Annotated in this window: 51 protein-coding genes; 31 read left to right on the forward strand and 20 right to left on the reverse strand. The window is 63.9% G+C overall.

Annotated features, from left to right (window positions below; all coding sequences use genetic code 11):
• Positions 1 to 49: 49 nt before the first annotated feature.
• From AC0L3C_RS12945 to AC0L3C_RS12965, 5 genes are all read left to right on the forward strand, one after another.
• A complete protein-coding gene (locus AC0L3C_RS12945) occupies positions 50 to 943 on the forward strand; it encodes a dioxygenase family protein (RefSeq protein ID WP_473408151.1) in 894 nt (297 codons plus the stop codon).
• 91 nt (positions 944 to 1034) lie between these two features.
• Positions 1035 to 1736: a protocatechuate 3,4-dioxygenase subunit beta gene (gene pcaH / locus AC0L3C_RS12950; protein ID WP_473408152.1), complete on the forward strand. Its 702-nt coding sequence runs from the start codon at positions 1035 to 1037 to the stop codon at positions 1734 to 1736.
• Positions 1737 to 2327 (forward strand): protocatechuate 3,4-dioxygenase subunit alpha, encoded by a 591-nt coding sequence (gene pcaG, locus AC0L3C_RS12955; RefSeq protein WP_473408153.1) that lies wholly within the window; start codon positions 1737 to 1739, stop codon positions 2325 to 2327. It begins immediately after the preceding gene.
• A gap of 206 nt (positions 2328 to 2533) precedes the next feature.
• Complete coding sequence (locus tag AC0L3C_RS12960) at positions 2534 to 4225, forward strand: methyl-accepting chemotaxis protein (protein ID WP_473408154.1); 1692 nt, start codon at positions 2534 to 2536, stop codon at positions 4223 to 4225.
• Positions 4226 to 4423: 198 nt separating this feature from the next.
• Entirely contained in the window at positions 4424 to 5359 is a 936-nt protein-coding gene (locus AC0L3C_RS12965; RefSeq protein WP_473408155.1) for a phosphotransferase, read from the forward strand.
• Positions 5360 to 5521: 162 nt separating this feature from the next.
• Here the strand turns inward: AC0L3C_RS12965 and AC0L3C_RS12970 are convergent, their stop codons facing one another.
• Genes AC0L3C_RS12970 through AC0L3C_RS12980 form a run of 3 tightly spaced genes read right to left on the reverse strand, consistent with a single transcriptional unit; the run spans position 5522 to position 8745 of the window.
• Complete coding sequence (locus AC0L3C_RS12970; RefSeq protein ID WP_473408156.1) at positions 5522 to 7078, reverse strand: MDR family MFS transporter; 1557 nt, start codon at positions 7076 to 7078, stop codon at positions 5522 to 5524.
• A gap of 16 nt (positions 7079 to 7094) precedes the next feature.
• Positions 7095 to 8270 carry an HlyD family secretion protein gene (locus AC0L3C_RS12975; protein WP_473262219.1) on the reverse strand — a complete coding sequence of 392 codons (1176 nt, stop codon included), beginning with the start codon at positions 8268 to 8270 and terminating at the stop codon, positions 7095 to 7097.
• Positions 8263 to 8745, reverse strand: coding sequence for a MarR family winged helix-turn-helix transcriptional regulator (locus AC0L3C_RS12980; RefSeq protein ID WP_007598134.1), 483 nt, complete (start codon positions 8743 to 8745; stop codon positions 8263 to 8265). The genes AC0L3C_RS12975 and AC0L3C_RS12980 overlap by 8 nt, the downstream gene beginning before the upstream one ends.
• Before the next feature lie 157 nt (positions 8746 to 8902).
• Here AC0L3C_RS12980 and AC0L3C_RS12985 point away from each other — a divergent pair, with 157 nt between their 5' ends.
• The 6 genes from AC0L3C_RS12985 to AC0L3C_RS13010 all read left to right on the forward strand — a co-directional run bounded on the left by AC0L3C_RS12985 (position 8903) and on the right by AC0L3C_RS13010 (position 14965).
• Positions 8903 to 9397 (forward strand): Fur family transcriptional regulator, encoded by a 495-nt coding sequence (locus tag AC0L3C_RS12985; RefSeq protein ID WP_473262215.1) that lies wholly within the window; start codon positions 8903 to 8905, stop codon positions 9395 to 9397.
• A 37-nt stretch (positions 9398 to 9434) separates the two neighbouring features.
• Positions 9435 to 10388 (forward strand): DMT family transporter, encoded by a 954-nt coding sequence (locus tag AC0L3C_RS12990; protein ID WP_473408157.1) that lies wholly within the window; start codon positions 9435 to 9437, stop codon positions 10386 to 10388.
• A gap of 12 nt (positions 10389 to 10400) precedes the next feature.
• Complete coding sequence (gene ispG, locus AC0L3C_RS12995; RefSeq protein ID WP_473262213.1) at positions 10401 to 11684, forward strand: flavodoxin-dependent (E)-4-hydroxy-3-methylbut-2-enyl-diphosphate synthase; 1284 nt, start codon at positions 10401 to 10403, stop codon at positions 11682 to 11684.
• Between the two features lie 141 nt (positions 11685 to 11825).
• The gene (locus AC0L3C_RS13000) at positions 11826 to 12722 is read left to right on the forward strand and encodes a TauD/TfdA dioxygenase family protein (RefSeq protein ID WP_473408158.1); all 897 of its coding nucleotides are present in this window, start codon (positions 11826 to 11828) and stop codon (positions 12720 to 12722) included.
• Between the two features lie 80 nt (positions 12723 to 12802).
• The gene (locus tag AC0L3C_RS13005; protein WP_473408159.1) at positions 12803 to 14140 is read left to right on the forward strand and encodes a Rieske 2Fe-2S domain-containing protein; all 1338 of its coding nucleotides are present in this window, start codon (positions 12803 to 12805) and stop codon (positions 14138 to 14140) included.
• A 3-nt stretch (positions 14141 to 14143) separates the two neighbouring features.
• A complete protein-coding gene (locus AC0L3C_RS13010; protein ID WP_473408160.1) occupies positions 14144 to 14965 on the forward strand; it encodes an N-acetylmuramoyl-L-alanine amidase in 822 nt (273 codons plus the stop codon).
• Between the two features lie 25 nt (positions 14966 to 14990).
• Here AC0L3C_RS13010 and AC0L3C_RS13015 read toward each other — a convergent pair whose 3' ends face one another.
• The 3 genes from AC0L3C_RS13015 to AC0L3C_RS13025 form a co-directional block, all read right to left on the reverse strand.
• The gene (locus tag AC0L3C_RS13015; protein WP_473408161.1) at positions 14991 to 16598 is read right to left on the reverse strand and encodes a Na+/H+ antiporter; all 1608 of its coding nucleotides are present in this window, start codon (positions 16596 to 16598) and stop codon (positions 14991 to 14993) included.
• A 48-nt stretch (positions 16599 to 16646) separates the two neighbouring features.
• On the reverse strand, positions 16647 to 17516 hold the full coding sequence (gene bla, locus AC0L3C_RS13020; RefSeq protein ID WP_473408162.1) for a class A beta-lactamase: 870 nt from the start codon (positions 17514 to 17516) through the stop codon (positions 16647 to 16649).
• Between the two features lie 61 nt (positions 17517 to 17577).
• On the reverse strand, positions 17578 to 17952 hold the full coding sequence (locus AC0L3C_RS13025; RefSeq protein ID WP_106941496.1) for a nuclear transport factor 2 family protein: 375 nt from the start codon (positions 17950 to 17952) through the stop codon (positions 17578 to 17580).
• Between the two features lie 93 nt (positions 17953 to 18045).
• Here AC0L3C_RS13025 and AC0L3C_RS13030 point away from each other — a divergent pair, with 93 nt between their 5' ends.
• A complete protein-coding gene (locus tag AC0L3C_RS13030) occupies positions 18046 to 18474 on the forward strand; it encodes a GFA family protein (RefSeq protein WP_473278404.1) in 429 nt (142 codons plus the stop codon).
• Between the two features lie 180 nt (positions 18475 to 18654).
• Positions 18655 to 20496 carry a caspase family protein gene (locus AC0L3C_RS13035; RefSeq protein ID WP_473408163.1) on the forward strand — a complete coding sequence of 614 codons (1842 nt, stop codon included), beginning with the start codon at positions 18655 to 18657 and terminating at the stop codon, positions 20494 to 20496.
• A gap of 132 nt (positions 20497 to 20628) precedes the next feature.
• Here AC0L3C_RS13035 and AC0L3C_RS13040 read toward each other — a convergent pair whose 3' ends face one another.
• Positions 20629 to 21321, reverse strand: coding sequence for a DUF1345 domain-containing protein (locus AC0L3C_RS13040; protein WP_007598111.1), 693 nt, complete (start codon positions 21319 to 21321; stop codon positions 20629 to 20631).
• A 7-nt stretch (positions 21322 to 21328) separates the two neighbouring features.
• Positions 21329 to 22252, reverse strand: coding sequence for a polyprenyl synthetase family protein (locus AC0L3C_RS13045; protein WP_473262191.1), 924 nt, complete (start codon positions 22250 to 22252; stop codon positions 21329 to 21331).
• A 160-nt stretch (positions 22253 to 22412) separates the two neighbouring features.
• Here AC0L3C_RS13045 and mtgA point away from each other — a divergent pair, with 160 nt between their 5' ends.
• From mtgA to AC0L3C_RS13060, 3 genes are all read left to right on the forward strand, one after another.
• A complete protein-coding gene (mtgA, locus tag AC0L3C_RS13050) occupies positions 22413 to 23087 on the forward strand; it encodes a monofunctional biosynthetic peptidoglycan transglycosylase (RefSeq protein WP_473278402.1) in 675 nt (224 codons plus the stop codon).
• A 169-nt stretch (positions 23088 to 23256) separates the two neighbouring features.
• Entirely contained in the window at positions 23257 to 23439 is a 183-nt protein-coding gene (gene rpmF, locus AC0L3C_RS13055) for a 50S ribosomal protein L32 (RefSeq protein ID WP_007598106.1), read from the forward strand.
• Between the two features lie 143 nt (positions 23440 to 23582).
• A complete protein-coding gene (locus AC0L3C_RS13060) occupies positions 23583 to 24224 on the forward strand; it encodes a hypothetical protein (protein ID WP_473408164.1) in 642 nt (213 codons plus the stop codon).
• A 1-nt stretch (position 24225) separates the two neighbouring features.
• Here the strand turns inward: AC0L3C_RS13060 and AC0L3C_RS13065 are convergent, their stop codons facing one another.
• A complete protein-coding gene (locus AC0L3C_RS13065) occupies positions 24226 to 24486 on the reverse strand; it encodes a hypothetical protein (RefSeq protein ID WP_473408165.1) in 261 nt (86 codons plus the stop codon).
• Between the two features lie 221 nt (positions 24487 to 24707).
• Between AC0L3C_RS13065 and AC0L3C_RS13070 the strand changes: the two genes are divergently transcribed.
• On the forward strand, positions 24708 to 26402 hold the full coding sequence (locus tag AC0L3C_RS13070; protein WP_473408166.1) for an EAL domain-containing protein: 1695 nt from the start codon (positions 24708 to 24710) through the stop codon (positions 26400 to 26402).
• Positions 26403 to 26535: 133 nt separating this feature from the next.
• Here AC0L3C_RS13070 and AC0L3C_RS13075 read toward each other — a convergent pair whose 3' ends face one another.
• The 3 genes from AC0L3C_RS13075 to AC0L3C_RS13085 all read right to left on the reverse strand — a co-directional run bounded on the left by AC0L3C_RS13075 (position 26536) and on the right by AC0L3C_RS13085 (position 29711).
• Positions 26536 to 27411, reverse strand: a complete 876-nt coding sequence (locus tag AC0L3C_RS13075; RefSeq protein WP_473408167.1) for an acyl-CoA acyltransferase — start codon at positions 27409 to 27411, stop codon at positions 26536 to 26538.
• Between the two features lie 37 nt (positions 27412 to 27448).
• A complete protein-coding gene (locus AC0L3C_RS13080; RefSeq protein ID WP_473262174.1) occupies positions 27449 to 28429 on the reverse strand; it encodes an amino acid--[acyl-carrier-protein] ligase in 981 nt (326 codons plus the stop codon).
• Positions 28430 to 28493: 64 nt separating this feature from the next.
• Positions 28494 to 29711: an acyl-CoA dehydrogenase family protein gene (locus AC0L3C_RS13085; protein WP_473408168.1), complete on the reverse strand. Its 1218-nt coding sequence runs from the start codon at positions 29709 to 29711 to the stop codon at positions 28494 to 28496.
• A 357-nt stretch (positions 29712 to 30068) separates the two neighbouring features.
• Here AC0L3C_RS13085 and AC0L3C_RS13090 point away from each other — a divergent pair, with 357 nt between their 5' ends.
• The 3 genes from AC0L3C_RS13090 (at position 30069) to mtnA (ending at position 32500) form a co-directional block, all read left to right on the forward strand.
• Positions 30069 to 30341: a phosphopantetheine-binding protein gene (locus AC0L3C_RS13090; protein WP_473262169.1), complete on the forward strand. Its 273-nt coding sequence runs from the start codon at positions 30069 to 30071 to the stop codon at positions 30339 to 30341.
• 155 nt (positions 30342 to 30496) lie between these two features.
• Positions 30497 to 31372 (forward strand): S-methyl-5'-thioadenosine phosphorylase, encoded by an 876-nt coding sequence (locus AC0L3C_RS13095; protein ID WP_473278399.1) that lies wholly within the window; start codon positions 30497 to 30499, stop codon positions 31370 to 31372.
• Positions 31373 to 31390: 18 nt separating this feature from the next.
• Positions 31391 to 32500, forward strand: a complete 1110-nt coding sequence (gene mtnA, locus AC0L3C_RS13100) for an S-methyl-5-thioribose-1-phosphate isomerase (RefSeq protein WP_473278398.1) — start codon at positions 31391 to 31393, stop codon at positions 32498 to 32500.
• A gap of 122 nt (positions 32501 to 32622) precedes the next feature.
• Here the strand turns inward: mtnA and AC0L3C_RS13105 are convergent, their stop codons facing one another.
• The gene (locus tag AC0L3C_RS13105) at positions 32623 to 33258 is read right to left on the reverse strand and encodes an HAD-IA family hydrolase (protein WP_473278397.1); all 636 of its coding nucleotides are present in this window, start codon (positions 33256 to 33258) and stop codon (positions 32623 to 32625) included.
• 104 nt (positions 33259 to 33362) lie between these two features.
• On the opposite strand from AC0L3C_RS13105, the gene AC0L3C_RS13110 reads away from it, so the two are divergent.
• Positions 33363 to 34121, forward strand: coding sequence for a S1 family peptidase (locus AC0L3C_RS13110; protein WP_473278396.1), 759 nt, complete (start codon positions 33363 to 33365; stop codon positions 34119 to 34121).
• Positions 34122 to 34246: 125 nt separating this feature from the next.
• Entirely contained in the window at positions 34247 to 35749 is a 1503-nt protein-coding gene (locus tag AC0L3C_RS13115; RefSeq protein WP_473262154.1) for a flavin-containing monooxygenase, read from the forward strand.
• A gap of 203 nt (positions 35750 to 35952) precedes the next feature.
• On the opposite strand, the gene AC0L3C_RS13120 is transcribed toward AC0L3C_RS13115, so the two are convergent.
• Both AC0L3C_RS13120 and AC0L3C_RS13125 read right to left on the reverse strand, forming a co-directional pair.
• Complete coding sequence (locus tag AC0L3C_RS13120) at positions 35953 to 36882, reverse strand: response regulator (protein WP_473265940.1); 930 nt, start codon at positions 36880 to 36882, stop codon at positions 35953 to 35955.
• Positions 36866 to 40237 carry a hybrid sensor histidine kinase/response regulator gene (locus AC0L3C_RS13125; RefSeq protein WP_473408169.1) on the reverse strand — a complete coding sequence of 1124 codons (3372 nt, stop codon included), beginning with the start codon at positions 40235 to 40237 and terminating at the stop codon, positions 36866 to 36868. Before AC0L3C_RS13125 ends, AC0L3C_RS13120 begins: the two co-directional genes overlap by 17 nt.
• Positions 40238 to 40403: 166 nt before the next feature.
• Between AC0L3C_RS13125 and urtA the strand changes: the two genes are divergently transcribed.
• From urtA to AC0L3C_RS13165, 8 genes are all read left to right on the forward strand, one after another.
• Complete coding sequence (urtA, locus tag AC0L3C_RS13130) at positions 40404 to 41663, forward strand: urea ABC transporter substrate-binding protein (RefSeq protein ID WP_473408170.1); 1260 nt, start codon at positions 40404 to 40406, stop codon at positions 41661 to 41663.
• A 129-nt stretch (positions 41664 to 41792) separates the two neighbouring features.
• Positions 41793 to 42719, forward strand: coding sequence for an urea ABC transporter permease subunit UrtB (gene urtB, locus AC0L3C_RS13135; RefSeq protein WP_473408171.1), 927 nt, complete (start codon positions 41793 to 41795; stop codon positions 42717 to 42719).
• A gap of 18 nt (positions 42720 to 42737) precedes the next feature.
• The gene (gene urtC / locus AC0L3C_RS13140) at positions 42738 to 43880 is read left to right on the forward strand and encodes an urea ABC transporter permease subunit UrtC (RefSeq protein WP_473408172.1); all 1143 of its coding nucleotides are present in this window, start codon (positions 42738 to 42740) and stop codon (positions 43878 to 43880) included.
• Between the two features lie 118 nt (positions 43881 to 43998).
• Positions 43999 to 44754 (forward strand): urea ABC transporter ATP-binding protein UrtD, encoded by a 756-nt coding sequence (gene urtD, locus AC0L3C_RS13145; RefSeq protein ID WP_473265945.1) that lies wholly within the window; start codon positions 43999 to 44001, stop codon positions 44752 to 44754.
• A gap of 11 nt (positions 44755 to 44765) precedes the next feature.
• Positions 44766 to 45455: an urea ABC transporter ATP-binding subunit UrtE gene (gene urtE / locus AC0L3C_RS13150; RefSeq protein ID WP_007615918.1), complete on the forward strand. Its 690-nt coding sequence runs from the start codon at positions 44766 to 44768 to the stop codon at positions 45453 to 45455.
• Between the two features lie 27 nt (positions 45456 to 45482).
• A complete protein-coding gene (fmdA, locus tag AC0L3C_RS13155; protein WP_007615916.1) occupies positions 45483 to 46712 on the forward strand; it encodes a formamidase in 1230 nt (409 codons plus the stop codon).
• A gap of 91 nt (positions 46713 to 46803) precedes the next feature.
• On the forward strand, positions 46804 to 47178 hold the full coding sequence (locus tag AC0L3C_RS13160) for an FmdB family zinc ribbon protein (RefSeq protein ID WP_473265947.1): 375 nt from the start codon (positions 46804 to 46806) through the stop codon (positions 47176 to 47178).
• 40 nt (positions 47179 to 47218) lie between these two features.
• A complete protein-coding gene (locus AC0L3C_RS13165; RefSeq protein ID WP_473408173.1) occupies positions 47219 to 48259 on the forward strand; it encodes an aliphatic amidase in 1041 nt (346 codons plus the stop codon).
• Between the two features lie 61 nt (positions 48260 to 48320).
• On the opposite strand, the gene AC0L3C_RS13170 is transcribed toward AC0L3C_RS13165, so the two are convergent.
• From AC0L3C_RS13170 to AC0L3C_RS13185, 4 genes are all read right to left on the reverse strand, one after another.
• Positions 48321 to 49151: an MlaD family protein gene (locus tag AC0L3C_RS13170; protein ID WP_473408174.1), complete on the reverse strand. Its 831-nt coding sequence runs from the start codon at positions 49149 to 49151 to the stop codon at positions 48321 to 48323.
• 147 nt (positions 49152 to 49298) lie between these two features.
• The gene (locus AC0L3C_RS13175; protein WP_473408175.1) at positions 49299 to 51518 is read right to left on the reverse strand and encodes an acetate--CoA ligase family protein; all 2220 of its coding nucleotides are present in this window, start codon (positions 51516 to 51518) and stop codon (positions 49299 to 49301) included.
• A 191-nt stretch (positions 51519 to 51709) separates the two neighbouring features.
• Positions 51710 to 52282, reverse strand: a complete 573-nt coding sequence (locus AC0L3C_RS13180; RefSeq protein WP_473408176.1) for a class GN sortase — start codon at positions 52280 to 52282, stop codon at positions 51710 to 51712.
• A 169-nt stretch (positions 52283 to 52451) separates the two neighbouring features.
• On the reverse strand, positions 52452 to 54713 hold the full coding sequence (locus tag AC0L3C_RS13185) for a marine proteobacterial sortase target protein (RefSeq protein ID WP_473408177.1): 2262 nt from the start codon (positions 54711 to 54713) through the stop codon (positions 52452 to 52454).
• 183 nt (positions 54714 to 54896) lie between these two features.
• Here AC0L3C_RS13185 and AC0L3C_RS13190 point away from each other — a divergent pair, with 183 nt between their 5' ends.
• Positions 54897 to 55667, forward strand: coding sequence for a helix-turn-helix transcriptional regulator (locus AC0L3C_RS13190; RefSeq protein WP_473265953.1), 771 nt, complete (start codon positions 54897 to 54899; stop codon positions 55665 to 55667).
• A 63-nt stretch (positions 55668 to 55730) separates the two neighbouring features.
• On the opposite strand, the gene AC0L3C_RS13195 is transcribed toward AC0L3C_RS13190, so the two are convergent.
• Positions 55731 to 56951 (reverse strand): ABC transporter substrate-binding protein, encoded by a 1221-nt coding sequence (locus AC0L3C_RS13195; protein WP_473265954.1) that lies wholly within the window; start codon positions 56949 to 56951, stop codon positions 55731 to 55733.
• Positions 56952 to 56980 lie beyond the last annotated feature (29 nt).

Genomic DNA, 56980 nt, shown 5'->3' on the forward strand with positions numbered 1-56980 from the left:
GGATGGCCGGGACAAGCCCGGCCATGACGCAAGGTGAGGGGAGCATCCCATGATTATCGCGCGCGAGCAGGACGTCACGGCCGCGGCATTGGCGGTGATGGAGCGGACGTCAGATCCGCGGCTGCGCCAGATCATGACCTCTCTGGTCAAGCACCTGCATGCCTTCGTCCGCGACGTTCGCCTGACCGAGAAGGAATTCCGCGACGCCACGGCTGTGATCGCCGAACTCGGCAAGCTCTCGACCGACACGCACAACGAGGTCGTGCTGATGGCAGGCTCGCTCGGCGTCTCGCCGCTGGTGTGCCTGCTCAACAATGGTGATCAGGGTAACACGGAAACCGACCAGTCGCTGCTCGGACCATTCTGGCGGCTGAACTCGCCGCGGGTGGAAAATGGCGGATCGATCGTTCGCTCCGAGACCCCTGGCGCGCCGCTGTTCGTCAACGGCCGCGTCGTGGACAAGGACGGTCGCCCCGTCGCCGGCGCCGAGGTCGACGTCTGGCACGCATCGCCGGTTGGTCTCTATGAAAACCAGGACCCTGAGCAGGCCGACATGAACCTGCGCGGCAAGTTTACGACCGACCAGGACGGAGCCTTCTCGTTCCGCTCCGTGATGATGGTCGGCTATCCCATCCCGACCGACGGTGTGGTCGGCCGCCTCCTGGAGGCGCAGAGCCGGCATCCCTATCGTCCCGCGCACCTGCACGCCCTGGTTTTCAAACCCGGATTCAAGGTGCTGATCTCGCAGGTCTACGACCCCGCCGATCCGCATATCGATAGCGACGTGCAGTTCGGCGTGACCAAGGCGCTGCTCGGCAAGTTCCTGCGCCATGACACACCGCACCCAACCGGGCGCGACGTCGCGACGCCCTGGTATTCGCTCGACCATGTCTACCGGCTCGAAGCCGGCGAGGCCGTCCTGCCGCGTCCGCCGATCAAATAGGGCTCAAAGCCGCTTCCCCCAATTAGTTATATCCTATAATGATTGGCGGAAACGTTGACCGGTCGGAAAAGGGCCGGGGAGGAGTTCGCCAATGACATTCATCTATCCCGTCGACAGCAACATGGCGCATCCGCTGCCGCTGTCGCCCGAGTACAAGAGCTCGATCAAGCGCGCGCCGAACAAGCCCTTGATCCCGATGCGCCATACGCTCTCGGAGCTGACCGGCCCGGTCTACGGCCACGAGACCGTGCGCGAGGGCGACAACGACCTCACCACCCAACACACCGGCGAGCCGCTCGGCGAACGCATCATCGTGCACGGCCATGTGCGCGACGAGGACGGCCGCGGCGTGCCGAGTTCGCTGGTCGAGATCTGGCAGGCCAATTCCTGCGGCCGTTACGTTCACGTCCGCGACCAGCATCCGGCGCCGCTGGATCCGAACTTTACGGGCGCCGGCCGCACCGTGAGCGACGCCTACGGTTACTATCGCTTTGTCACGATCAAGCCTGGCGCCTATCCCTGGGGCAACCATCACAACGCCTGGCGTCCCGCCCACATCCATCTCTCGGTGTTCGGCCATTCCTTTGTCACGCGTCTCGTGACGCAGATGTACTTCCCGGCCGATCCGCTATTCCCGTTCGATCCGATCTTCAATTCGGTACCGGACGAGAAGGCGCGGGCGCGGATGGTGTCGTCGTTCGATCTCGAGAACACCCAGCCCGAATGGGCGCTGTGTTATCGCTTTGACATCGTGCTGCGCGGCAAGAACGCCACCCCTATGGAGAACCATTAAGTGCAGGACAATGGGATCACGCCGTCGCAGACCGTCGGCCCGTTCTTCAAATACGGCCTGACGCCGACCGGCGAGTATGCCTGGAACGATGCGTTCAGCAACTCGACCCTGACGCCCGACGTCACCGGCGATCGTGTCCGGATCGAGGGCCGCGTGTTCGACGGCGATGGCGTCGTTGTGCCCGATGTCATGCTGGAGATCTGGCAGGCCAATGCGCAGGGGCGCTTCGCCGATCCGCAGGACAAGCGCGCGCTGCCGAATGCGAGCTTCCGTGGCTTTGCCCGCTGCGGCACCGACAAGGACGGCAATTATTCCTTTGAAACCATCAAGCCGGGCGCGGTGCCCGATCCCGACGGCAAGCCGCAGGCGCCGCATATCCTGCTTGCGGTGTTTGGCCGCGGCATGCTGCGACATCTCTACACCCGCATCTATTTCAACGACGAGGCCGGCAATGCCGCCGATCCCGTGCTGGCGGTGGTGCCGGCCGACCGCCGCGCTACGCTGACCGCCGTGCGCGAGGCCGGCAAGCCGGTTTACCGGCTCGACCTGCGGCTTCAGGGCGACAACGAAACGGTGTTTTTCGACGTGTGAATCCAGCGTCGTCCCGGGCAGGCCGAGCGCCGATCCGGGACGACAGCGGAGGACGGGCCTGATTTCGCTGCCCAAAACCGTTCACCTGACGCCGTTTCCCGTATTTTTTCGGAGTTCGCGCGATGCAATTTCCGCGCGATGCAATCCCGTGTTTACCGTAATCCTCTAGGGTCCGTGGGATTCGGCGCGGCCCATTGGATTGTTCCATGAAAATTCGCCTTTCACTTTCTTCGGCAATCATTGCTTTCGGCATCGTTCTGGCGATCGGTTTCACCGCCGTGGTCTCCACCAGCCTTTACGCCTTGAAAGAGCTCAAGGTCGGCGGCCCGCTCTATTCCGACATCAAGCTGGGCAATGACCTCATCGCCGACATCCTGCCGCCGCCGGAATATGTGATCGAGGCCTATCTCGAGGCCACGCTCGCCATGCGCGAGCCTGACCAGCTGGCGGCCCATGGCGAGCGCCTGGTCCAGCTCCGCAAGGACTACGACGAGCGCAAGGCATTCTGGGTCACCTCCAGCCTCTCGGCCGACCTGAAGACGGCCCTGGTGTCGAAATCGGACGCCGAGGTGCAGAAGTTCTGGAAGCTGTTGTCCGACCAGCTCCTCCCCGCGCTCAAGGCCAAGGACACGGCCGCCTCCGAGCGCGCCTACGCGCAGCTCAAGGACGCCTACACCGCGCACCGCGCCGTCATCGACAGCATCGTCGAGAGCGCCAACAAGCAGAATGCCGACATGGAGAAGCTCGCCGCGGACCGCGACAGCTCCATGCTTTATATCCTCCTCGGCGTCTCCGCCGCCGTCCTCGCCTTCATTGCGGCGGGCCTGCTCGGCGTCGCGCTCGGCGTGATGCGTCCGATCGTGCGTATGACCAGCACGATGCAAAAGCTCGCGACCGGCGATCTCGCCGCCGACATTCCTTTCGCGCACCGGCGGGACGAGGTCGGCTCGATGGCGGGCGCGCTCCTGGTGTTCAAGCAGGCGGCGGTCGAGAATTCCCGCCTGCGCGAGGAGCAGTTGCAGAAGGAGCAGGAGGCGGCGCTCGCCAAGCGCGGGGCCCTGCACCAGATGGCCGAAACCGTCGAGCGCGAGACCGGCCGCTCGGTCGACACCGCGAGCGCGGCGACGCAAGGCGTGGAGCGTGCCGCCTCCAGTCTGTCCGAGATCGCAAAGTCGCTCTCGACACAGTCGCAGGCGGTCGCAGCCGCCTCCACCCAGGCCCTCGGCAGCTCGCAGACCGTCTCGGCCGCAGCTGAAGAACTCAGTGCTTCGATCCGCGAGATCGCAACACAGGTCGCGCGGACCAGCACGGTTACAAAATCGGCGGTCGCCGGTCGGGAACAGGCGCGCTCGACCATCCAGACGCTGGCCGGATCAGTGAAGAAGATCGCCGAGGTCTCCGACCTCATCGGCGGCATCGCCGGCCAGACCAATCTGCTGGCACTCAACGCCACGATCGAGGCGGCGCGCGCCGGGGAGGCCGGCCGTGGCTTCGCGGTGGTCGCCGCCGAAGTGAAATCCCTGTCCGACCAGACCGCCAAATCCACCGAGGAGATCGCGCGGCTGATTGCCGAGATTCAGGCCTCGACGCAGGCCGCGGTCGACGCCGTCGAAACCATGGGAGGCCACATCGTCGAGATTGACGGCGTCGCCACCTCGGTTGCCGCCGCGATGGAAGAGCAGGACGCCGCGACGCGAGAGATCACGCGGTCGATCTCCGAATCGGCTTCCGCGGCCAAGGAGGTCTCGGCCAAGATCGGTGATGTCAGCCGCGACGCCGCCTCCGTGAACGAGCGCGCCGCGGAGGTCAGACAGGCGATCGCCGGCATGGCAGCCAATCTCGAACAGCTCCGGTCGGTCGTGGTCCGGACGGTGCGCGACTCGACCGCCGCGGCTTAGGCCGGCATAAGGGGGCGTTGGTGCGTGAGGCGTGATCGTGCGGTATAGCGCGGGACAGGGGCATCGTGGTTCATGGCAACTCCACAATTGCCGGCGGTCGTTGAGCCCGCCCGACTGACGGCTGCACTACGCAGGGGTGGCGTACTGGACGCTGGCGCTGTGCGCGAGGTGAAGGTCCTGCACCAGCGCGAGACAGTCGTGTCACAGATCATTCGCCTCGGCCTGCGTTATGTCGGGGAATCCGCCGGTGCGCCGCAATCTCTGATCCTGAAGACTGCCAATTCCGACTTCGCCAAGACGCTTGCAGATGCTGGTCGACAGGAAGTGGCTTTCTACACGCAGCTTGGGCCAAGCATGCCGCAAGGGCTCGCGCCGCGCTGCTTCGACGGGAGTTTCGACGAGGAGAGCCTCGATTGGCACCTGCTGCTTGAGGATCTCACCGACAGCCACGAGATCGCGACCAAATGGCCGCTGCCGCCGTCGCGTGAGCAGGCGGTGGCGATCGTCACGACGCTGGCACGCTGGCATGCGGCGTGGTGGGACCATCCTGGTCTGGGTGATACCGTCGGCACTTGGGCGAGCCCCGAGGACCGCATGCAGCACATGGAGACCTTCGCCGGCCATTACGATCGTTTTGCCGATCTGCTCGGCGACCGCCTCGGCGAAGAGCGCCGCATCCTCTACCGCCGCCTGATCGAGCACTCGGCCCGGCTATCCCAGCGCTATCATTCGCGACGTCACATCAGCATTGCCCATGGTGATGCCCATATCTGGAATTTCCTGCTGCCGCGCCCCGGCGTCGCGGATACCGCGCGCATCTTCGATTTCGACCAGTGGCGCATCAACGTGCCTACGAGTGACCTCGCCTACATGATGGCGATGCAGTGGTATCCGGACCGCAGGCAGATGCTCGAGCGGCCGCTGCTCAACCTTTATCACGAGACGCTGATCGCCAGCGGTGTCAGCGGCTACACGCGCGGTGCGCTCGACCAGGACTATCGCCTGTCTGTGCTTTGGCACATCACGAGGCCGGTCTGGCAATGGAGCATCAACCTCCCGCCGTTGATCTGGTGGAATAATCTGGAGCGTGTGATGATGGCGGTCGAGGATCTGGGCTGCGAGGAGCTTTTGTAACTGCTCGCGCCACAAAACCGCTGTCGTCCCGGCGAAGGCCGGGACCCATACCGCGAGGTCTATCGGTCTCGAACGATGTTCGTCCCGAACGAAGATCATTCCCGGTCTTCGTCAAACTGCGCTCTGTGGTAATGGGTCCCGGCCTTCGCCGGGACGACGGCGTTACTCCATCACCGCGTGCTCCGGCCCGGCCGCCTGCTTGCGCAGGGTGGCCTTGGTCGAGCCGATCAGCAGGGCGAGCGGGATGGTGCAGAGGATGAAGAACATCACCAGCTGGTAGTCGTGCGCGAAGGCGATGATCTGCGCCTGCACGCTGACCATGCGATCGGCCATGGCACGGCCGGCGTCGGTGGAGAGATTGATCATGCCGCTGACGCTGGGCATCTGGAGCGCGTGGTTGAACGGGTTGATGTGCTCGGACAGGATCGCGTAGGTCCGCTGCGTGCCCTGCGTCAGCTGGGCGATGACGACGGAAATGCCGACCGAGCTCGCGACGTTACGCATCAGGGTCAGCATCGCGGTGCCGTCGGTGCGCAGCTCGTTCGACAAGGTCAGGAACGCCACCGTCGATAGCGGCACGAAGACGAGGCCGAAGCCGAAGCCCTGGATGACGCTGACGGTCACGATCTCCGGCACCTGGGTCAAATCGGTCCAGCCGGTCATCTGGAACAGCGAGCCCGCGGTCAGCGTCAGGCCCGTGATGATCAGCGTGCGGGCCTCTACATAACGCATCATGCGGCCGACCAGCATCATGGCGAAGAAGGTGCCGAATCCACGGCTCGCCAGCAGCAGGCCCGCGGTGATGATGGGATAGCCGATCACGTTCTGCATGTAGGGCGAGGCCAGCGCCATGGTCGAGAACAGCACGAGCCCCATCACGACCATGAACATGCAGCCGGTGACGAAGTTGCGATCCCTGAAGAGCGCGAAGCGGATGAACGGCGTCGAGGTCGTGAAGGAGTGCGCAATGAAGAAATAGAAGGCGACGGCCGAGACGATGAACTCCGCAAGGATCTCACCCGATTCGAGCCAGCCCAATTGCTCGCCGCGGTCGAGCGCGAGCTGAAGCGAGCCGATTGCGACCGCCAGCGCCGCGAAGCCGAACCAATCGAACTTGAGACTGAGATCCTTCCGGGTCTCGTCCATGAAGATGATCAGCCCGATCACGGTAATGGCGCCGAACGGCAGATTGACGAAGAACACCCAGTGCCAGGAATAAGTCTCGGTCAGCCAGGCGCCGAGCGAGGGACCCATGATCGGTCCCATCATCACGCCCATGCCCCAGATCGACATGGCCTTGGCGCGTTCCTGGAGCGTGTAATAGTCGAGCATCACCGATTGCGACAACGGCACCAGGGCCGCGCCGAACACGCCCTGCAGCAGGCGAAACAGCACCATCTGGTTGATGTCCTGCGCAAGCCCGCACAGCACCGATGCCATGGTGAAGCCGGCCGAGCAGATGATGAAGATGCGCTTGCGGCCGAAGCGGTTGGCGATCCAGCCCACCGGTGCCGTCATGATCGCGGCGGCGACGATGTAGGAGGTCAGCACCCAGTTGATCTGGTCCTGCGAGGCCGACAGAGTGCCCTGCATGTAGGGCAGGGCGACGTTGGCGATGGTGGTGTCCAGCGCCTGCATGATGGTTGCCGTCATGGCGCAGATCGTCACCATGTTCCGGCGCAGGCCGGGAACCATCAAATGGGCATTGGGGCCGGACATCGGATCAGTCCCTGTCTCAGTCTTTGTCCGAATCTTTGTCTTGGCTCGCGGTCGCCGACAGGCCGAGCAGGCCGGCGAGCGAGCGCCGGTGGCCGGTGTCGATGGTGGCGTAGACGCTCATGCCGGCCTTCAGCTTGCGCACGTATTTGTCGGTCTCGTCGAAATAGATCCGGATCGGCACGCGTTGCACCACCTTGACGAAATTGCCGCTGGCGTTCTGCGGCGGCAGGATCGCGAATTGCGCGCCGGTGCCGGGCGAGAGCGAGCCGATCTTGCCCTTGAAGAGATGGTTCGGGAATGCGTCGACCTCGAGCGTGACCGGCTGTCCTTCGGTGACGTAGGTGAGGTCGCTCTCCTTCGGATTGGCGTCGACCCAGGGATGGGCGACGTCGATGATGGAAAACACCGGCGTGCCGGCAGCGACGTAGCGGCCGAGCTGGATCTGCTCGACCTGGGTTGCCACGCCATCCATCGGCGCGCGGAGCACGGTGTGGTCGAGGTTGCGCTGGGCATCGTCCAGCTTGGCTTTGGCTTGCGCGTAGGCGGGGAATTGCTCCAGCGGCAACTCGGGATTGCCGAGCAATTGGGTCTTTGCATTGGAGAGCTGCTGCTTGATGTATTGCGCCTGCGCTCCGGCGGTCACCAGTGCATTCGACGCGTTGTCGAGATCGAGCTGCGAGCCGTAATTGTTCTTTACCAGCGCCTGCTTGCGCTCGACGTCGCGCTGCTTCAGGTCGACGCCCTGCTGGGCGAGATTGAGCATGTCGCCGTAGATCTTGATGTTGGCAACCAGATTGTCATAAGTGATGCGGGCTTGGGCGAGTTGCGCTTTGGCTTCTTCCAGCGCATGACGGAACGGAGCGGGGTCGATCTCGAACAGCTCGTCACCGTGCTTGACGATCTGGCCCTCCTTGACGACGACCTTCTGGATTTTGCCGGAGATGTCGGGCGTCACCAGCACCTTCTGGGCGCCGACATAGGCGTCGTCGGTGCCGACGTAACGGCCGCCATTGAGATAGAAGGTGAAGCCGGCAACCGCGACGACGACCGGCAGCACGACCAGGAGCAGGACGCGGCGATAACGGCGCAGGCCCGCCACCAGGCGGCGGCGCGGATTGGTGCCGGCTTTCTTGGTGGGCTTGCCGCTGTCGCTCTTCTGCTCGGGCTGGAATTTGAGAACCTGATCAGCCATAGCGCTGCTCCTTACGCGCTTGTTCCGCTCCGCTGGTCTGGATCGCGGACCGCACGTTTTCCTTGATTGTTTCGAGTTGGGTGAGGAGGCGATGGGCGTCCGCCGGCGTGATGCCGTCGAGTGCGTTGGCCGTGAGCTCGGACTTCAGCCCGCTCATCCGCCCGAGCAACTGCCGCCCGGCCTTCTTCAGGTACAGCCGCTTGACGCGGCGATCCGAAGGATCGTTGCGTCGCTCGATCCAGTCGCTGTCGCAGAGTTTGTCGATCAGGCGCGTCAGCGTGATCGGCTGCACCTCGAGAAGCTCGGCGAGCTCCGACTGCTTCATGCCTTCGCTGCGCTCGACCTTGGCGAGCACCGCCCATTGCGCGCGGGTGATGCCGAAGCGCGAGGCTTCCTTGTCGGCATAGACCCGGAGCAGGCGATAGAGCTCGGCGAGCGTAAACAGGAAATTCTGGTCCACGGGCCCTGGGCTCATGAGCTTGGTCTCCAATAAGCTTGGAATATAATAAGCAAGCTTATGATTATTTCACGGCGGGTTTGCGGGACGCTGTCCCGCAGGCCGAGCATGGCTGATGGGCGCATCGCCGGTCCTGCTTTGGGTTCCCCTGTCGAAATGCTAGAACGCCGGTCGCATGACCCTCGTAAAGCCGGCATTTCCCGCGCCCGACCACGATCACGGCCGCTGCACCGCGGATGCGCTGGCGCATGCCGAAGCCGTCTGCGGAGAGCGCGCGCAGAAATTCACGCCGATACGCCGCCATGTGTTGGGGGCGCTGCTCTCGAGCCACCGGCCGCTCGGCGCCTATGAGGTGATCGACGAGCTGGCGAAATCGATGCCGCGGCCGGCGCCGATCACGGTCTATCGTGCTCTCGATTTCCTGATGGCCAACGGCCTCGTGCACCGCATCGAAAGCCGCAACGCCTATCTCGCCTGCGCCGCTCACGACCACGACGCGACCTCGGCGGTGACGTTCCTGATCTGCGAGCGCTGCGGCCTGGTCGGTGAGATTCCGTCGGCTTCCTTCGCCAAGGACCTCAACGCCGCCGCACGCAGCTCAGGCTTCGCTCCCAAATTGTCCGTGGTGGAAATCACGGGCGTCTGCGCGCATTGTCAGAAAGCTGCATAGAACAACAACGGCGCAAGCCGGTTTTTTTCAGGAAGAAATGTCCCCACCTCAAACCATACCGTCCGCCGGTCGTCCCCTCAGTGCCGGCGCCATCGCCCTGATGCTCATGCTGTGCCTGACCTGGGGGTTCAACCAGATCGCGGTGAAGCTGGTGCTGCCGGACATCCCGCCGATGCTGCAGGCCACGTTCCGCTCGATGGGCGCGCTGCCGGTGCTGTTCATCATCGGCAGCTTGCGCGGCGTTAACTTCTTCGAGCGCGACGGCACCTGGAAGCCGGGCGTCATCGCCGGACTGATGTTCGGCATCGAGTTCGTGCTGATCTTCCAGGGTCTGCGCTTCACGCCGGCATCGCGGGCGGTCGTGTTCCTCTACACCGCGCCGTTCTTCGTCGCGCTCGGCTCCTACCAGGTGCTCGGCGAGCGGCTTGGCGGGACGCAATGGCTGGGGCTCGCCATCAGCTTTGCCGGTGTCGCACTCGCGATCGGCGTGCCGCAGCCCAATGTCGATTCGCATGTTCTGCTCGGCGACCTCATGATCGTCGGCGGCGCGGCGCTGTGGGCGGCGACCACGCTGGTTGCCAAGGGCACCCGGCTGCGCTTCGCGGCGCCCGAGAAGGCGCTGGGCTACCAGGTCGCGACCTCGATCCCGATCCTGGGGCTGGCCGCCTGGCTGTTCGGGGAGACGATCCCCCACACCCCGTCGCCGCTGTCGCTGGGCCTGATGGCCTTCCAGGCGATCTGGGTCGTGGGAACCACGTTCACGCTTTGGTTCGCGCTGGTGAAGACGTATTCAGCCAGCAAATTGTCGGCTTTTACCTTCATCACCCCTTTGTTTGGCGTGGTGGGTAGCTATTTCATCATGCACGATACGCTGAACCTGACATTCGGGGCTGCCGCGGTCCTTGTCATTGCTGGGCTTTTTCTGGTTAACCGTCCCAGCCAATCCGCTGCGGCGCCGCGCGATGCATTGCTGAACGTCACCAAAACCTGATATTTGGACGCCATGAACAAGCTCGAAAACACCATCGATTCCGACGTTGCGGGCCCCGCGCCCCGGCACAAGACCACCCAGGTCAAGGTCGGCGACGTCGCCGTCGGCGGCGGCGCGCCGATCGTCGTGCAGTCGATGACCAACACCGACACCGCCGATATCGACGGCACCATCGCCCAGGTCGCGGCACTCGCCCGCGCCGGCTCCGAAATGGTCCGCATCACCGTGGACCGTGAGGAGGCCGCCGCTGCCGTCCCGCACATCCGCGACGGCCTGCTCAAGCGCGGCATCACCACGCCGCTGATCGGCGACTTCCACTATATCGGCCACAAGCTGCTCGCGGCCTATCCGGCCTGCGCCGAGGCGCTCGCCAAATATCGTATCAATCCCGGCAATGTCGGCTTCAAGGACAAGCGCGACACCCAGTTCGCCGACATCATCGAGATCGCCAACAAGAACAACAAGCCGGTTCGCATCGGCGCCAATTGGGGTTCGCTCGATCAGGAGCTCTTGACCAAGCTGATGGACGAGAACGCCGCGTCCGCCGATCCGCGCGACGTGCGCGCGGTGACGCGCGAGGCCATGGTGCAGTCCGCGCTGCTCTCGGCCGCGCGCGCCGAAGAGCTCGGCATGCCGAAGGATCGCATCATCCTCTCGGCCAAGGTGTCGGCCGTGCAGGATCTGATCGCGGTCTATCAGGATCTCGCCAGCCGTTCCGATTACGCGATCCATCTCGGCCTGACCGAGGCCGGCATGGGCACCAAGGGCATCGTGGCGTCCTCGGCCGCGCTCGGCATCCTGTTGCAGCAGGGCATCGGCGACACCATCCGCATCTCGCTGACGCCGGAGCCCGGCGGCGACCGCACCCGCGAGGTGCAGGTCGGCCAGGAGCTCTTGCAAACCATGGGCTTCCGCACCTTCGTGCCGCTGGTTGCGGCATGCCCCGGCTGCGGCCGCACGACTTCGACCACGTTCCAGGAACTGGCCAGCTCGATCCAGGGTTTCATCCGCGACGAGATGCCGACTTGGAAGACGAAATATCCGGGCGTGGAAGAGCTCAACGTCGCGGTGATGGGCTGCATCGTCAACGGCCCCGGCGAATCCAAGCACGCCAATATCGGCATCTCGCTGCCGGGCACGGGCGAGGCGCCGGCTGCCCCGGTGTTCGTCGACGGCAAGAAGTTCCGCACCCTGCGCGGCCCGACCATCTCCGCCGACTTCAAGGCGCTCGTGATCGACTACATCGAGCAGCGCTACGGCCAGGGCGCCAAGGTGCCGGTGACCGCGGCGGAGTAGGCTTACTCTGCTTTTGCGGCGCGTAGCCCGGATGGAGCGCAGCGAGATCCGGGTTCTCGCAAGCTGACGAACTCAACCCGGATTGCGCTTCGCTCCATCCGGGCTACGATGCTCCCAATCAAAGCGATCGGGAGACACGCCATGAGCTCACTCGCCGGCAAGCAGGGCCCGCGCTATCGCCACGCGACGGACGACGGCGCGCCCTACGAGACCATCGCGGTCGAAAAGCTGACCCCGATCATCGGCGCGGAGATCTCCGGCGTCGACATCGGCAAGCTCGTTTCCGACGATGCCCGCTCCAACCGGCAGATGGACGAGGTCCATCGCGCGCTTGCCGAAAACCTCGTCATCTTCTTCCGCGACCAGAACATCACGCCGCAACAGCATCTCGCCTTCGGCCGCAAGTTCGGTGAATTGCATTTTCATCCTGCCGCGCCGCACGAGGATGAAGACCCGGCTCTGATGAAGATCTATGCGGATGCGAACTCGCCGCGCGCCAATGGCGAGGGCTGGCATTCCGACGTGTCCTGCGATCTCGAGCCGCCGATGGGCTCGATCCTCTACATCAAGCAGTGCCCGCCGCGTGGCGGTGACACGCTGTTCGCCAACATGTACGCCGCTTACGAGGCGCTGTCGGATCGGATGAAGGCCTATCTCGACGGGCTGACCGCGCTGCATGACGGCGAGCCGATCTATCGCGGGCTCTACGCCAATTACGGCGTCGCCGACCGTCCGTCCTATCCGAGTGCGGAGCATCCCGTGGTGCGCACGCATCCCGTCACCGGCAGGAAGGCGCTCTACGTCAACCGCGGCTTCACCCGCCACATCAACGGAATCCCGCGCGACGAGAGCGATGCGATGCTTGCCTATCTCTACCAGCACGCCGAGAACCCGCTGTTCCAGTGCCGCTTCCGCTGGACCGAGAACGCCATCGCGTTCTGGGACAACCGCTGCACCCAGCACCGTGCGATGTGGGACTACTGGCCGCATACGCGCTCCGGCACGCGCGTGACGGTGAAGGGGGAGCGGCCGGTTTAACCGGCCTGCGCAACGCGTTCCGCGTTGACGTCCTCCCGCACCCGCGCCAATCTCTGCGAAAATAGTCGGGAGGGCCTGCCATGCTCCGCGCCGAGGACAACAAATTCCTGACCGAGTCGGGCCCCGGAACCGGCATGGGCGAATTGTTGCGCCGGTTCTGGATCCCCGTGCTTCTGTCCGAAGAACTCCCCGAGCCCGACGGCGAGCCGAAGAAGATCGTCGTTCTCGGCGAGGAGCTGCTCGCCTTCCGCGATACGCGCGGAGTCGTCGGAATCATCGACCAGTACTGCCCGCATCGCGGCGCCAATCTCTGGCTTGGGCGCAATGAGGAATGCGGCATCCGCTGCGTCTATCACGGCTGGAAGTTCGACACCGACGGCCGCTGCGTCGACATGCCGACCTCATATCCCGACCTCAACGCCAAGGATCTCATCCGCATCAAATCCTATCCGGTGCGCGAATGGGGCGAGATGATCTGGGCCTATATGGGCCCGGCTGACGCGATGCCCGAGCTGCCCGATCTCGAAATGGCGCTGCTGCCGGCTTCGCACCGCTATGTCAGCAAGAAATGGCAGGACTGCAACTGGGTGCAGGCGCTGGAAGGCTCGATCGACACCGCGCATTTCACCTTCGCCCATCTCTCCTTCGACAAGGAGGAGAACGAGATCCTGGACATCAAGAAGCATTTCGTGAATCCGATCGCGCGGATGTCGAGCGATCACATGCGCTGGATCGCGGAGGATCCGCGCCCCGTGATCAAGATCGCCTCGCACGAGGCGGGCCTCACCATCGCCGGTGGGCGGCTCACCGGCGGCGACAACATCTACTGGCGCATCGCGCAGTTCCTGATGCCGTTCCACGCCTATGCTCCGAGTGCGATGCCGGGCGAGAACATCTTTGGCCAGACCTTCGTGCCCGTCACCGACACCAATTGCTGGATCTACGCCTATGCCTGGAATCCGGAGCGGCCGCTGACGCAAGCCGAGCGCGACGCCTTCGATCGCGGCAATGGCGTGATCGCGGAGGTCGGCGACAATTACGTGCCGCTGCGCCACAAGGGCAACGACTATCTGATCGACCGCAAGCTGCAGAAGACCAGGAGCTACACTGGCATCAAGGGTGTCTCCGAACAGGATGCGGCCGTACAGGATAGCCAGGGCCCGATCGCCGACCGCACCCGCGAGCATCTCGGTCCGACCGATCTCGGTATCATGCATTTCCGGAAAGTCGTGATGGAGCTGGCGCGGGCACTTCAGCAGGGCGAGTCGCCGCCGCACGCCGCGCATCAGGATCGCTACGCGGTGCGCTCGGGCGCCTGCGTCACCAGCAAGGCCAAGGATCTTTCCGCGGTGATGCTGGAGCGTTTCGGCGACGTCACAGGCTTTGTCGGCCGGCCGCGAACAGCGGCAGCGGAGTAGCACTTGGGGCAGCCGCGCAGCATCCTTGCAAGTCTTGTCTGGACGCTCGTCGCGTCGATCTTGCCATTGTCGCTGACGCCTATAAGTGAAGGTCATGCCGCTATCGCGCGGAAGATCGCGAAACCCAAGCCGCCGCACGCGCCGGTCAAATGCGAGATGTCGAAATTCCGGATCGTCGTGGATGTCGGGCACACCCCGGACTCCTACGGCGCACTGAGCGCGCGCAACGACACGGAGTTCGGCTTCAACTTCCGGCTTGCGAGTCTGATCACGGCGAAGCTCAAGGCCGAAGGCTTTGCCGCGGCCCGACTGCTCGTCACCGACGGCAAGGCGCGGCCGAGCCTGCTCAAACGCGTCAGTACCGCGAATGGTGCCCGGGCCGATCTCTTCCTGTCGATCCATCACGATTCGGTGCCGGACAAGCTGATCGAGACCTGGGAGTTCGACGGCGCGAACAGCTATTTCAGCGACCGCTTTTCGGGCCACTCTCTGTTCGTGTCGCAGCGCAATCCGCACTACGCTGCGAGCCTGATGCTGGCCCGGATGATCGGCCGGCAGCTGAAGGATCAGGACCTGCATTATGCCGGCCAATACGCCCTGCCGGTGATGGGCCGCTACCGGCGCCAATTGCTCGACAAGGATGTCGGCGTCTACCGCTATGACGGGCTCGTCGTGCTCTCGCAAACCCGCAGCGCCGCAGTGCTGCTCGAAGCCGGCTCCATCATCAACCGCGACGAGGAAATGGCGATGAACTCGCCGGAGCGTCAGGAGATCATTGCGGGCGCCGTGGCGGTGGCGATGAAGGAATTTTGCGAGAGGCGGTAGTCGGCTCGCTTGCAATGACGAGAAGCTACAGTGGCCCTCCGCGATACTCGCGGTTTGCCAAACTCGCCTCCTCCAGATCCAGATCCCGCTCGATCCGCCGGCGTGTCTCGTCGGTGATCTGGCCGTCACGCAGCAGGTTGTGGATGAATTTGCGCTCGGCGGCGATCAGATCGCGGGTCAAGGCGGTACCGGCGGCGGAGACGTCGTGGCGGGTGAGATCGAGCGAATCGGGCAGCTGGTTGACCCGGATCTCGTGGCGGGCGCGCAGGAGCCGCATCACCTCGTCGGACACGTCCTTCTCCTCGGTCAGCGCATCGAGCGACTTCAGGGCGGCATCGAGGGCCTGGCGCCGTGCCGCGATCTCGGCCTCGTGCTCGGCGGCATGCTCGTTGCGACCGGCTTCCGCGACACCGAGCCAACGCACCACCGGGGGCAGCGTGAGGCCGACGCCGATCAGTGTGATGAAGATGACGCCGAACGCGACGAACAGGATCAGGTCGCGAAACGGAAAGGCCTCGCCGCCCGGCAGCGTGAACGGCAGCGCCAGTGCTGCCGCCAGCGACACCGCGCCGCGCACGCCGGTGAACGCAAGCACGAACGGCCATTGCCATGGTGGTGACGGATCGCGCGCACGCAGCGACTTGCTGAGCATTCGTGGCAGATAGGTCGCGGGATAGAGCCAGGCAAAGCGTGCGATCACGACGACCGCCAGCACCACGGCGGTCGCGATCATGATGTCGTCGAGCGGAAACGCCTTCGACTTCTCGTAGAGCGCGCGCATCTGGAACCCCGTGAGCAGGAACAGCAAGCCCTCGATCAGATAGATCACGAGGTCCCAGAAGAAGATTCCCTGCAGGCGCGTCGATGCCGAGATCAGCAGCGGGCCGTTCCAGCTGACATAGAGGCCACAGGCGACGGTGGCGATCACGCCGGAGCCGCCGAGATGCTCGGGCAGCCAGTAGGAGACATAGGGCGTGATCAGCGACAGTGTCAGCTCGACCTGCGGGTCCCCCGACCATTTGCGGAACCGCAGGGAGAGCCAGCCGACACCGATGCCGAAGGCGATCTCGCCGGCGACGATGAGCAGGAATTCGCCGCCTGCCAGAGGCAGCGAGAAGTGTCCGACCATGATTGCGGCGAGCGCGAAGCGGTAGAGGATCAGAGCGGTGGCGTCATTCGCCAGACCTTCGCCTTCGAGAATGACCATGAGCCTGCGCGGCAAATGCAGCCGGCGTGCGATCGCGAGCGGCGCCACCACATCGGGCGGCGCGACGATGGCGCCGAGCAGGAAGCCGATCGTCCAGGGCAGGCCGATCAGATAGTGGGTAGCGGTTGCGACCAGCGCTGTGGTGAAGATCACCGCGCCGACCGCCAGCAGCACGATCGGGCGAAGATTCTTTTTGAATTCGCGCCAGCTCATCGCGACGCTCGCCGAGTAGATCAGCGGCGGCAGCACCATCAGCAGCACCAATTCCGGCGGCAGTTCGACCGGTGGCATGCCCGGCACGAAGGCGAGGCCGACGCCGGAGAGCATCAGCAGAATGGCAGGCGCGATGTTGAAGCGGCGGGCGACGAGCGCGGTGCCCGCCAGCACGGCGAGCAGGATGAGAAAGGTCTGAAATTTCGCTTCCATGATGATCTGTCTTCACCCGGAAGCGGTCGCAAGGTCAATGCGTGCGGCTCACGCCAGCCGCTCGGCCACCATGCGGCCGATGCGTGCGAACGCGGTTTCGATCTGCGCCGCACTCGGCGTGCCGCCCTGGATATAGGCCGCGATCAGGATCGGTGCATCGGGCTTCGCATCGGGCTTGGGCCAGGCCACTGCGATATCACCCGAGGCGTCCTTGCCGTTGTTGCCGGTCTTGTCGCCGATCTTCCAGCTAGCGGGGAGCCCGCCACGCAGCCGGTTCGCGCCCGTCTTGCAGCCCACCATCCATTCCGTGAGCTGTGCGCGCGAGGTGGCCGACAGCGCCTCGCCCGTCATCAGCCGGCGCAGATTGCCTGTCATCGCCGCCGGCGTCGTGGTGTCCCGGGGATCGCCGGGCGGTGAGCGGTTGAGCTCGGGCTCGTTGTGGTCGAGCCGCGAGGTGGTGTCGCCGAGCGACCGCCAGAATGCCGTGAGCGCGGCGGGGCCGCCGATCCGTGCCAACAGCAAATTGGCGCAGGTGTTGTCGCTGAGCTCGACGATCGCCTTGCACATCTCGGTGACCGACATTGCGCCGGCAGCAATGTTTTGCTTGGCGACCGGTGCGTATTCGAGCAGGTCGGCCTTGCCGTACGGGATCATGGCCGCAAGCTGCTCCTCGCCACGATCGACCCGCGCCAGTACGCAGGCCGCGAGCGAAGCCTTGAACGTCGAGCACATGACGAACCGTTCGTCGGCGCGCCATGCGAGCTTCGCGCCGGTCGCGAGATTCTCGGCATAGACCCCGATCCGGCCGCCACTCTCGCGCTCATAGGTTTCGAGCTCAGGCAGCGCGTCCGCGGCGAACGCAGGGGACGCAGCAATCCACCACAGCGAGGCGAGCAGCGAACGGCGGTCGAGAACCATGGGGACCTGTTGGACGGAGACGAGGGGAGGGAACGTAGCGGCGAGCGGGAGGGAAGCCCCCTCACTCCCGCAGGTCATACCGATAAGATTTCGACACGATCTGCCAGCCGTCGGCGAGTTTCATCGCCACCAGGTAGTCGGTGAAAAAACGCGGCGGCAACTGGCACCGGACCTTGATAAAGGCGGTCTTGTCGTCGGAACGGTCGATGGTGACGATGAAATCCTCGCGCGCTTTGCCTTCGGCCTTGCCGGAGGGACGTTTGCGCACGCGGTCGAGCCAGTCCGGCACGGTCAGCACCTGCAGCTCGCCCTTCTCGACCCAGCGCAAATCGGCGGAGGGGTGGAAGATGGCGCCGAGTTTTTCGGCATCGCCCTCGTAGAGTCCGTCGAAGTAAGATTGCACGACGGCTTCGACGCTCGAACGGTTCTGGCTCATGGGTCATCCCTTTGAATGATGGCTCGGGGCGAACTTAGTCGTACACATCAAAATGCGCTATGGTGTCCGTACCATTTGCGCAAGGACACGGTGATGACCGGATCAGAGAATTCGAACGCTCGTATCCTGGTCGGCGAATGCTACTGCCGCGCCGTGCGCTACGAGGTGGCGGACGCGTTCTCCTATGCGATGAACTGCCACTGCTCAAATTGCCGCCGCACCACCGGCGCCGCCTTCAAGCCGTTCGCCGGCATCGAGCAGAGCAAGCTCCGCATCGTCAGAGGCGAGGACCAGCGCACCATCTACGGTGACGACACCACCCATGACGCCCACTGCGCCCGCTGCGGCTCGCTGCTTTATTCCCGGGTGCGCGAGGGAAAATGGGTCCATGTCGCCATGGGAACCCTGGTCGACGCCCCCTCGATCCGACCGAGCGCCCACATTTTCGTGGGCTCGAAGGCCCCCTGGCACGAGATTACGGACAATCTGCCTCAATATCGGGGTCACATCGGGGGTGCTTGAGGGAACCTGCTGTGGGATTGTTTCTCGGCGAACCGCGCACGGACTGGCGCGACAAACAAAAGGGGCCTTTCGGCCTGCCGCTGGCGCCACCTTCGTGACCTCCATCACAAGCGCTCGCGGCGGACCCTGCTAAAGCCATCCCAAAGGGACTTGAAATGCCCTGAACCCGGAAGTCGTGTCATGCGCAAATTGCTCAGATTTTGCCCCCTTCTCCTCGCCGTCGCGCTGCTATTCGTCGCCGGGCCGGCTTTCGCGGGGAAGCGCGTCGCGCTGGTGATCGCCAACTCCGCCTATCAGCATGCGCCGTCGCTTACGAACCCGGTCAATGACGGTTCGGTGATGGCCAAGACGCTGAAGGAGGCCGGGTTCGACATCGTCGATTCCCGGCACGATCTGACGGCGCTGGAGACGCGGCGCGTGCTGCGCGAATTCGCCGACGGGACCCGCGATGCCGATATCGCCGTCGTCTATTATGCCGGCCACGGCATCGAGGTCGAAGGCTCGAACTATCTGATCCCTGTCGACGCCAAGCTGGAGCGTGACACCGACGTCTTTGACGAGGCGCTCTCCCTCGATCGCGTCCTGGTCGCGGTCGAACCGGCCAAGCAGCTTCGCCTGGTGATCCTGGACGCCTGCCGTGACAATCCGTTCGGCAAGACCATGAAGCGCACGGTCGCCTCGCGCGGCATCGGCCGCGGCCTCGCTCAGGTCGAGCCGACCAGCCCCAACACGCTGATCGCCTATTCGGCCAAGGCCGGCTTCACGGCGCAGGATGGCGACGGTGCGAACAGCCCCTTCACCGTGGCGCTGTCGAAGCATCTGACGACGCCGGGCCTCGACGTCCGCCGCGCCTTCGGCTTCGTGCGCGACGACGTGCTCAAGTCGACAGGTAACAAGCAGGAGCCGTTCGTCTATGGCTCGCTCGGCGGCGAGGACGTGCCGCTGGTGCCGGTCAAGGTGACCGCTGCGGCTGCTGCTGCGCCCGTGCCGAACCCGCAGGCCGACATCCGCCGCGATTACGAGCTCGCGCTCCAGGTCGGCAACAGGCCGGCATGGGAGGCGTTCCTCGCCCAGCATTCCGACGGCTTCTATGCGAGCCTTGCCAAGCTTCAGCTCGAAAAAATTGGCGCCGAGCAGGCTCATGCGGCGGCCACCGAGAAGGCGAAACAGGCCGAGGCCGAGCGCGATCGTCTTGCCGCACTTGGCGCGCAGAAGGATACGCAGGCCAAGGCAGCTGCCGATGCCAAGGCCGCCGAGCAGGTACAGCTTGCCGCGCAAAAGGCCAAGGAGCAGGCGCAGCAGCAGGCGGCCGCCGCCGAGCAGCAGCGCGTCAATCTCGCCGCCGCGGCGCCGGGTGCAGCGCCGGCCAGCACGGCGAGCCCCGCCGGCACCAACGTCGCGTCGCTGACGCCGGCCACCGCGCCGGCCGATCTCAGCCGCTCGGTGCAGACCGAGCTCGGCCGTGTCGGCTGCTTCTCCGGCGCCGCCGACGGCAACTGGACGACGTCCGCGCAGCGCTCGTTGTCGCAGTTCAACCGTTACGCCGGCACCAAGCTCGACGTGAAGGTGGCGAGCACCGATGCGCTCGACACGGTCAAGTCGAAACAGTCGCGCGTCTGTCCGCTTGTTTGCGAGCACGGCTTCAAGGCCGATGGCGACAAGTGCACCAAGATCGTCTGCCGTGATGGCTATGCGCTCAACGACGACAACGAGTGCGAGAAGCAGCGTGCCGCCAAGCCCGCCAAGCCCGCGACCGCCAAGCCTGCGACCGCAAAGCGTGACGACGGCGATGAGCGTCCCGCACGGCAGCGTCGTCAAGCCGGCGGTGAGGCTGCCGGAGCGGCGGGCGGCTTTGGCGGTGCTGCGGGCATTGCTGCTGCGGCTGGCGCCAGCCGCCGCTCGAGTGGCGGACAGCTATTCTGCAACAATAGCGGCTGTCGTGCGGTCAACCGCGGCTGCCATCTCGAATATCGTGGCGGCGGCGGCCCCGGCAACGATGCCAATGCCGAGGTATGTAATTAGCTCCCAATGTCGTCCTGGCGAAAGCCAGGACCCATTACCCCAGGGAGAAATTGCGGCGCCGAGGAGCCAACCACCAGTCTTCGCAAAACAACGGCCGGTGGCAATGCGTCCTGGCTTTCGCCAGGACGACGACTACGTCGAGATCGCGCTCGCCGCGATGTTGACCGTCAGCGCCAGCAAGGCCGTATTGTAGATGAATGAGACGATGCCGTGCGCGGTCGCGGTGCGGCGGATGGTCTTGTCGGAGATGCCGACGTCGGAGACCTGCGCGGTCATACCGATCACGAACGAGAAATAGACGAAGTCCCAATAATCCGCGTGGTCTTCCTTGTCGCCGCTGGGAAACTGAAGGCCACCCGGCGTGGCGTGCCGGTAATAATCATGCGCGTAATGCAGGGCGAAGATCGTGTGCACGGCGGCCCACGACAATACGATGGTGGTGATTGCGATGCTCAGCTCCAGGACGCCGCGATGCGGCGTTCCAAGCTCGGAGACGATCGCGGCGATGCTGGCGAAGGCGCCGATCGCCGTCACCAGCAGGATTACGAAGCGACCGTCGTCCTGCATCGCTGCGGCGCGGCGGATGTGCTGGTGGTCGTTGCACAGCATCATCGCGTAGACCAGCACCAGATAAACGGCGATCAACGCATCCCAGCCGAACAGAAGCCGCGTGACCAGCCGGTGCGAACCCGGGATGAGCAGGCAGACGAGAATACCAACGGCAAGCGACATGAACGTCCGCGGACGCGCATAAATCAGCCGCATCGGCCGCGACATCTTGCGAAAACGGGCGAGGGCGGGGTCTTCCTTGCTGCCGCCCGCCATCGCGCTATCAGCTCTTCCGTTCGGCCACGAACCGCGCAGCCGCTTGCAGCACGGCGGCCCGTTCGCCGAAAATCGAGACCGCGCTGTCAGCCCGCGCGAGCAGATCGCGGACGCGCTGCTTGGCGCCCTCGATGCCGAGCTGGGTGACGAAGGTGGTCTTGCCGAGCGCTGCATCGGCGCCGGCAGGCTTGCCGAGCGCGGCGGCATCGCCTTCGACGTCGAGCAGGTCGTCGGCGATCTGGAAGGCTTCGCCGAGCGCGCGGCCGTAATCGTCCAGCGCCTGATATTCCTTTTGCGAGGCCTGGCCGAGGATCGCGCCGGCGATGCAGCCGTAGCGCAGCAGCGCACCGGTCTTCATCTGCTGAATGCGGGCCACGTCGATCGGCTCGTTGCCGCCAAAGCGGCCTTCGCCGGCGAGATCGAGGATCTGACCACCGACCATGCCGCCGATGCCGGCGCAGCGCGCCAGTGCGCGGGTCAGCAACAGCCTCACATTGGCGTCGCGATGGATCTCGTCGCGGGTGATGATGTCGAAGGCGAGCGTCAGGAGGCCGTCGCCGGCGAGGATCGCGGTCGCGTCATCGGTCTTCTTGTGCAGCGTGGGGCGGCCGCGGCGCAGGTCCGAATTGTCCATCGCCGGCAAATCGTCATGGATCAGCGAGTAGCAGTGGATGCATTCGAGGGCGGCGCCCACGAGCAGCGCGGCTTCGCGGGGAACGCCGAACACCGCCGCACTCTCGACCACGAGGAACGGCCGCAGACGCTTGCCGCCATTCAGGCTCGAATAGCGCATTGCGTCCATCAGTCGCTTGGGACGGGCGATCTCATCGTGCAGGATGTCGTCCGACAGCAGGCGCCCGAGCAGGGCCTCAGTGTCATCAGCGGTCTTGTCCAGACGTTTGGCGAAATCGGACGGGGACGTGCCGGTCATCAAGAAGGGCTCCAGAACTAAAATTCGGCGGGACAATCCTTTATGCGCCCGCCTCAGTCAATCGTTTGGAAGGCCTAAAAAGTGCTGGAAAAGGCCCGAATTATCACAGACTTAATGCCGGTCCCGTGGCCGCGTTTCGTTCTGCGCCGGAAAGGTTGATTTGCGCGTCGTCAAAACCCTTCTTCTGGTGCTCGCGGTCGCGGCTCTCGCGCCCTATGTCGTCGCGCCATTCTACCGAACCGGCCATCCCGTTTCGACGCTGATGGTCTGGCGCTCGCTTCGGGGTGCGCCGATGCAGCGGGAATGGATCGATCTGGCGGCGATGTCGCCCTCGCTGCCACGCTCGGTTGTGGCGGCCGAGGACGCCCATTTCTGCAAGCATCACGGCATCGACTGGGGTGCGCTGCGTGAGGCGATCGACGATGCGAAGGAGGACGGGACCCCGTTCCGGGGTGCTTCCACCATCACCCAGCAGGTGGCGAAAAACCTGTTCCTCTGGCAGGGGCGGGACTTCGTCCGCAAGGCGTTGGAATTCCCCCTGGCGCTGTGGATCGATCTCGTCCTGCCCAAGGCACGGATCCTGGAGATTTACCTCAACATCGCCGAGCTGGGACCGCAGGGCCAGTTTGGGGCCGAGGCGGCCAGCGCCTATGCCTTCGGCAAATCGGCCGAGGACCTCTCGCCCCGGGAAGCGGCACTTCTGGCCTCGATCCTGCCGAATCCGGTCAAACGCAGCGCCAGGACGCCGGGACCGGGTGTCCGGCGGCTGGCCGGGACCTATGTGGCGCGAGCGCAGGCGAGTTCACTTTCGACCTGCTGGCGGGAGAACCGGTGATTTCCGGTCCTTTTCGGGCGCATTTTCCGACCCAGAGCCCTAGATTTAAGGCAGGCCTTCCTCTATAAGCCCGGCCTTGACCGGCATTCAGCTCGCCTCGGTTTGCGGGTGCTGAGCCGTCCCCTCGCGGACGATGCCCTGATGACACCAATCCCTAGAGGATACTGAAATGGCCGTTCCGAGAAGAAAAACCTCGCCGTCGCGCCGCGGCATGCGCCGCTCGGCTGACGCCATCAAGAAGCCGACCTATGTGGAAGACAAGGATTCCGGCGAGCTCCGTCGTCCGCATCATCTCGACCTCAAGACCGGCATGTACAAGGGCCGTCAGGTCCTGAAGAAGAAAGAGTCCTGAATTCGGGACCTTTCCCCAGGCAGGATGATTTCGCCTGCCTGATTTCGGCCAATCCATGAGATATGACAGTGACGGCGGCGGAGCGAATGCTTCGCCGCCGCATTGTCCTGTCTGGATTTCTTGATCGAGAAGGCATTTCGCCGATGGTCGGTTTCCCGCTGCTCCTGATCCCGCTCGCGGTCTACAACATCATCGCGTTCCTGATGCCGAGCGTGTCCTTTACGGACGTGCTGTTCAAGGTGCCGATGATCACGGGCGAGGCCTGGCCGGTCACGCTTTCCGACCTGATGCTCGCGCTAGGTGTCGTGCTGCTGCTGCTCGAAGTGGTCAAGGGCGCGCGGCCTGGCTCGAAATTCCTGATGGATCATCTGCTGTCGCTGATCGTGTTCGGCGCTGCTGCGGCCGAATTCGTGATGTGGCCCAAGTTCGGCAACTCCACCTATTTCCTTCTGGTGCTGCTCGCGATGGCTGATTTCCTCGGCGGCATCGCCCAGCGCACCCGCCGCCGCGTCGCTTATGTCGCCGAAACGACGGTGCCGGCGCCCCGCAAGGCCAAGCGCCGGGCCGAGACGCCGGCGGATGAGTTCGAGCCCAAGTTCGAGCCAGTGTCCCCTCCGCAACCAGCTCTGGCGGAGCCGCCCGCGCCCACGGCACAATCGGTCGCCGAATCCGTGCTGATGGATCACCCGGCGCCGAAGCCTGTGAGTACGCCCTCGCCGGAAATTCCCTCGCCGCATTTGCAGCCGGGCAACGGCACCCAGCCGTCTCCCGACGCGCCGCGCTGATTCAAGCCACCTGCCGCGTGCGCGCGGTGACGCTCGGAAGCGGGCGCTTGCTCCCATAGGCGACCTGCGCATCCTCGGACGACACGCGGCGAAGTCGGCTCGCCTGGGGCAGATGCTCGGCATTGGCGATGAGCTGGGCGACGAAGCTCGGATCGGGGCGCGGCAGCGGGGCCTTGTGGACCCACTGCAAAACCGGCATCAGCGGCACCAAGGCCGAGCCTGTGCCGTTGTTCGCCACGTCCAGTTGATCAGTACTCAACATCGCGATCACCGTTGACCCGGCCAAGATTGTCGCGTTTCGAGACGCTGGCGCCGGTGCGTGTCATGTACTCGCAAGGCCTATGCCGGGCGGGCCGGTTTGGTTCCTGCCCGCGAACAAACGTGGTTTCCAAATTGTTTATCAACTTTGCCTAGGGTCAATGGCGAATCTGGCTTTATCCTGTGCCAGCTCAGGACTCCCCGCTGTCCCGAAACGAGGCGATTTTGACCCCCGCATTGCCGCAAGCCTCCGACATCCTGGCTGCCCTCGGCCAAGCCGTGTTCGCCTGGGACATCGCCAGCGATGCCATTGTCTGGGGTGAGCAGGTCAGCGCCATCTTTCCCGGGATTCCCGCCGAACGGCTGGCCACCGGCGCCGAATTCGCCAGGCTGATCGAGCCCGTGCAATCGCTGCGGACCGCCGCGCTGGCGCAGACCTCGGCCGTGCATGGCACCGACGGCACGCCCTACCGGGTCGAGTACGGCGTGCGCATGAGCGCCGCCGATCCCGTGGTCTGGATCGAGGAGACCGGCCGCTGGTTCGCCGGCCCCGACGGCCGCCCGGTGCGTGCGATCGGCTCCGTCCGCATCAACAATGAACGCCACGCCCGTGACGAGGAGCTGACGAAGCTCGCCCGGCTCGATCCGCTGACCGGCGAGCTCAATCGCTCGCATCTGATCGCCGCGCTGGCCGAGGCCATCGAGGAGACGACCCGTTTCCGATCGACTGCGGCCTTCATGCTGGTCGGCATCGATCATCTCGCGCGTGTCAACGAGGCCTTCGGCTTCGACGTCGCCGACGCCGTGATCCTCGACGTCGCCACGCGCATTCGCGCGCGCTTGCGCGGTGGCGACGTGCTCGGCCGCTTCTCCGGCAACAAGTTCGGCCTGATCCTGAAGAACTGCACCGTCGACGACATGAACGTCGCCGCCGAGCGCTTCCTCGCCGGCATCCGGGACGAGGTGGTGCCGACCAAATCCGGCCCGGTGTCGGTCACCGCATCGATTGGCGCGGTCAGCGTGCCGCGCTATGCCCGCAACACCGATGAAGCCGTCAATCGCGCCCACGAGACCCTGGACACCGCGAAACAACGCCGCGTCGGCTCGTTCGCAGCGTGGCGCCCGGATGCCGCGCGCGACGCCCAGCGCCGCGTCAACATCCGCGTCACCGACGAGATCGTCACCGCATTGAACGAGCGCCGCATCAAGCTGGCCTATGAGCCGGTGGTTGCCGCCCTCTCGCGCGAGTGCGCTTTTCACGAATGCCTGGTGCGGATGGACCAGGGCGACGGCCAGGTGCTGCTCGCGCCCGACATCGTGCCGGTCGCTGAACGGCTCGGCTTGATCCGCCTGGTCGATCACCGCGTGCTCGAGCTCGTGGTCGCCGAGCTCGCCGCCGCGCCGGACATCTGCCTCAGCCTCAACATCTCCCCGGACACCACCATGGACCCGGATTGGTGGGCGGGAATCGAATCGCTGATGCGCGCCCATCCCGGCGTCGCCGAGCGGCTGATCGTCGAGATCACCGAAACCGTCGCGATCCAGGACATCGACGATGTGCGCGGCTTCGTCACCCGGCTGAAGAACTTCGGCAGTCGCATCGCCATCGACGATTTCGGCGCCGGCTACACCTCATTCCGCAATCTGCGCAAGCTCGGCGTCGACATCGTCAAGATCGACGGCGCGTTCGTGCAGAACATCACTCGTTCCGCCGACGACCGCGCCTTCGTGCAGACCCTGATCGACCTCGCCCGCCGCCTCGACATCAAGACGGTGGCCGAATGGGTGCAGGACGAAGAAGCTGCGAACATGCTGCGCGACTGGGGCTGCGACTACATCCAGGGCCGCCTGATCGGGCTCGCCTCAGCCGACCGCCCCTGGGGCGCGCCGCCGGACAGCGCATTGCCAGCGGCAGGGTAGTGTCGCTACGATCTGCGGCTACGCCACGCAGATATTCGGCACAGCGATCGTCTGTGCAAGAAACGCGTCGCGCCGGCCTGCCCGCGTAGTTGCGCGTTAGTCCGGATGGCATCGTATCTGGTTTAAACGCGGCTTACGGCCCGTACAGCACGAGTTCCGTATCGGTGAGATCGGCGAGCTGCGGCCGATGCGGGCCCTTGAAATATTTGCGGCCGCGACGCTCGGTGTAGATGCCCACGAGGCCGGGAACCGGGCCGTTGGAATCGACGGCGACCGCGATCTTGCCGAGCCGCAGCAGCAGCCGGCCGATGCGGCCCGCGCATTCGGTGTATTCGGCCGCGTTGCGGCAGTAGATCAGCTTCATCGCGGGTGGCGCAATGATGCCACGGCGGATGCGCACCGGTTGCAGGATGAAGGGGAACGCTCCCTTCGGCGTGCGGCAGACGAGGCTGAGGCAATTGTAGCGCGCATGCCGCGTCAAGAGCTCGGTCTCGGCATCGGAAAGCCCGTCGATCGTCTTGGCGTGCTGCGAGATGACGTCGATCGTGCTCCAGCGTGCGACGCGCGTCAGCGCAGGCACCGAGAAGAATATACCCCTGCAATAGGCGCGAAAGCCCTGCGTCTCGATGATCGGCCAGGTCCACGGCGCCGGGCTGATGTTGAGATAGGTGACGTCCTTGTGCCGCTGCGCGATCTTGGTCAGTAGCGGGGCGTAGTTGCGGTAGGCCGGATCGACGTACCAGCTCGACAAATTGCACTGGATGGCGGTCTCGTCGCCGTCCCTCCGCGCCGTATAGATCAGCAGCAGCACGCCGACCGGCGTACCATCATTGTCGAGCATGTAGCCGAAGCGCGGGTAGCCGTCCGGTACCGGTCGGAAGGCTTGCCGGCGCAGGCCCTGGATCCAGTAGCTGCGCGAGCGGCCGACGAAGCCGCGCGTCAGCAAGTCCGCGACCGCATCGACGTCGGACTCGGTGATCTCGCGGCATCGGACCTTGGTATGGATCACGCTCGTCTTTCCCGTGGAAATGACCGGCCTCGTTCCGTTAGCGCCAGCCTTCGCCGTGGGCATCGGCCGCGATCTGCGGCTGCATGCCCATGATCTCCCGCACCTTGGCGGGCCAGGCGGCGATGTCCGTGCCGTGGGTGTGGAACATGGCGACGGCCAGGCGGTCCATGCCGAAAGCGACGCAGCCGGTGTGGGCCGGCTCGCCATGGGCGTCCTTGATGTCCCAGGTCGTGCCGAAATGCTCGCGGTGATAGTTGAAGCTCATGCAGGCGGTCGGCTGCTCTTCCGAGCGCAGCGGGATCAGCAGTTCGAACTTGAGCTGCTGCTGCTTCTGGCTCACCGCCTTCATCTGACCGACGCGGCCGAAGAACGGATCGCTGGCATAGTCGACGCGGAAGGTGAGACCGAGACCCGTCGCAATCGCCTGCGCGCGCACCATCCAGCGCTCGCGGAAATCGGCGACGTCATCCGGGCTGCCGATGCAGACATATTCCCGCATCCGGAACGATTGCAGCCGGTCGAGATGCTTTGACGGTTCACGGCGGAAGCAGTCGGCGGCGACGTCGAAGCGCAGGCCGCCTTTCGGCAACTGGCCGCGGCTCGCCGCGATCGGATAGACGGGATAGCAGGCCGCCGGCGACAGCACGAGGTCTGCCGGCGAGAGCGAGCTGGTCCAGTCGCCGCCGGCATCGAAGCGGCTGACCGCAGCGTTGATCTCGCGCTCGGTGCCGTGCAGGCCGCAGACGCAACCGAGCAGGTTCGGAAAGCTCTTGAGATAGCCGGATTTTTCCAGCTGGGACCGGCTCATCACCGGCGGGAAGCGCATCACTTCGGTGCCGGCTTCACGATGGCTCGTGATCAATGCGGCGAGCCGCTCGACGATGCCCTCGTAAAGCGCGGTGCGGGCATAGACGCCGTCCGAGCCCATGGGGTGGAACAGCTTGTCGGCGAGATGATCGAGCGGATCCGCGATCTGCGGCGCGGTCTCAGGTGAATTGGGGAGAACAGCAATGTTCATGTTCGGCTTCCTGCTATCTGAAATTATTCTTATTGAACGAAGGCACGTCGGTCTCGAAAGCTCGTCAGTCCCGAAGGCCTGTCGGCACGCCGCTCATCAGGGTCGACGTCGCGGCATTAGCCAGAATGCGGTCGTTGTTGATCATGATCGGCGACGACAGCACGTCGCGCAGGTGGCGGCCCATCGTGAACTCGCCGTCATTGCGGTAGCCGGAAAGGCCTGTGGTGCGCATCGCATGCATCACGGTCTCGACCGCGAGCTCCGAGGCCTGCACCTTCAGAAGCGTGATCGAAGACTGGAAGTCGAGCGAGCCGAGCGCGCGTTCGTCGTGCTCGGCGTGAGCAAAGGTGTCGATATTGGCTGATATCAGCGCGCGCAGCTTGGCCAGCGACATTTTGGCGGCGGTGAAATGCGCGGCTGCCGGAGGCATCTGTCCGCCTGAGGTGCGGGCCGCCTTGCGGACGAAGGCCTGCGCACGGGTGACGGCGGCTGCAGCGATACCAGCCCAGGCCGAGGACCAGCACAGATGCGCGAACGGCGTCATGGTCTGGGCGTGGATCTTGTCGTAGGATTCCGGGAACACGCGGTCGGTCGGGCAGTCGACCTTCAGCTCGAAACCGGTCGAGCAAGTGCCGCGCATGCCGAGCGTTTCCCAGCCCAGCGTCCGCTTCAGCGAATAATCGTCCTTGGCGAGCGCCAGCAGCACCTGGTCGGACGCGGAAGCGTCGGTAGCGCGGCGGGCGATGGTGACGAGGCCGTCGGCCTCGGCGCCGTACGAGATCACGGTGGCGTCGCGCAGCAGCGAGACGGTGTCGCCGGCGACGTCGACGGCGGCGGCGCTGGCGCGGATATTGCCGCCGTTCTGGCCTTCGGTGGTGGAGGAGGCGAGCAGCCACTGGTCGCGCGCGACCCGGCGCATCATGGTTTCCATCCAGGGAATGCCGTGACCGTGCCTGACGACGCAGGCGACCTTTGTCGTGTGCATGGCGTAGATCATCGCCGTGGAGGCGCAGGCGCGTCCGAGCGTGTAGCAGACATCGGTGACATCGTGGATCGAGGCGCCGAAGCCGCCGAACTCGACCGGGATCATGACGCCGAGCAGCTTCTGCTCACGCGCGACCTCGAAGGCCTTGTGAGGGAAGCGGGCATCGCGATCGACCCCGTCGGCGTCGGCTGCCGCCACGGTGGCGGTCCGGGCGGCGCGCTCGACGAGGGAGGGACCCTGCTCGAGAAAGCTCGTCTGCGTCTCGTCGACAGTGAGGACTGCTTCACGCACGTTCATACTCGTCCGCCTCCGGTTTGCCGTTCAGGATCGCCGGCATCATTCGCGATGCCGCTTGAGCGATCCTTCGACCATCTTTGCTTATGAGATGAGGCTACGGATTTAATTCAAATTCGTCGATGAAATAGAGGGTAAACAAAGCCCAATTCCGAACGAACAGTTAAGTTCGGGTTGTTTGCATCGCCCGGATTTCCGCGGTCGCGTTAGGGATCTGTAAGAAGCCGGAATTTCAGACAATCTGAGTCATCGTTTACTAAGAAACGCGAAGTAATGGTGGCGTCCATTGCGGGATCGGCCCGCCGTGCCCATCGTAGCCGGCGACCGGTCCGACCTTTGTCGACAGATGGGAATTTACCGATGCAGGCTTTCGATACCGAATTGCGCAATCGCATCATCAAGCTGGTGAAGGGCATCCTCGCCCAGAACGCGCTCTCCGCCGAGGTCACGCCGCAGGCCAAGCTCGTCGACGTCGGCCTGACCTCGATGGACATGGTCAATCTGATGCTCGGCGTCGAAGCCGAGTTCGACTTCACGATTCCCCAGTCCGAGATCACACCGGAGAACTTCCAGTCCGTCGAAACGCTGGAGCGCATGGTCGCGACCCAGCTGCAGTCGGCGGCCGCGGCATAATCGAGATTTCCGGCCTTCGCCGGGACGACACCGAATGTGTGGCGAGTGCTTTCCGCTCGTCTCGGCATCGGCACCCATCACCCGTTCCAAAATCGACGTAAAACTGGCATAGCTTCTCCACGGAATCGCGATGGCGCGAACGGGGTGGAGCAGGCATGACGCAGGCGGTATTGGGCATCATCGGCGGCTCCGGCATCTATGATCTGCCGGGGCTGGAGGACGCTCGCGAAGAGGTGATCAGGAGCCCCTGGGGTGAGCCGTCGGCGCCCCTGCGGCGCGGCTCAATTGCCGGCCTGCCGATCGTGTTCCTGCCGCGTCACGACAAGGGCCACCGGCTGTCGCCCTCCGACATCAATTATCGCGCCAATATCGACGTCCTCAAGCGCGCAGGGGTCACAGACCTGATCTCGCTGTCGGCCTGTGGCTCGTTCAGGGAGGAGCTGCCGCCGGGAACCTTCGTTCTCGTCGACCAGTTCGTCGATCGTACCCACAAGCGCGAGAGCTCGTTCTTCGGGAGGGGATGCGTCGCGCATGTGTCGATGGCGCACCCGGTCTCGCCGCGGCTGCGCATCCATCTTGCCACGGCGGCCGAAGCCGAGGGCATCGCGTTTGCGCGCGGCGGCACCTATGTCTGCATGGAGGGACCGCAATTCTCGACCTATGCGGAAAGCATGACCTACAAGACGCTTGGCTATTCCGTGATCGGCATGACCAACATGCCCGAGGCGAAACTCGCGCGCGAGGCCGAGCTTTGCTACGCCACCGTCGCGATGGTGACGGATTTCGATTGCTGGCATCCCGATCACGACGCCGTCACCGTGCAGGACATCGTCCGCGTTCTGAGCTCGAACGCCGACAAGGCAAAAGCGCTGGTGGCGCGGCTGGCGAAAGACTTCCCGCGCGAGCATGAGCCGTGTCCGATCGGTTCGGACCGCGCGCTCGATACCGCGCTGATCACCGCGCCCGAGGCGCGCGATCCCGAGCTCTTGAAGAAGCTCGATGCGGTGGCTGGGCGCATCCTGCGAACGTGATACGAAAGGCAGAATGCCATGAAGGTCGACGGCAAGCATTTCCGCAGCATCTGGCGTGAGCGCGATGGCTGGTCGGTCGGCGCGATCGACCAGCGCCGGCTGCCGCACGAATTCATCGTTGCGAAGCTGACCTCATGCGAGGACGCGGCCCTCGCCATCCGCGACATGCTGGTGCGCGGTGCGCCGCTGATCGGCGCGACCGCGGCTTACGGCATGGCACTCGCAATGCGCGAGGACGCTTCCGACGAGGGCCTGAAGCGCGCCTACGACACGCTCGTGGTGGCGCGGCCAACGGCGATCAATCTGAAATGGGCCCTGGACGAGATGCGCGCGAGCCTCGCGCCGATCGATCCGCTGGAGCGCGCGGAAGCTGCCTATGCGCGCGCCGACGAGATCGTCGAGCAGGACGTCGAGATCAACCGCGGCATCGCCGGAAATGGCCTGAAACTCATCGAGGCGATCGTCGCAAAGAAGAAGCCAGGCGAGACGGTGAATGTGCTGACCCATTGCAATGCCGGCTGGCTTGCGACCGTCGATTGGGGCACGGCGACGGCGCCGATCTATCTGGCGCATGAGCGCGGCATCAAGATCCATGTCTGGGTCGACGAGACGCGACCGCGCAACCAAGGCGCCTCGCTCACGGCTTGGGAACTCGGCCATCACGGCGTGGCGCATACGGTGATTCCCGACAATACCGGCGGGCATCTGATGCAGCACGGCATGGTCGATCTCGCCATCGTCGGCACCGATCGCGTTGCCGCCAATGGCGACGTCTGCAACAAGATCGGCACATATTTGAAGGCGCTCGCCGCGCACGACAATAACGTGCCGTTCTATGTCGCGCTGCCGTCACCGACGATCGATTTCGCCGTCGACGACGGCATCCGCGACATCCCGATCGAGCAGCGCAGCGGTACGGAAGTCACCGACATGACCGGCCGCACCGCAGACGGAAGGCTTGAGACGGTGCGCATCGTGCCAGAGGGCTCGCCGGTCGCGAATTATGCGTTCGACGTGACCCCGGCGCGGCTCGTCACCGGCCTTATCACCGAGCGCGGCGTATTGAAAGCCGACCGCGCGTCGCTGGCGGCTGCGTTTCCCGAGCGTATTGCCGCCGCTGCGGAATAGTCAGTTCGCCAGGCGCGATTTTTCCACGCTGTCATTGCGAGTGCAGCGAAGCAATCCAGAAATCTCACCGCGGAAGCGGTCTGGATTGCTTCGCTGCGCTCGCAATGACGGAGAATGACGCTCTAGCTCAGCTTCAATCCCGTTGCTGCCTCGAGCTCGGCAATCGCCTGAGCGCCGCTGGTCACCTTGATCGTCGTCATGCCCATCTCGCGTGCCGGCTTCAGATTGACGCCGAGATCGTCGAGATAGACGCAATTCTTCGGATCAACCCTCAGAGTCTCGACCATCAGCTGATAGATGCGCGGGTCGGGCTTGCGCAGGCCGATCTTGGCGGACTCGATCACATGGTCGAACAGCACCATCACCTCGGCGACATAGAGTGAGCGCCCGGTCATGCTGCCGATCGCATTGGCCGGCAGATTGTTGGTAATGCAGCCGGTCTTGAATTGCGCCTTGATGCGCTTCAGCGCTTCGACCATCTCGGGGCGCAGATCGCCCTGAAGCAGCGGTAGCACGTCGCGGCCGCGCACCTCCGCGCCGAGCGCCAGCGACTCCGTCGCGAACAAATGATCGAACGTGTCGATATCGACCTCGGCGCGTTCGAACTTGGCCCAGGCATTTTCCAGATGATTGGCGGCATTGGTGCGCCGGATGATATCGAGGGGCAGGCCACGCTCCGTCTCGAACCGCGTGAACGCCTCGAACGGCGAACTCGTCAGCACGCCGCCAAAATCAAAGATCACAGCCTCGATCGTCAAGATCCCGCCCTCGTCAATTCCTTTCCAAGAGCGCTAGCATGCGCTATCGGCAAGGGCCAGTCCGAAGCCATCCCACCGCGTCACCGATGCCGAAGCGTGTTCCCATGAAAAAGCTTGCAACCATCATTACAGCCGCGCTGCTGCTGGCCACGCCCGCTTATGCCATCGTTGGCGGCGGCACGCCGCAGGCCGATGGTGTCGCGCGCGCCGTCGTCACGATCGTCGGCTCGCGCGGCAATTTCTGTACCGGCACCCTGGTTGCGCCGAAGCTGGTGCTCACCGTTGCCCACTGCGTGCAGCCCGGCGCGGACTACAAGATCGTCGATCGCGGCATCGACGGGCAGCCGCAACTGCTGAATGTCCGCACCGTCGCGATCCATCCGAGTTTCAACATGCAGGCAATGCAGGCGCATCGCGCTACCGCCGACTTGGCGCTGCTGCAACTGGAAATTCCACTCAAGGGAAAATCGACGGTGCCGGTCGGTACGCCGAATATTCCGATTCAGGTCGGCAGCCGCTTCGTCATCGCCGGTATCGGCGTCACCGTGCGTGGCGACGGCAAGAGTGGCGGCGCGACGCGTGTTGCCGGTCTCGTCGCGACGGGTCAGCCCGGCACGCTCCAGATCAGGCTGGTCGACCCCGTAACCAACGGTGTTCGCGACGGAATTGGCGCCTGCACCGGCGATTCCGGCGGGCCCGTGTTCGAGGACAAGCCGACCGGAGCCGTGCTCGTCGGCGTGATCAGCTGGTCCACGGGGCCGAACGGAGCCGCCGGCTGCGGCGGGCTGACAGGGGTCACGCCGCTCACGCTCTATCGCGACTGGATCTTGCAGACCGCGCGGAGCTGGGGTGCGGCGCTGTGATTTGACCGCGACCTGATCTATGTCATCTTGAAGCGGAAGCGCGATGGGCGACCACGTCCATCACGGAGGAAACGCGCCGCCCGATCAAGGGCGGCCACAAAAAGAAGCAAGGCATAGAAGCAACAATGAATGTCGCTGTTCGCAGTCACGCCACGGCCAAACAGGCTTCTGAACATTTCGACGTGCTGATCGTCGGCGCCGGGATCTCGGGCATCGGTAGCGCCTATCACATGACTAGGCAGCTTCCGGATGCGAGCTTCGTCATCCTGGAAACGCAGGCGACGTTCGGCGGCACATGGACCACGCATCGCTATCCCGGAATTCGTTCGGACAGCGATCTCCACACCTTCGGGTATAGCTTCAAGCCCTGGGTCGGTCCGCCGATCGCGACCGCCGAGGAAATCCTCGCCTACATGAACGAGGTGATCGACGAAAACGATCTCGCGCGGCATATCCGCTACAAGCACAAGATCAATTCGGCGAGCTGGTCGAGCGAGCAGAACCTCTGGACCATCGAGGCGGTGACGACCGACACCGGCGAGCCAAAAACTTTCACGGCGAACTTCCTCTGGATGTGCCAGGGCTATTACCGCCATTCGGAAGGCTATACGCCGGAATGGAAGGGCGCGGATCGCTTCAAGGGCCGCATCGTTCATCCGCAGACCTGGCCCGATGATATCGACCTCGCGAACAAGAAGGTCGTCGTGATCGGCTCCGGCGCGACGGCGGCGACACTGGTGCCGAACATTGCCGACAAATGCGCGCATGTCACGATGCTGCAGCGGTCGCCGACCTATTTCCGTTTGGGGCGCAACGCCATCGAGATCGCAGAGGAGCTGCGCAGGCTTCAGGTCGACGAGGCCTGGATCCACGAGATCGTCCGCCGCAAGATCCTGTTCGAGCAGGACGCGTTCACCAAACTTTGCTTGTCAAAACCCGAGCAGGTGAAGCAAGAGCTGATCGGGCAGATCAGCGCCGTGCTCGGTCCGGAGTACGATGTCGACACACATTTCACACCGAGCTACCGGCCCTGGCGGCAGCGCATCGCCTTCGTGCCCGATGCCGATCTGTTCAAGGGCATCGCCAGCGGCAAGGCGTCTGTCGTCACCGACGAGATCGAATGTTTCGTCGAGAACGGCATCCAGCTCAAATCCGGCAAGCTGCTGGAAGCTGACATCATCGTCACCGCAACCGGCTTCAATCTCGCGGCGCTCGGCGACATCGCCTTCGAGGTCGACGGCAAGCCGCTCGCCTTCGGCGACACCGTCACCTATCGCGGCATGATGTTCACGGGCGTGCCGAACATGGTCTGGGTGTTCGGCTATTTCCGCGCCAGCTGGACGCTGCGCGTCGACCTCGTCGCCGACTTCGTCTGCCGCCTGCTCGGTCACATGAAAACCAAAGGCAAGAAGAAGGTCGAGGTCAAGTTGCGTGCCGAAGACCACAACATGCCGATCCTGCCCTGGATCGATCCGGAAAACTTCAACCCCGGCTACATGATGCGCAACATGGACCTGCTGCCCAAGCGCGGCGACAAACCGGAATGGCAGCACAGCCAGGATTACTGGACCGAAAAGGACGAGATCCCGAAGACCGATCTGGATGGCGGGGAGTTTGTGTATGGGTGAGGTGGGGTAGGCGCTAACCACGCATTGCAATGTCGTCCCGGCGAAGGCCGGGACCCATACCGCGTGATCTGTCGACTGCGGTTGGTAGTAGTCCCACGATAACGAGTCATCGCCAAACTATGTCTTGTGGCTATGGGTCCCGGCCTGCGCCGGGACGACACTGGTTATTGGGGTGGGCAGGTCTCAACTCACCCGCAGCAAGACTACGAATTCCTTCTCGTCGCATTCGTTGCAATCGCCGCCGCAGCCGTCCGGTTCTCGACGCCGAGCTTGGCGTAGATCTGCTCGAGATGCTTGTCGACCGTGCGCGGGCTCAAGCCCAAAATCTGCGCGATATCGCGGTTGGTCTTACCCTTGCTGAGCCAGGTCAGCACCTCGCCTTCGCGGGTGGTGAGGCCGAGCTCGCTGGTAAATTCGGGTGGCGGCGCGGTGCCGGACTCCCTGGAGAGCCGCAGCAGGAACTCGTTCGGCGCGGTCTCGCCCATGTAGTACAGCCGGAGCTGAGGATTGTCGGGCAAGGAAGCCGCCTGAGACTTCGAACTGCCCTTGCCCTTCGCCTGCTCCAGCCATTGCAGCAATGATACTGGCAGGATGAAGTCGTCGTCGGCTTGCGCGCCGTGGTGGTCCGCCAGCAGCTTCTGCGCCTGCGGGGTCGCCCACAACAATTTGCCCTGGCGGTTGACAGCGAACAGGAAACGGCCGGAGACGTCGAGCGCGGCGCGTGCGCTTTGCGTCAGCCGCGCATTGCCGAGATGAACGCGGATGCGCGCCAGCATCTCCTCGATCACGATCGGCTTGGTCACGTAGTCGACGCCGCCGGCCTCCAGACCGCGCACGATGTGCTCGGTCTCGGCGAGCCCCGTCATGAAGATCACCGGGACATTGGCAAGGCCCGCATCACGCTTGAGGCGGCGGCAGGTCTCGAACCCGTCCATGCCCGGCATCACTGCGTCGAGCAGCACGATGTCGGGCGTGATCTGGTCGACGATGCGCATCGCGGCCGCGCCGTCGAGCGCCACCATCACCGTCATCCCTGCGCTGTCGAGCGCGTCGGTGAGCAGCCGCAGCGTCTCCGGGGAGTCGTCGACAACGAGCGCGACGTCGCGCTTTTTCGACTCAGTGCTCATACGCATGCAACGTCTTCAATGTGGCCATGTACTGGTCGAGATCGAAGCGGTCGACCAGCGACCGCATTTCCGCGACGAAGTCGGCATGTTCAGGGTGCTCGCTGCCAATCTCGTCCAGCTTCAACTGGATAGCCTTGACGTAGCCGATCTGACCGAGCCCGATCAGTGCCTCGACGTGTTGTACCGGCGGTCGCGAGCCGCTCTCCGGCCGCCACAGCGGCACCGCGATCTCCTCCGAGCCGTATTGCCATTCGACCTTGAGAAGCTGGCGGATGCTTTCCAAAAGCCTGGGAATGTCGATCGGCTTCATCAGATAGCCGTCGTGGAAAGGCTGTGCCAGCGGTGTGCCGTGGGCCTCGAGCGCGCTGGCAGACACCATCAGGATGCGCGCCTGATGGTGGCCGTTGGCGCGTAGCGTCTCCGCGACCGTCCAGCCATCCATGCCGGGCATGGAGATATCGAGCAAAAACAGATCGGGCCGGCAGTGCTGGGCCAGCGCCAGGCAACCAGGTCCGTCGGGCGCGCTGAGCAGGATGAAGCCGAGTGGTGTCAACACCTCACGCAGGAGGTCGCGATGCACGGGATCGTCGTCGGTGATGAGGATGGTCTTGCGCGCGCCGTGATAGCCTGAGATCGGGGCCTCCACCGGCGCAATACGCTGCGGATTGGTGACTTCCGAGAGCAGCATCTTGACCTTGAACGTGCTGCCGTTGCCGACCGTGCTCGAGACCTTGATGTCGCCGCCCATGACGCCGGCGAGCAGCCGGCTGATGGTCAGGCCCAGCCCGGTGCCGGTCTGCGGCTGCGAGACACCGAGCGCGCCGCGTTCGAAGGGTGCGAAGATGCGTTCGAGATCGTCGCCCTGGATGCCGGGTCCGGTGTCGATCACCTCGAACTCCGCGACCGGGCTGCGATAGTGCACCACGAACTGCACGCTGCCGGCCTGGGTGAATTTGATCGCGTTGGACAGCAGATTGATCAGCACCTGGCGCAGCCGCTTCTCGTCGGCATAGACCACGACCGGCAAATGCGCCGGCCGCCTGAACACGAAGTCGATGCTCTTGGCCGCGGCTTGAAGGCGGAACATGCCGACGAGCTGGTCGAGGAATTCGGTCAGGCGCACCTCGTCGCGCGACAGGTACAGCCGCCCCGCCTCGATCTTGGAGATGTCCAGAATGCCGTCGATCAGGCCGGAGAGGTGATCAGCGCTGCGGCGGACGACGCGGACCTGGTCGCGCGGCTTGGTGTTAAGCGTCGTATCCTGCTCCAGGAGTTGGGCATAGCCGCTGATCGCATTCAGCGGCGAGCGCAGCTCGTGGCTCAGGCCCACCACGTAGCGGCTCTTGGCGAGGTTGGCGGATTCGGCGATTTCCTTGGCGCGCTGGAGCTCCGCGTCGGTGCGCTTGTGTGCATCGATCTCCTGGATCAGCAGCGTGGTCTGGCGCCGGGTCTCGGCCTCGGCGGCCCGTCGGCTCTGCTGCGCCAGCACGAACAGCCAGGCCACCACGCCGATGATGATGCTGAGCGAGAAGAACACCTTCCAGAGCACGTTGGAGACGAGCATGTTCTCGCCGGGCACGCTGACGGAGGTCTGGAGGTAGATCAGCCCCAGCACCAGCGCGACGAGGCCCGCGGAGATCACGAACACACCGATGTAGTGGCCGAACTGCGAGTTGATCCGCTGGTAGATCGGCTGCGGTAAGATCCTGGCGAGCGCGTCGGCGAACTGCACCTGCGCCCGCGCATGCGGTTTGCACAAATCATGGCAGCGCGCATCGAGCGAGCAGCATAGCGAGCAGATCGGGCCGGCATAGGCTGGACAGGAGGTCATGTCCTCCGGCTCGAAATGGTGCTCGCAGATGCAGCACTGGATCGATTCGATATTGGCCCAGCTCCTCTTCGGCTTGCGCGCGATGTAGTATTTTCCGTCGGTGAGCCATGCGATGACGGGCGCGGTGACGAAGGCGACCGTCAGCGCGACAAAGGCCGCGAGCGCTTTCATGGTCGATCCGAACAAGCCGTAGAAGGCCGCGATCGAGACGATGGTCGCGATCGTCATCGCGCCGACGCCGACCGGGTTGATGTCGTAGAGATGGGCGCGCTTGAACTCCATCTGCGGTGGGCGCAGGCCGAGCGGCTTGTTGACCACGAGATCGGCCACCAGCGCGCCGACCCAGGCGATCGCGACATTGGAGTAGAGCGCGAGCGTCTGCTCCAGCGCCTTGTAGACGCCGATTTCCATCAGCAGCAGCGCCACCATCACGTTGAACACCAGCCAGACGACCCGGCCGGGATGGCTATGCGTCAGACGCGAGAAGAAGTTCGACCAGGCGATCGAGCCTGCATAGGCGTTGGTGACGTTGATCTTGAGCTGCGACAGGATCACGAACGCGCCGGTGAGTGCCAAGGCCATGTCCGGCTGCGACAGCACGTAGCGAAACGCTTCGAGATACATGTGCGCCGGCTCGGCCGCCAGCTCGCTGGAGAGACCGTGGCTCAGCGCGAAGAAGGCGAGAAACGAGCCCAGCAGCAGTTTCAGCGCGCCGAAGATGATCCAGCCGGGGCCCGCGATCAGCAGGGCGGCCCACCACGACGTTCGCGAGGTGCGGCGGTCGCGCGGCAGGAACCTGAGGAAGTCGACCTGCTCGCCGATCTGGGCCACCAGCGAAAACACCACGGAGGATGCGACACCGAACAGCAGCAGATCGAAATGTCCGCTGGGGTCGCCGTGCTCGCCGGCGAATTTCCGCCACTCCGTGAACGAATAAGGGTTGGCCCAGGCGATCGCGGCGAAGGGCAGGATGTGCAGAATGATCCAGATCGGCTGCGTCCAGAGCTGGAAGCGGCTGATCAGCGTGATGCCGTAGGTGACAAGCGGGATGATCGCAACCGCGCTGATGAGATAGCCGATCGGGCGCGGAATGCCGAAGCACATCTCGAGCGCCGTCGCCAGGATCACCGCCTCGATCGCGAAGAAGATGAAGGTGAAGGAGGCGTAGATCAGCGAGGTGACGGTCGAGCCGATATAGCCGAACCCGGCGCCGCGGGTGAGCAGGTCAATGTCGATGCCGCATTTGGCGGCATAATAGGCAATCGGAACGCCGCAGCAGAAGATGATGGTGGAGACGACGAGGATCGCGGCGGTGGCGTTGGTCACGCCGTAGTTCAGGGTGATTGTGCCGCCGATCGCCTCCAGCGCGAGAAAGGAGATGGCGCCCAGTGCAGTGTTGGCGACGCGGGCGGCGGACCACCGGCGCGCGCTCTTGGCGGTGAAGCGCAGCGCGTAGTCTTCCAGCGTCTGGTTGGCGACCCATTGATTGTACTGGCGCCTGACGCGATCTATCCGCTGCCGCCCTGCCACTTAACCCCCACTCCCGAACTCCCGGATCCCTCGCAAAACCTGTACCAAAAGCCTACGTCGTCATTTTGCGGTGCAGTATACGCGATCTTGCGTATGCTTGCAGTGCACAAATTCGAGCCATCCTCACGGCACCAATCGCGTGTCCTCGAACAACAGTGGGGTGCTCATGTCAGACGAAGCGAACAAGGGCCTGTTATCGCCGCTCCGGCGTAAATTATTGATGGGAATGGCGGCCGTGCCGGCCATCGCCATGCTGCCGCGAGCATCTTTTGCGCAGGCGCCGGCGACCTCGGCGGTCAATACCACGGGCCTCGCGGTCACCGACACGGAGGTGACGGTCGGCATCCTGCATTCGGCGACCGGCACCATGGCGATCTCCGAAACCGGCTCGATCGAAGCCGAAAAGCTCGCCATCGAGCAGATCAACGCCATGGGCGGCGTGCTCGGGCGCAAGATCAAGTTCATCCAGGAAGACGGCGCCAGCGACTGGCCGACCTTTGCCGAAAAGGCCAAGAAGCTGCTCGTCAACGACAAGGTCGCGGCGATCATGGGCTGCTGGACCTCGGCGTCCCGCAAGGCCGTGCTGCCCGTGATGGAGCAGTACAACGGCATGCTCTATTACCCGACCTTCTACGAAGGTCTCGAGCAGTCCAAGAACGTGATCTATACCGGCCAGGAAGCCACTCAGCAGATCCTCGCCGGCCTGAACTGGATCGCCAAGGAGAAGGGCGCGAAGTCGTTCTTCTTCATCGGCTCCGACTACATCTGGCCGCGCACCTCGAACAAGATCGCGCGCAAGCATGTCGAGAACGTGCTGAAGGGCAAGGTGGTCGGCGAGGAGTACTATCCGCTCGGCAACACCCAGTTCAACTCGGTCATCAACAAGATCAAGCTGACCAAGCCCGACGTGATCTTCACCGACGTCGTCGGTGGATCGAACGTCGCGTTCTACAAGCAGCTCAAGGCCGCCGGCATCGACCTCTCCAAGCAGGCTCTGCTGACGATCTCGGTCACCGAAGACGAGATCGACGGCATCGGCGGCGAGAATATCGCGGGCGCCTATGCTTGCATGAAGTACTTCCAGTCGCTCGACAATCCGAACAACAAGACCTTCGTCCCGGCGTTCAAGAAGATGTGGGGCGAGAAGACCGTGATCGGAGACGTCACCCAGGCTGCCTATCTCGGCCCGTGGCTGTGGAAGTTGACCGTCGAGAAGGCCGGCTCCTTCGACATCGACAAGATCGCGGCGGCGTCGCCGGGCATCGAGTTCAAGGGCGCTCCGGAAGGCTATGTGCGCATCCACGAAAATCATCACCTCTGGTCCAAGACCCGGGTGGGACGCGCCAAGCTCGATGGCCAGTTCGAACTGATCTACGAGACCGCCGACCTGGTCGAGCCGGATCCGTTCCCCAAGGGCTACCAGTAAGTCACGGCGTTCGCCGCCGTTTCCCTCTCAGGCAAAACCTCTCCCTGGCGTGGACCGCAAATCCACGCCCAAGACCCCGCGTCGCGCACCTGCTCGCGACGCGGGACCCCTTCCCGACGGAGGACATCGATGTTCGGCGACTACTCGCTTGGTGACCTTGGCTCCATCTTCGTCATGCAGGGCTTTGCAGGACTGATCCTGTTCTCCGTCTACGTGCTGATGGCGCTGGGTCTCGCGATCATCTTCGGCCAGATGGGCGTCATCAACATGGCCCATGGCGAGTTCATGATCCTCGGGGCCTACGTCACCTGGATGACTTCGAATTTCTTCCAATCCTATTTGCCGAGCCTGTTCAGCGGCTACTTTTTCCTCGCGATGGTCCTGGCCTTTGTCGCCTCCGGTGCGCTGGGGATGCTGGTGGAATGGGTGCTGATACGGCATCTCTACAAGCGCCCGCTCGACACCCTGCTTGCGACCTGGGGCCTCAGCCTGATCCTGCAGCAGGCCTATCGCTCCGTGTTCGGCGCGCGCGAGGTCGGCGTCGAGCTGCCGCAATGGATGCTTGGCTCGCTGCACGTGACCGACAGCATCGAAGTGCCGATCAACGGCGTCTTCGTGATGTGCCTCACTGTCCTGATCACCGTCGGCGTCGCCTACGTGATGTACAAATCGCGCTGGGGTCGGCAGGTGCGCGCCGTCGTGCAGAACCGCATCATGGCCGGTGCCGTCGGCATCAACACCGAAAAGGTGGATCGCTACACTTTCGGTCTCGGCTGCGGCATTGCCGGTGTCGCCGGGAGCGCCTTCACGATGATCGGCTCGACCGGGCCGACCTCCGGACAGCTCTACATCGTCGATACGTTCCTGGTGGTCGTGTTCGGCGGCGCGGCGAGCCTGCTCGGCACCATCGCATCGGCCTTCTCGATTTCGCAGACCCAATCCACCCTCGAGTTCTTCATGTCGGGCTCGATGGCCAAGGTGCTGACGCTGCTTGCCGTTGTCGGAATCCTGATGCTGAGGCCGCAAGGGCTGTTCGCCCTCAAGGTCCGCAAGTGAGAAACTGGGGCTGATGCAATGACCGACAATCGCTTTTTCAATCGATCGGAGCTCATCGGAATTCTGGTGCTCGCGGTCTTCCTGGTGGTGGTGCTGCCCCTCACGCTCGATGTCTTCAGGCTCAACCTGGTCGCAAAATACCTGACTTATGCCTTCGTTGCGTTGGGGCTGGTGGTCTGCTGGGGCTATGGCGGCATTCTCAGCCTTGGCCAGGGCGTGTTCTTCGGTCTCGGCGGCTACTGCATGGCCATGTTCCTCAAGCTCGAGGCGTCGAGCGTGGCGAACACCAAGATCCAGTCGACCCCGGGCATTCCCGATTTCATGGACTGGAATCAGATCACCGCGCTGCCGCTGTTCTGGAAGCCTTTTAGCAGCCTGACCTTCACGATCGCCGCCATCATTCTGGTGCCCGGCATCTTTGCTCTCATCATCGGCACTGCGATGTTCAAGCGCCGCGTCGGCGGCACCTACTTCGCCATCATCACCCAGGCGGTCGCGGCCATCCTGACCATCCTGATCGTGGGCCAGCAGGGCTACACCGGCGGCATCAACGGCATGACCGATCTGCGCACGCTGAAAGGATGGGACATCCGGCCCGACCACGCCAAAATCGTGCTGTATTTCTTCGAAGTCGGATGCCTGTTGGTCTGCATCATGATCGCGCAATTCGTCCGGCACTCCAAGCTCGGGCGCATCCTGGTCGCGATGCGGGAGAAGGAGGACCGCGTCCGCTTCTCCGGCTACAGCGTCGCCAACTTCAAGATCTTCGCCTTCTGCGTCGCCGCAGTGTTCGCCGCCATCGGCGGCGCCATGTTCGCACTCAACGTCGGCTTCATGTCGCCGTCCTTCGTCGGCATCGTGCCGTCGATCGAAATGGTGATCTACACGGCGGTTGGCGGTCGGTTGTCGATCCTCGGCGCAGTCTACGGCACGCTGCTGGTCAACTTCGCCAAGACCAGTCTGTCGGAAACCTTTCCCGAATTGTGGCTGTTCGGACTGGGTGGGTTGTTCATCGCCGTAGTGCTGGCCTTTCCGAACGGCCTTGCCGGGATCTGGGGCGACTATGTGCAGCCACGCATCGACAGCCTGATCTCGTCGCGCAAACCGAAGCCCGAAGGTTGGACCGACAGCTCGGTCGCCGACGGCGCCCCTGCGGAGTGAGGAGATCATTATGCTCGTAGGTCACCACGATGCCGATGCCACGCTGACAGTGAGGAAATAGATCATGCTCGTCGGTCATCACGATGCCGATGCCACGCTGACAGTGAGGAGATAGATCATGCTCATCGGTCATCAGCCCAAGGAATTCCTGCTCGCCGTCGAAGCGCTGACCGTGTCGTTCGACGGGTTCAAGGCAGTCAACGATCTCTCATTCTATGTCGACGAGAACGAGATCCGCGTCATCATCGGTCCGAACGGCGCCGGCAAGACCACCGTGCTCGACCTGATCTGCGGCAAGACCAAAGCGACTTCCGGCTCGATCCAGTTCCGCGGCAAGGAGCTGACGCGGATGAGAGAGAACGAGATCGTCAAGACCGGGGTAGGCCGCAAGTTCCAGAACCCGTCGATCTATGACGATCTCACGGTATTCGAAAATCTGGAGATTTCCTACCCGCGCGGACGCTCGGTGTTTGGGGCGCTGACCTTCACCCGCGATGCCGCCGTGCGCGACCGCGTGCATGAAGTCGCCGAAATGATCTTCCTGAAGGACCGGCTGAACGTGAATGCCGATCTGCTCAGCCATGGCCAGAAGCAATGGCTCGAGATCGGCATGCTGCTGATCCAGGACCCGGACCTGCTGATGCTGGACGAGCCCGTCGCCGGCATGAGCGTGTCCGAGCGCGCCAAGACCGCCGAGCTGCTCAACCGCATCATCAAGAACCGCTCGGTGCTCGTCATCGAGCACGACATGAAGTTCGTCGAGGACATCGCGCACAAGGTCACCGTGCTTCACCAGGGCCAGATCCTGTCAGAAGGGACCATGGAGAAGGTGAAGAACGACCCCAAGGTCGTCGAAGTTTATCTCGGTCACTAAGGAGCGCGACGATGCTGGCTATTTCTGATCTTCACGTCGCCTACGGCCAGAGCGAGGTGCTGCACGGGCTCAACGTCAAGGTCGCGCCCAATGAGATCGTGGCGATCATGGGCCGAAACGGCATGGGCAAGACCACGCTGATGAAATCGCTGATGGGCATCCTGCCGGCCAAGAGCGGCTCGGTGACCATGGACGGCGCCGAGCTCGGTGCCTTGCCGAGCTACGAGCGCGTCGCCAAGGGTCTCGCCTATGTGCCGCAGGGCCGCATGATCTTCTCCACCATGACAGTGAAGGAGAACATCGAAACTGGCCTCGTGGTCTCCGGCGGGACCGAGGTGCCCGGCGACATCTACGAACTGTTTCCGGTGCTGCTGGAGATGAAGGACCGCCGTGGCGGCAATCTCTCCGGCGGCCAGCAGCAACAACTCGCGATCGCTCGCGCGCTGGCAACCAAGCCGAAAGTGCTGCTGCTGGACGAGCCGACCGAGGGCATCCAGCCGTCGATCATCAAGGAGATGGCGCGCACGCTCAAGCGCATCCGCGACGAGAAGGGGCTTTCGATCGTCGTGTCCGAGCAGGTCCTGAGCTTCGCGCTCGATATCGCCGACCGCGTGCTGGTGATCGAGAACGGCGAGATCGTCCGCGACGATCCGCGCGACGCCGTCGATGCCGCTCAGGTCTCGAAATATCTGTCCGTCTAACCAACCGTGTAAAAGGGGAGCATCTCGATGCCAGAGACACTGATCAAGGTCGATCTCACCAAGTCGGCCTATGAAAATGACATGGTGCATAACCGCTGGCACCCCGACATTCCGATCGTCGCCTGGGTCAATCCCGGCGACGATTTCATCATCGAGACTTATGACTGGACCGGCGGTTTCATCAAGAACAACGATTCTGCCGACGACGTGCGCGACATCGATCTGTCGATCGTGCACTTCCTCTCGGGCCCGATCGGCGTCAAGGGCGCCGAGCCCGGTGACCTGCTCGTCGTCGACCTGCTCGACGTCGGTCCGATGAAGGAGAGCATGTGGGGCTTCAATGGCTTCTTCTCCAAGCAGAACGGCGGCGGCTTCCTCACCGACCATTTCCCGCTGGCGCAGAAGTCGATCTGGGACATCAAGGGCCTCTACACCTCGTCGCGGCATATTCCGGGCGTCAACTTCGCCGGCCTGATCCATCCCGGCCTGATCGGCTGTCTGCCCGATCCGAAGATGCTGGACACCTGGAACAAGCGCGAGGCCGAGCTGATCGCGACCAACCCGACTCGTGTGCCCGGCCTTGCCAATCCGCCGTTCGCGCCGACCGCTCATGGCGGCCGCGCCAAGGGTGACGTCAAGGACAAGATCGGCGCAGAGGGCGCGCGAACCGTGCCGCCGCGTGAGCATGGCGGCAATTGCGACATCAAGGATCTTTCGCGCGGATCGAAGATCTACTTCCCGGTCTACGTGCCGGGTGCCGGTCTCTCGATGGGCGATCTGCACTTCAGCCAGGGCGACGGCGAGATCACCTTCTGCGGTGCGATCGAGATGGCCGGCTGGCTGCATCTGAAGGTCGAGGTGATCAAGGACGGCATGGCGAAGTACGGCGTCAAGAACCCGATCTTCAAGCCGTCGCCGATCACACCGAACTACAAGGACTATCTGATCTTCGAAGGCATCTCGGTCGACGAAGCCGGCAAGCAGCACTATCTCGACGTCACCATCGCCTATCGCCAGGCCTGCCTGAATGCGATCGAATATCTGAAGAAGTTCGGCTACTCCGGTGCCCAGGCCTATTCGATCCTCGGCACGGCACCGGTTCAGGGCCACATCTCCGGCGTGGTCGACGTGCCCAATGCCTGTGCCACGCTATGGCTGCCGACGGAGATCTTCGACTTCGACGTGATGCCGTCCTCGGCAGGACCTATCAAGCACATCAAGGGCGATATCCAGATGCCGATCTCACCCGACAAATAATCCCTGCGCGACGGGATGCGGGACGGCGTATCTGCCGCCCCCGCATCCGCCGCGGCAGTTCTCTCACAGACAACAGCGTAGGGATGATGCGATGCCGGTCTATGAATATCTCTGTGACGATTGCGGTCCGTTCAAGGATATGCGCCCGATGGCCGAATGCGACGATCCGCAGGTCTGCCCGCAATGTGAAATCATGGCGCCGCGCGTCATTCTGACCGCTCCGAATTTCTTCTGCATGCCGTCGGAGACGCGCAAAGCTTACGCTGTCAATGAGCGCAGCGCGCACGCGCCGCAGACAGTCGCGCAGTACAAGGCCTCCCATGGTCCCGGCTGCGGCTGCTGCTCCACGGGCAAGAATTCATCGAAGAACGCGTCGGACAAGAAGAAACCTGCGCGGCTGGTGACCAAGACCAGGAGCGGCGCGAAGGGTTTTCCGACTGCGCGGCCCTGGATGATCAGTCACTGATTCAGGCGGCAATCTCAAACAGGGTAGAGGAGCAATTCAAATGCTTCACGGTGACATCTCCAGCAGCAACGACACCGTCGGCGTCGCGGTGGTCAACTACAAGATGCCGCGCCTGCACACCAAGACGGAGGTGCTCGACAACGCCCGCAAGATCGCCGGCATGGTGGTGGGCATGAAGACCGGTCTTCCCGGCATGGATCTGGTGATTTTCCCGGAATACTCCACCCAGGGCATCATGTACGATTCCAAGGAGATGTATGAGACCGCTTGCGCGGTCCCCGGTGAAGAGACCGCGATTTTTGCGGAGGCTTGCCGCAAGGCCAAGGTGTGGGGCGTGTTCTCGCTCACGGGCGAACGCCACGAGGAGCATCCGCATAAGGCGCCCTACAACACCCTGATCCTGATGAACGACAAGGGTGAGATCGTGCAGAAGTACCGCAAGATCATGCCGTGGGTGCCGATCGAGGGCTGGTATCCCGGCAATTGCACCTATGTCTCCGACGGCCCGAAGGGGATGAAGGTCAGCCTGATCATCTGCGACGACGGCAACTTCCCGGAGATCTGGCGCGACTGCGCCATGAAGGGCGCCGAATTGATTGTACGCTGCCAGGGCTACATGTATCCGGCCAAGGAGCAGCAGATCCTGATTTCAAAGGCGATGGCGTGGGCCAACAACGTCTATGTCGCGGTCGCCAACGCCGCCGGCTTCGACGGCGTCTACTCCTATTTCGGTCACTCCGCGATCATCGGCTTCGACGGCCGTACCCTCGGCGAGTGCGGCGAGGAGGATTACGGCATCCAATATGCCCAGCTGTCGAAGCATCTGATCCGCGATGCGCGCCGCAACGGCCAGTCGCAGAACCATCTCTACAAGCTGGTCCATCGCGGCTACACCGGCATGATCAATTCCGGCGAAAGCCCGCGCGGCCTCGCGGCCTGCCCCTATGATTTCTACAAGAACTGGATCGCCGATCCCGAGGGCACAAGGGACATGGTCGAGGCGATGACGCGCGCGACGCCCGGAACCGCCGAATGCCCGATCGACGGCATCCCGAATGAAGCGGGACCGAGCAACTATTGAGCCATGGCTGCATCGACCACCCGGTCCTGCGCCGGCGTCGTGCACTACGCGTGCTGAGGGTCTACCGTTTCTGCTGCGCCGGCTTGCGCGGCGGCCGCGGAGCGGCGGCCGGCGTGGGTGTCCCGCTCATCTTGTTGGCGGCCTCGCTGACGTCGAGCAGCGATCGGCGGATGTCCTCGAGGAAGTTTGCCGACTTCTTTCTCATGGTGTCGGCGAGCTCGTGCAATCCCTGGATCTTTTCGAACAGCTCATCCGCCTTGCCGTCGGCAAAGCCGGGCACGACGCCTTCGATCTTTGTGACCGCCTTGTCGAAGCCCGCGAAGGCGCTGTCGACCTTGGCCATGACGGAATCGATTTCGCCGCCCTTGCTCCGGAGATCGGCGGTGTAGGTCTCGAACGTGCGCAGGCCCTCCTTGATCGCCGGTGCGTTGCTGACGATTGTGCGGTCGACACTATGCAGGGTGTCGACGATCGATTCGGCGTCGCTGAGATCGGCGGTCAGCACGGGGACGCCGTCCGAGTCCAGCGGCACTGGCGGCGCAGAGGGCGCGCCGCCGATCAGCGAGACCGCGGCGACGCCGGTGAGACCCTGGAACTCGATGCCCGCGACGGTGTCCTTGCGGATCGGCGCGGTATTGTCGAGCATCACCAGGGCCACGACCTTGCGCGGATTGTCCAGCTTGATCGACAGGATCTGGCCTGCGGGGACACCGTCGAAATTGACCGGCCCGCCGCGGCGCAGTCCGCTGGCGGAGCCGCCCTCGAATACCACGCGCAACTGGCTGCGGCTCTGGAGGGTGCGCCATTTCTGCACGCCGAGCACACCGCCGAACGCCACGGCGATCACCGCCAGCGTCGCCGTTCCGATCACCAGATTGCTCGCGCGTGCCATGCAGGGTGATTTTACGGCCAAACGAGGGAAGTTGGAAGGAGCTGCAATGGTACGTAGGGCGGGTTAGCGAAGCGTAACCCGCCAACGCCTCATGCGGCCATGGAGCGATTTGGCGGATTGCGCTGCGCTAATCCGCCCTACGCGACATCAATGCCCAGCGGCGCGTTTGGCCGCGGCATTGTTCAGCACGATGAGGGCATCGACGGCGACGCCTGTTTTGGCATTGACCAGGAACGGATTGACGTCAATCGAGGCGATCCGGTCGCCGGCATCCGCGATCAGGTTGGAGAGGCCGACCAGCGCCTTCACCGCGGAGGCCTCGTGCAAGGCCGGCTTGCCCCGATAGCCGCGCATCTTGATACCGGCTTTGGTGCGGCCGATCAGAAGCCGGGCCTCGGCCTCGTCCAGTGGCGCACCGGCGAGGGCCACGTCCTTCATCAGCTCGATGTCGATGCCGCCGGTGCCGAACAGCACGACCGGACCCATCTCGGCATCGAGGGAGGCGCCGACCACGAGCTCCAGATCGGCCTTGACCTGTTGCGCGATCAGGATGCCGTCGAGCTTCGGCTTGCCCTTCAGCCTGTTCACCCGCGCGGTGATGTCGGCGAATGCCTTTTTCACCTCGGCCGGGCTGTTGAGATTCAGCACCACGCCGCCGATGTCCGATTTGTGCAGGATCTCGGCACTGACGACTTTGGCCACGACCGGGAAACCGATCTGCTTCGCGATCTTCACGGCCTCGGCTGCCGTCTGTGTGATTGCCTCCTTCGAGATCGGGATGCCATAGGCCTTCAGGAGCTTCTTCGAGGCGACCTCGTCGAGCGCGGCGCCGGTTGCCGATTTCAGCGCCTTCTCAAGCACGGCACGCGCGGCAGGTTTCGAGCTCGAGACGACATCAGGCACTTCCTTGCGTAGCTTGGCGTAGTCGAGCAGCGACTTGATCGCGGTCACCGCGCGATCCATGCCCTGCATGACCGCGAGATGTGGCAGCGATTTGCGCAAGGTCTTGGTGAACTCGGTGAAGCCGATCGACATCGCGCTGATATAGATCACCGGCTTGCCGGCCCGGCTCGCCATCTCGTCGACGATGCGCAGATTGCGCTCGCGCAGCTCGTGCGGCGCTTTCGGCAGCTCGGCATCGATGATGACGATGTCGATATCAGGGTCGTCGATCATCAGCCCGATCGATTTCATGTAGACGGAGGGATCGACCACCGCGGCAAAGCCGGCGTCGAGCGGGTTGCCGACGATCGAGCCCGGCCCGAGCATCTTTGCCAGCTCCGAGCCGACATGCGAGCTGAGTGGTGCAAAATTCAGGCCTTCTGCATCGAAGGCATCGATCAGCATGCCGCGCTTGCCGCCGGATAGCGTCACTGCGGCGAGCCGGTCGCCCTTGGGCACAGCGGCGTGAACGAAGCATTCGGTGGTCTCGATCAGCTCGTCGAGCCCGCCGACCCTGATGACCCCTTCGCGCGTTGCAATGGCGTCGAATGTCTCGATCGAGCCCGCGAGCGCGCCGGTGTGTGCCATCGCCGCCGCGCGGCCACCTTCGGACGACCCGAGCTTGAGCGCGATCACCGGTTTGCTCGCGGCGCGCGCCGCCTTGCAGGCGTCCCGGAATGCCTTGGTGTTGCGCACGCCTTCGAGGTAGACCACGATCACCTTGATGCTCGGATCCTCGGCGAAATAGCGCATCAGGTCCGGCGTCTCGAGCCCGGCCTCGTTGCCGGTCGTCACCATGTAGCCGACCCCGACGCCGCGATCTTCCAGGGCTTGGCGGATCGCCATGACGATGGCGCCGGATTGCCCGGCAATCGCCACCGCGCCCTGTTCCATGGTGACGATACGGTCGTCGATATTAGTGAAGAGCTTTTCGCCCGCGCTCAAATTGCCGAGGCAGTTCGGGCCGGTGACCGCCAATCCCGTCTGGCGCACGGCCGCGTGCAGTTCGGCGGCGAGCTTTTGGCTTTCCGCGTCCTGCAACTCGCTGAAGCCTGAGGTGACGATGGTGGCCGAGCGGGCGCCGGCCGCGGCGGCATCGCGGATCACCTGCACGGCAAAGCGCGCCGGCACCAGCACCAGCACGTGGTCGGGCTTCTCCGGGAGGCTTGCAAAGTCCTTGTAGCAGGGGACACCCCAGATGTTGTCGCGCTTGGCATTGACCGGATAGAGCCCGCCCTCGTAGCCGTATTTGACCAAATTGTTCCAGATGCGCTCGGCATAGTTGCCGGGCTTATCGGTCGCGCCCACCAGCACGATGTTGCGGGGATGCAGCATGGCGTGGATGCCTTTGACGATGTCGCTGGCATCGGACGGCGGTGACCATGGGCGCGACGAAGCGAAGGCGGCAGAAACGCGAGCTTCCATGGTGTGACCTCACCTGTTGTTCTTGTTGGCGGTGCGTCACTCTGTTCTATGGCGAGTTCTTCGGACTGGCAACCACGTGGGCGGGTATGCCGTGTGATGGAATGAGCGCGCATCAAACGCTGGTCCACACGCGCTTGCGCCAGAACGTCGTCTCTTGCGGAATGGAGTCGGCATAGCGCAATGCCTTCCCGTCATGGGCCGGTAGTTCCTATCAGCGTGGCATGCAGGACGTAGCGCTCGGGGCCGGACGCGATGGCGTCGAATGGCCAGCAGGTCGCGAGCACGAGCTCGAAGTCCTGAGTTGCGGGACCGATACCTGATGCATCAAAACGAACGACAGCAGAGGAATCCGCGCGATAGCGGAAGTGTTTGCCGTCACTGCGTGTGACATCGATCAGGTCACCAATGGCGACATTCCGCAGGAAGCGGAAATGAGTGTCGCGGTGCGCTGCATATACGGCAACACCCCGCTCGCCCGCGTCAGCCGTTTGGGCGAGATGGCCGGGTCCAAAAGCAAGCGCCTGGCCGCTCGCGCCTTCCAGCACGATCGCGCTGGCGCCGATCCGCCTCACCTCGATCCGCGCGACCGGCCAGGTATCCGCCCAGGACCATGGCCTGACCACTTCGCCGGTCGCAACACTCCGGTCGAACGCGCGCTCCAGCAGCACCTGCGCGAGCCACGCTTTGGCGTGGATGTAGGCGCCGTCGCCAAACAGGATGATGCCGATCAGGGCGAGAGCCAGGGGAGAGATGAAGCGGGGCATTGTTTCCACACTCGTCATTGCGAGCGACGCGAAGCAATCCAGAATCTTTCCGCGGAGGCAGCCTGGATTGCTTCGCTGCGCTCGCAATGACAACAAAAAGGCGCGCGCGGCCGTTGGTGTGGGACGGGCAGCCGCGCGCGCTAACAGAGGAGTTCGGGGGGCTCCTCTCTCAAGCGGCGTCAGTGAGCAAGGTCTGACGCCGGTTGAACACGAACAGGACCATGGCGAGCAAGATCAGGATCACGCCTGCAGTCATCTTCAACTCGGCCGAGGTCGCGGTCTTGGGCAGGCGGATCGTATCGGTTGCCGCCGGCGTCGGCCGCCTCGTGGCCGGCTGGCTGCGCGCGTCGGCGTGACGCTCGCGGAGCTGCGCGGGGACCTGCTGTCGTTCGCCAAAGACCTTCGCGAAATCCCAACCGGCCGGCAGGTTGATCGGCAATTCGCTGGGCTTGAGCGGCTCTCCTTCGGGACGGCTCGGTGTCTTGTCGACCGCGACGAGGCTGGTGAGCCGCGTGACGATCTGATGATCGAGCGCCAGTGCCAGGATTGCCCTGTCGGAATCTTCGGGCGTCATCTCGCGCAGGGTGCGCGCTACTTCGGCATCGTCGATCTTGCGCTTGGCCCAAAGCTTCGACAGGCCTTTGCCTTCCGCCGCATTTTGCAGCGGCAGCGTCACCGACCATGGGCGGTCGCCGACGCGGCCCTTGATCTCGACCGCGCCGGCGAGCGTGTCGAGCCTTGCCGCCAGCACCAGCGGCTCGTCGCGATAGACGTCGGGAATGATCGTCGGTGTGACGTCGGCTTTGGCTTCGGAGAACTTTGCGCTCAGGCCGGTCACGGCCGGGTTCTCGAGCTTGGCAAACAGGCCGCGCATGCGCTCCTCGACCTGCTCGACGGAGCCGATATGGGTGAAAGCACCGCGGCCGAGCTCGGCAGCGCGCGTCATCAGATAGGTGTTGGGCGCCGACCCGATGCCGACCATGAACACGCGCGAGCGGCCCCGCATCGCCGTGATCGTTTCGAACAATTGCTGCTCGTTGCCGATCGCACCATCGGTCAGGAATACGACCTGGCGAACCATGCCGGCGTCGCCGAGCTTGTCAGTCAGCGCGGCCCGCATCGCGGGCACCATCTCGGTGCCGCCACGCGCCTGCAGCGCGCTGACGAACGAGGTTGCTTCAGCGACACGCTCGGCATCCGCCGCCACTGAGGCCGGAAACAGCACGTCCATGGTGTCGTCGAAACGGATGACGTTGAAACGGTCGGTCGACTGGAGACGGGAGACCGCGTAGGTGAGGCTCGCCTTGGCCTGAACGATCGACGTGCCGCCCATCGAGCCGGAATTGTCGATCACGAATACCACCTCGCGCGGCCGTGGCTTCTGCGTCGCCTGCTCGGCGGCGGGCGGGGTGACGAAGGCGAGCAGATAATCGGCGTCGCCGACACGCTCGCGGAATAGACCGACCGACGGCGCCTTCACGGCGGCCGGCTTCCAGGTCAGTTCGAAATCGCGGTCGGCAGGCACCGCACCGTCGGCAAGCGTGACGATTCGCGTCGTATTGTCCGGGCTCTCGACCTTGACGTTGTGGTGGGGGCTCTTGACCTCGCCCAGCGCAAAGCCGGCGTTCAGGCGTACCGTGATGCTGGTCGGATTGACCGGCGGATTCCCGGCGGGATCCATCACGGGCGGCGAGATGCGGTCGCGGTCCGGCACCGGGTCCGAATTCGTCGCACCCCAGCCGGAGCCGTCGTTGCGGAAATCGACGCTCTGGACGATCGGCGCTGGATTGTAGCGCGGCCCGACCACCAGCGGTAGGCGCAGCGAATATTCGTTACCGGATTGATGCACCGGCTCCTGATATTCGATCTGCACCAGCACGGTTTCGCCGGGACCGATGTTGGCGACCGAGTTGGTGAAGATGTTCGGCCGCTCCTGTTCGGTGAGCGCGGCCTTCTGGCCGGCCCGGCGCGCCTCTTCGTAGATCACGCGCGCCTGCTGCCGCTCCTTGATGTCGCCGACGATGACGCGGTTGCCGACCACCATCTTCAGCGAATCGACGGCACCGCCGGCGGGGAGCGGATAGACATAGGTCGCCTCGACCCAGTCCTTCGTCGGGTTGCGGAAGATCTGGGTGACGCGGGCGCGCAGCGTCGGGCCTGATACCGTGATGTCGATATCGATGCCGAGGCGGATCGCTTCCGTGTGGGCCCCGTCCTCCTTCAGAAGCAGGGTGCCGGACTTGGCGTCGCCGGGCTGAAGCAGGCTGGCCTGCTCCGTCGTTGCCGACCAGCCGGGCTCCAAGCTCACCAGCAGGGCCACGAAGGCGACCAGCATCACTGCGATACCCTGCGCCAGAAGGAACAGTCCGACCACGATGAGTCTGCCCAGCCAAGGGTGTTCGTTGCTGTCCGTCGTGTCGTAAGTATCCATTTGGCCTGCTCCCGGGGATGTTTGCTGGCTCTGAGCATCCGCCGGGAGAGCCCGATTTCGCGAGCAGAATGATCGGCAATGATCCGCCGCGGCCGGCCCGCGCGGCCCGCCGCCGGGGGGCCAAGTGCGGTTTTGTGCTGGTTTGTCCGCCCTGCTAGGATGTCATCCTGGAGCAGGGCCACGATGCAGACGCAGGACAAATTCGCCGACAAGCAGCTTTCGGACGAGCAGAGTCGCGAGATCGCAGAGACCATCCGTGAGGAGCTTGCCAGGCGCCGGATCTCCCGGCAGGCGCTGGCCGAGCAGGCCAAGCTCAGCCTGTCGACTCTCGAGAAGGTGCTCGGCGGCCGACGGCCGTTCACGCTGGCGACCACAGTACGGCTGGAGCAGGCGCTGGGCGTCTCGCTGCGCAGAAGCGCCGTCGTGGTGACGCCTCCGGCCGCGAGCGATGTCGCGCCCGACAGCCTCGGCTCCTATGCCCATCGCGCGGTGACTTGGCTCGAGGACGTCTACATCACGCTACGACCGTCGTTCGGCGACAAGGACGCGATCTTCGCCTACCGCACCGAGATCATCTGGGAGCCGAAAGTCTCCTCATTGGTGTTCCGCGAGGGTGAGCGGACCGATGCGGCCTATGAACACACCGGCGAGGTCGCGGTGCCGCATCAGTCCGGCTTCATCTATCTCGTCATCATCAAGCACGGCCAGCATCGCGTGATCACGGTGTCGCGGCCGACGGTCGCCGGCGAGATGTACGGGATCATCTCGACGCTCCGCGCCGGCCCCGGCTCGCAATTGACGCCGATCGCGGCGCCGATCGCCTATGTGCCGCTCAGGAATGTTCAGAAGCCGTCGCTGGGACGGATCGGGCCCGACGATGAAAACCACGCGTCGTACCGAAAGCACCTGCGCCGCACGGTTGAGGAGTGCTTCGCGCTGTTCCTGCCGGGATAGCACACAAAAGAATAGCGACCTTGCGGCCGCTATTTTCGTCAAGGTCCGTGCGATCGTCGCGAACTAGCCGCCCGTTTCGGCGCTGATGATGTCGCCGAACAGCTCCCACTGGCCCTTCTTGAACCGCCACATCTTGAGCTGCTCGATCGGCGCGAAGTCCGTGGAAGAGGTGTTGATCTTGATGCCCGGGATCAGGGTGTCGGGAACGAAGTCCTTGAGGCTCGCTGCCTGCTTCATCACATTTTCACGGGTCAGATTGTCGCCCGCTTGCTTCAGCACCTGCACCATGGTCTGGGCTGCGGCATAGGCGTAAACCAGATTGGCGTCGGAAATATTTGCACCGGGGATGTATTTGTCGACGAAGACCATGAACTTCTTCATGCCCTCATCATCCTTCCACTGCGGATCCGACGCATCCTTCAGATAGCCGGCCGACAGCACGCCTTCGGATGCCTCGAGGCCGGCCGGCTTCATCACCGCGCCGATCGACACCGAGACATCGGTCATGAGATGCATCGGCTTCCATTCGAGCTCGGCGATCTTCTTGATCGCCTGCGCCGCGAATTTCGGGGTCGCGATGTTGACGAAGACGTCGGCGCCGGTGCCCTTGAGCTTGACGATATGAGCATCGATCGAGGGTTCCGACGTCTCGTAGCTCTCTTCGGCGACGATCATTTTCGATGCTCTGTCGCCGAACACGTCCTTGATGCCGGCGAGGTAGTCTTTGCCGAAATCGTCATTGGCATAGAAGATCGCAACCTTCCCGTCCGGCTTCTCCTTCAGAATATACTTGGCGAAGATCTGTGCCTCGACGCGGTAGCTGGGCTGGAAGCCCATGGTCCAGGGAAAGTTCTTCGGGTCGTTCCACTTGCTCGCGCCGGTGGCGAGGAACAGCTGCGGCACCTTCTTGGAATTGTGATACTTTTGCACGGCGGTCTGGGTCGGCGTGCCCAGCGCGTTGAATACCAGGAAGACCTCGTCGCTCTCGATCAGCTTGCGGATCTGTTCAACGGTCTTTGGCGGCGAGTAGCCGTCATCGTAGGAGATCCAGTTGATCTTGCGGCCGTTGATGCCACCCTGGTCGTTGATCATCTTGAAATAGGCTTCCTCGGTCTTGCCGATGACGCCGTAGGCGGAAGCCGGGCCGGAATAGGCCTCGACATTGCCGATCTTGATCTCGGTGTCGGTGACGCCGGTGTCGTACGCTTTTTGGGCATACGCGCTCTGGGTTGTGAGCAGTGCCAACGCCGTTGCTGCGGCAAGCAGGGAGAGTTTCTTGTTCATGAAAATTCCTTGAAATTCCTTGGGGTTTC

The sequence above is a fragment of the Bradyrhizobium sp. WSM4872 genome, assembly GCF_055811715.1.

Coding starts and splice junctions, on each gene's coding strand:
- AC0L3C_RS13030 (WP_473278404.1), top strand. CDS start 18,046: ATGACCGGATCAGAGAATTCGAACGCTCGTATCCTGGTCGGCGAATGC.
- urtC (WP_473408172.1), top strand. CDS start 42,738: ATGACCGACAATCGCTTTTTCAATCGATCGGAGCTCATCGGAATTCTG.
- urtB (WP_473408171.1), top strand. CDS start 41,793: ATGTTCGGCGACTACTCGCTTGGTGACCTTGGCTCCATCTTCGTCATG.
- AC0L3C_RS13025 (WP_106941496.1), bottom strand. CDS start 17,952: ATGAGCCAGAACCGTTCGAGCGTCGAAGCCGTCGTGCAATCTTACTTC.
- AC0L3C_RS13095 (WP_473278399.1), top strand. CDS start 30,497: ATGACGCAGGCGGTATTGGGCATCATCGGCGGCTCCGGCATCTATGAT.
- AC0L3C_RS13185 (WP_473408177.1), bottom strand. CDS start 54,713: ATGGATACTTACGACACGACGGACAGCAACGAACACCCTTGGCTGGGC.
- AC0L3C_RS13190 (WP_473265953.1), top strand. CDS start 54,897: ATGCAGACGCAGGACAAATTCGCCGACAAGCAGCTTTCGGACGAGCAG.
- rpmF (WP_007598106.1), top strand. CDS start 23,257: ATGGCCGTTCCGAGAAGAAAAACCTCGCCGTCGCGCCGCGGCATGCGC.
- AC0L3C_RS13110 (WP_473278396.1), top strand. CDS start 33,363: ATGAAAAAGCTTGCAACCATCATTACAGCCGCGCTGCTGCTGGCCACG.
- AC0L3C_RS13005 (WP_473408159.1), top strand. CDS start 12,803: ATGCTCCGCGCCGAGGACAACAAATTCCTGACCGAGTCGGGCCCCGGA.
- AC0L3C_RS13165 (WP_473408173.1), top strand. CDS start 47,219: ATGCTTCACGGTGACATCTCCAGCAGCAACGACACCGTCGGCGTCGCG.
- AC0L3C_RS12975 (WP_473262219.1), bottom strand. CDS start 8,270: ATGGCTGATCAGGTTCTCAAATTCCAGCCCGAGCAGAAGAGCGACAGC.
- AC0L3C_RS13115 (WP_473262154.1), top strand. CDS start 34,247: ATGAATGTCGCTGTTCGCAGTCACGCCACGGCCAAACAGGCTTCTGAA.
- fmdA (WP_007615916.1), top strand. CDS start 45,483: ATGCCAGAGACACTGATCAAGGTCGATCTCACCAAGTCGGCCTATGAA.
- AC0L3C_RS13090 (WP_473262169.1), top strand. CDS start 30,069: ATGCAGGCTTTCGATACCGAATTGCGCAATCGCATCATCAAGCTGGTG.
- AC0L3C_RS13080 (WP_473262174.1), bottom strand. CDS start 28,429: ATGAACATTGCTGTTCTCCCCAATTCACCTGAGACCGCGCCGCAGATC.
- urtD (WP_473265945.1), top strand. CDS start 43,999: ATGCTCATCGGTCATCAGCCCAAGGAATTCCTGCTCGCCGTCGAAGCG.
- AC0L3C_RS13015 (WP_473408161.1), bottom strand. CDS start 16,598: ATGGAAGCGAAATTTCAGACCTTTCTCATCCTGCTCGCCGTGCTGGCG.
- urtE (WP_007615918.1), top strand. CDS start 44,766: ATGCTGGCTATTTCTGATCTTCACGTCGCCTACGGCCAGAGCGAGGTG.
- AC0L3C_RS12985 (WP_473262215.1), top strand. CDS start 8,903: ATGACCCTCGTAAAGCCGGCATTTCCCGCGCCCGACCACGATCACGGC.
- AC0L3C_RS13085 (WP_473408168.1), bottom strand. CDS start 29,711: ATGAACGTGCGTGAAGCAGTCCTCACTGTCGACGAGACGCAGACGAGC.
- AC0L3C_RS12990 (WP_473408157.1), top strand. CDS start 9,435: ATGTCCCCACCTCAAACCATACCGTCCGCCGGTCGTCCCCTCAGTGCC.
- pcaH (WP_473408152.1), top strand. CDS start 1,035: ATGACATTCATCTATCCCGTCGACAGCAACATGGCGCATCCGCTGCCG.
- bla (WP_473408162.1), bottom strand. CDS start 17,516: ATGGTTCTCGACCGCCGTTCGCTGCTCGCCTCGCTGTGGTGGATTGCT.
- AC0L3C_RS13180 (WP_473408176.1), bottom strand. CDS start 52,282: ATGCCCCGCTTCATCTCTCCCCTGGCTCTCGCCCTGATCGGCATCATC.
- AC0L3C_RS13065 (WP_473408165.1), bottom strand. CDS start 24,486: ATGTTGAGTACTGATCAACTGGACGTGGCGAACAACGGCACAGGCTCG.
- AC0L3C_RS13120 (WP_473265940.1), bottom strand. CDS start 36,882: ATGCGTATGAGCACTGAGTCGAAAAAGCGCGACGTCGCGCTCGTTGTC.
- AC0L3C_RS13035 (WP_473408163.1), top strand. CDS start 18,655: ATGCGCAAATTGCTCAGATTTTGCCCCCTTCTCCTCGCCGTCGCGCTG.
- AC0L3C_RS13040 (WP_007598111.1), bottom strand. CDS start 21,321: ATGGCGGGCGGCAGCAAGGAAGACCCCGCCCTCGCCCGTTTTCGCAAG.
- AC0L3C_RS13160 (WP_473265947.1), top strand. CDS start 46,804: ATGCCGGTCTATGAATATCTCTGTGACGATTGCGGTCCGTTCAAGGAT.
- urtA (WP_473408170.1), top strand. CDS start 40,404: ATGTCAGACGAAGCGAACAAGGGCCTGTTATCGCCGCTCCGGCGTAAA.
- AC0L3C_RS12960 (WP_473408154.1), top strand. CDS start 2,534: ATGAAAATTCGCCTTTCACTTTCTTCGGCAATCATTGCTTTCGGCATC.
- AC0L3C_RS13045 (WP_473262191.1), bottom strand. CDS start 22,252: ATGACCGGCACGTCCCCGTCCGATTTCGCCAAACGTCTGGACAAGACC.
- AC0L3C_RS12945 (WP_473408151.1), top strand. CDS start 50: ATGATTATCGCGCGCGAGCAGGACGTCACGGCCGCGGCATTGGCGGTG.
- mtnA (WP_473278398.1), top strand. CDS start 31,391: ATGAAGGTCGACGGCAAGCATTTCCGCAGCATCTGGCGTGAGCGCGAT.
- AC0L3C_RS12980 (WP_007598134.1), bottom strand. CDS start 8,745: ATGAGCCCAGGGCCCGTGGACCAGAATTTCCTGTTTACGCTCGCCGAG.
- AC0L3C_RS13170 (WP_473408174.1), bottom strand. CDS start 49,151: ATGGCACGCGCGAGCAATCTGGTGATCGGAACGGCGACGCTGGCGGTG.
- ispG (WP_473262213.1), top strand. CDS start 10,401: ATGAACAAGCTCGAAAACACCATCGATTCCGACGTTGCGGGCCCCGCG.
- AC0L3C_RS13195 (WP_473265954.1), bottom strand. CDS start 56,951: ATGAACAAGAAACTCTCCCTGCTTGCCGCAGCAACGGCGTTGGCACTG.
- AC0L3C_RS13175 (WP_473408175.1), bottom strand. CDS start 51,518: ATGGAAGCTCGCGTTTCTGCCGCCTTCGCTTCGTCGCGCCCATGGTCA.
- AC0L3C_RS13060 (WP_473408164.1), top strand. CDS start 23,583: ATGGTCGGTTTCCCGCTGCTCCTGATCCCGCTCGCGGTCTACAACATC.
- AC0L3C_RS13000 (WP_473408158.1), top strand. CDS start 11,826: ATGAGCTCACTCGCCGGCAAGCAGGGCCCGCGCTATCGCCACGCGACG.
- AC0L3C_RS12970 (WP_473408156.1), bottom strand. CDS start 7,078: ATGTCCGGCCCCAATGCCCATTTGATGGTTCCCGGCCTGCGCCGGAAC.